The 55,180-nt window shown below is 69.4% G+C and carries 49 protein-coding genes and 2 pseudogenes (1 of these 51 cut by a window edge); 23 read left to right on the top strand and 28 right to left on the bottom strand.

The window, feature by feature from the left end; genetic code table 11:
* Positions 1-294: transposase (locus BLP62_RS05015; RefSeq protein WP_176758143.1), on the top strand; the 294-nt coding region annotated here is incomplete at its 5' end.
* Positions 295-302: 8 nt separating this feature from the next.
* Here BLP62_RS05015 and BLP62_RS05020 read toward each other — a convergent pair.
* The 6 genes and pseudogenes from BLP62_RS05020 to BLP62_RS05045 form a co-directional block, all read right to left on the bottom strand.
* A pseudogene (locus BLP62_RS05020) lies at positions 303-656 on the bottom strand (GGDEF domain-containing protein); the annotation flags it as partial.
* 93 nt (positions 657-749) lie between these two features.
* The gene (gene speA / locus BLP62_RS05025) at positions 750-2,642 is read right to left on the bottom strand and encodes a biosynthetic arginine decarboxylase (protein WP_093006494.1); all 1,893 of its coding nucleotides are present in this window, start codon (positions 2,640-2,642) and stop codon (positions 750-752) included.
* 16 nt (positions 2,643-2,658) lie between these two features.
* The gene (locus BLP62_RS05030; protein ID WP_241374147.1) at positions 2,659-3,216 is read right to left on the bottom strand and encodes a DUF72 domain-containing protein; all 558 of its coding nucleotides are present in this window, start codon (positions 3,214-3,216) and stop codon (positions 2,659-2,661) included.
* On the bottom strand, positions 3,203-3,913 hold the full coding sequence (locus tag BLP62_RS05035) for an alpha/beta hydrolase (RefSeq protein ID WP_093006594.1): 711 nt from the start codon (positions 3,911-3,913) through the stop codon (positions 3,203-3,205). Before BLP62_RS05035 ends, BLP62_RS05030 begins: the two co-directional genes overlap by 14 nt.
* Before the next feature lie 3 nt (positions 3,914-3,916).
* Positions 3,917-4,849 (bottom strand): ribose-phosphate diphosphokinase, encoded by a 933-nt coding sequence (locus BLP62_RS05040; RefSeq protein ID WP_093006595.1) that lies wholly within the window; start codon positions 4,847-4,849, stop codon positions 3,917-3,919.
* A gap of 26 nt (positions 4,850-4,875) precedes the next feature.
* Complete coding sequence (locus tag BLP62_RS05045) at positions 4,876-6,006, bottom strand: M24 family metallopeptidase (protein WP_093006496.1); 1,131 nt, start codon at positions 6,004-6,006, stop codon at positions 4,876-4,878.
* Positions 6,007-6,088: 82 nt separating this feature from the next.
* Between BLP62_RS05045 and erpA the strand changes: the two genes are divergently transcribed.
* The 4 genes from erpA to BLP62_RS05065 all read left to right on the top strand — a co-directional run bounded on the left by erpA (position 6,089) and on the right by BLP62_RS05065 (position 10,735).
* Positions 6,089-6,469 (top strand): iron-sulfur cluster insertion protein ErpA, encoded by a 381-nt coding sequence (gene erpA, locus BLP62_RS05050; RefSeq protein WP_093006498.1) that lies wholly within the window; start codon positions 6,089-6,091, stop codon positions 6,467-6,469.
* A gap of 120 nt (positions 6,470-6,589) precedes the next feature.
* On the top strand, positions 6,590-8,458 hold the full coding sequence (locus BLP62_RS05055; protein ID WP_093006500.1) for a peptide ABC transporter substrate-binding protein: 1,869 nt from the start codon (positions 6,590-6,592) through the stop codon (positions 8,456-8,458).
* Between the two features lie 75 nt (positions 8,459-8,533).
* Positions 8,534-9,544 (top strand): ABC transporter permease, encoded by a 1,011-nt coding sequence (locus BLP62_RS05060; RefSeq protein WP_093006502.1) that lies wholly within the window; start codon positions 8,534-8,536, stop codon positions 9,542-9,544.
* A 9-nt stretch (positions 9,545-9,553) separates the two neighbouring features.
* A complete protein-coding gene (locus BLP62_RS05065) occupies positions 9,554-10,735 on the top strand; it encodes an ABC transporter permease (RefSeq protein ID WP_093006504.1) in 1,182 nt (393 codons plus the stop codon).
* 49 nt (positions 10,736-10,784) lie between these two features.
* Here the strand turns inward: BLP62_RS05065 and truA are convergent, their stop codons facing one another.
* The 5 genes from truA to BLP62_RS05090 all read right to left on the bottom strand — a co-directional run bounded on the left by truA (position 10,785) and on the right by BLP62_RS05090 (position 16,161).
* The gene (gene truA, locus BLP62_RS05070) at positions 10,785-11,546 is read right to left on the bottom strand and encodes a tRNA pseudouridine(38-40) synthase TruA (RefSeq protein WP_093006506.1); all 762 of its coding nucleotides are present in this window, start codon (positions 11,544-11,546) and stop codon (positions 10,785-10,787) included.
* Between the two features lie 212 nt (positions 11,547-11,758).
* On the bottom strand, positions 11,759-12,808 hold the full coding sequence (locus tag BLP62_RS05075) for an ABC transporter ATP-binding protein (protein ID WP_093006508.1): 1,050 nt from the start codon (positions 12,806-12,808) through the stop codon (positions 11,759-11,761).
* Positions 12,787-14,334 (bottom strand): ABC transporter permease, encoded by a 1,548-nt coding sequence (locus BLP62_RS05080; protein ID WP_093006510.1) that lies wholly within the window; start codon positions 14,332-14,334, stop codon positions 12,787-12,789. Before BLP62_RS05080 ends, BLP62_RS05075 begins: the two co-directional genes overlap by 22 nt.
* 1 nt (position 14,335) lies before the next feature.
* Positions 14,336-15,313, bottom strand: coding sequence for an iron ABC transporter substrate-binding protein (locus tag BLP62_RS05085; protein ID WP_093006512.1), 978 nt, complete (start codon positions 15,311-15,313; stop codon positions 14,336-14,338).
* 68 nt (positions 15,314-15,381) lie between these two features.
* On the bottom strand, positions 15,382-16,161 hold the full coding sequence (locus tag BLP62_RS05090; RefSeq protein WP_093006514.1) for a metalloenzyme: 780 nt from the start codon (positions 16,159-16,161) through the stop codon (positions 15,382-15,384).
* A gap of 92 nt (positions 16,162-16,253) precedes the next feature.
* Here BLP62_RS05090 and BLP62_RS05095 point away from each other — a divergent pair, with 92 nt between their 5' ends.
* Positions 16,254-16,682 (top strand): OsmC family protein, encoded by a 429-nt coding sequence (locus BLP62_RS05095; RefSeq protein ID WP_093006516.1) that lies wholly within the window; start codon positions 16,254-16,256, stop codon positions 16,680-16,682.
* A 3-nt stretch (positions 16,683-16,685) separates the two neighbouring features.
* Here the strand turns inward: BLP62_RS05095 and BLP62_RS05100 are convergent, their stop codons facing one another.
* The 3 genes from BLP62_RS05100 to BLP62_RS05110 are packed head-to-tail and all read right to left on the bottom strand — an operon-like array spanning position 16,686 to position 18,714.
* Positions 16,686-17,414 carry a zinc ribbon domain-containing protein gene (locus tag BLP62_RS05100; protein WP_093006518.1) on the bottom strand — a complete coding sequence of 243 codons (729 nt, stop codon included), beginning with the start codon at positions 17,412-17,414 and terminating at the stop codon, positions 16,686-16,688.
* Entirely contained in the window at positions 17,402-18,025 is a 624-nt protein-coding gene (locus BLP62_RS05105) for an MBL fold metallo-hydrolase (protein WP_093006520.1), read from the bottom strand. Before BLP62_RS05105 ends, BLP62_RS05100 begins: the two co-directional genes overlap by 13 nt.
* Entirely contained in the window at positions 18,022-18,714 is a 693-nt protein-coding gene (locus BLP62_RS05110; RefSeq protein WP_093006522.1) for a sulfurtransferase, read from the bottom strand. The genes BLP62_RS05105 and BLP62_RS05110 overlap by 4 nt, the downstream gene beginning before the upstream one ends.
* A gap of 98 nt (positions 18,715-18,812) precedes the next feature.
* Here BLP62_RS05110 and BLP62_RS05115 point away from each other — a divergent pair, with 98 nt between their 5' ends.
* The gene (locus BLP62_RS05115) at positions 18,813-19,280 is read left to right on the top strand and encodes an Hsp20/alpha crystallin family protein (protein WP_176758144.1); all 468 of its coding nucleotides are present in this window, start codon (positions 18,813-18,815) and stop codon (positions 19,278-19,280) included.
* A 126-nt stretch (positions 19,281-19,406) separates the two neighbouring features.
* Here the strand turns inward: BLP62_RS05115 and BLP62_RS05120 are convergent, their stop codons facing one another.
* The 4 genes from BLP62_RS05120 to BLP62_RS05135 are packed head-to-tail and all read right to left on the bottom strand — an operon-like array spanning position 19,407 to position 22,063.
* Complete coding sequence (locus tag BLP62_RS05120; RefSeq protein WP_093006524.1) at positions 19,407-20,480, bottom strand: cystathionine beta-lyase; 1,074 nt, start codon at positions 20,478-20,480, stop codon at positions 19,407-19,409.
* Between the two features lie 4 nt (positions 20,481-20,484).
* Positions 20,485-21,315, bottom strand: coding sequence for a prolipoprotein diacylglyceryl transferase (lgt, locus tag BLP62_RS05125; protein ID WP_241374149.1), 831 nt, complete (start codon positions 21,313-21,315; stop codon positions 20,485-20,487).
* 8 nt (positions 21,316-21,323) lie between these two features.
* Entirely contained in the window at positions 21,324-21,575 is a 252-nt protein-coding gene (locus tag BLP62_RS05130) for a glutaredoxin family protein (protein WP_093006528.1), read from the bottom strand.
* Between the two features lie 8 nt (positions 21,576-21,583).
* Positions 21,584-22,063 carry a DUF456 domain-containing protein gene (locus BLP62_RS05135; protein WP_093006530.1) on the bottom strand — a complete coding sequence of 160 codons (480 nt, stop codon included), beginning with the start codon at positions 22,061-22,063 and terminating at the stop codon, positions 21,584-21,586.
* A gap of 78 nt (positions 22,064-22,141) precedes the next feature.
* Between BLP62_RS05135 and BLP62_RS05140 the strand changes: the two genes are divergently transcribed.
* Positions 22,142-23,203, top strand: coding sequence for an alanine dehydrogenase (locus tag BLP62_RS05140; protein WP_093006599.1), 1,062 nt, complete (start codon positions 22,142-22,144; stop codon positions 23,201-23,203).
* Positions 23,200-24,513, top strand: a complete 1,314-nt coding sequence (locus BLP62_RS05145) for an acetyl-CoA hydrolase/transferase family protein (RefSeq protein ID WP_093006532.1) — start codon at positions 23,200-23,202, stop codon at positions 24,511-24,513. Before BLP62_RS05140 ends, BLP62_RS05145 begins: the two co-directional genes overlap by 4 nt.
* Before the next feature lie 46 nt (positions 24,514-24,559).
* On the opposite strand, the gene BLP62_RS05150 is transcribed toward BLP62_RS05145, so the two are convergent.
* From BLP62_RS05150 to BLP62_RS05170, 5 genes are all read right to left on the bottom strand, one after another.
* Positions 24,560-27,535: a DUF11 domain-containing protein gene (locus BLP62_RS05150; protein ID WP_176758145.1), complete on the bottom strand. Its 2,976-nt coding sequence runs from the start codon at positions 27,533-27,535 to the stop codon at positions 24,560-24,562.
* 8 nt (positions 27,536-27,543) lie between these two features.
* A complete protein-coding gene (locus tag BLP62_RS14345; RefSeq protein WP_093006536.1) occupies positions 27,544-31,941 on the bottom strand; it encodes a hypothetical protein in 4,398 nt (1,465 codons plus the stop codon).
* A complete protein-coding gene (locus tag BLP62_RS05160; RefSeq protein WP_093006538.1) occupies positions 31,938-34,640 on the bottom strand; it encodes a DUF11 domain-containing protein in 2,703 nt (900 codons plus the stop codon). Before BLP62_RS05160 ends, BLP62_RS14345 begins: the two co-directional genes overlap by 4 nt.
* Positions 34,641-34,775: 135 nt before the next feature.
* Complete coding sequence (locus BLP62_RS05165) at positions 34,776-37,442, bottom strand: DUF11 domain-containing protein (RefSeq protein ID WP_093006540.1); 2,667 nt, start codon at positions 37,440-37,442, stop codon at positions 34,776-34,778.
* A gap of 14 nt (positions 37,443-37,456) precedes the next feature.
* Positions 37,457-37,954, bottom strand: coding sequence for a hypothetical protein (locus BLP62_RS05170; RefSeq protein ID WP_093006542.1), 498 nt, complete (start codon positions 37,952-37,954; stop codon positions 37,457-37,459).
* Between the two features lie 105 nt (positions 37,955-38,059).
* On the opposite strand from BLP62_RS05170, the gene topA reads away from it, so the two are divergent.
* Positions 38,060-40,528 carry a type I DNA topoisomerase gene (gene topA / locus BLP62_RS05175; protein WP_093006544.1) on the top strand — a complete coding sequence of 823 codons (2,469 nt, stop codon included), beginning with the start codon at positions 38,060-38,062 and terminating at the stop codon, positions 40,526-40,528.
* Positions 40,528-40,791, top strand: a complete 264-nt coding sequence (locus BLP62_RS05180; protein ID WP_143004337.1) for a hypothetical protein — start codon at positions 40,528-40,530, stop codon at positions 40,789-40,791. The genes topA and BLP62_RS05180 overlap by 1 nt, the downstream gene beginning before the upstream one ends.
* On the opposite strand, the gene BLP62_RS05185 is transcribed toward BLP62_RS05180, so the two are convergent.
* The 3 genes from BLP62_RS05185 to BLP62_RS13710 form a co-directional block, all read right to left on the bottom strand.
* The gene (locus BLP62_RS05185; protein ID WP_093006546.1) at positions 40,673-41,857 is read right to left on the bottom strand and encodes a VanW family protein; all 1,185 of its coding nucleotides are present in this window, start codon (positions 41,855-41,857) and stop codon (positions 40,673-40,675) included. The genes BLP62_RS05180 and BLP62_RS05185 overlap by 119 nt on opposite strands.
* Positions 41,858-42,033: 176 nt before the next feature.
* On the bottom strand, positions 42,034-42,744 hold the full coding sequence (locus BLP62_RS05190) for a pseudouridine synthase (RefSeq protein WP_093006548.1): 711 nt from the start codon (positions 42,742-42,744) through the stop codon (positions 42,034-42,036).
* Entirely contained in the window at positions 42,741-42,881 is a 141-nt protein-coding gene (locus BLP62_RS13710; RefSeq protein WP_176758142.1) for a hypothetical protein, read from the bottom strand. Before BLP62_RS13710 ends, BLP62_RS05190 begins: the two co-directional genes overlap by 4 nt.
* A 19-nt stretch (positions 42,882-42,900) precedes the next feature.
* Here BLP62_RS13710 and BLP62_RS05195 point away from each other — a divergent pair, with 19 nt between their 5' ends.
* Positions 42,901-44,022: an alanyl-tRNA editing protein gene (locus tag BLP62_RS05195; protein WP_093006550.1), complete on the top strand. Its 1,122-nt coding sequence runs from the start codon at positions 42,901-42,903 to the stop codon at positions 44,020-44,022.
* Positions 44,023-44,026: 4 nt separating this feature from the next.
* Entirely contained in the window at positions 44,027-44,797 is a 771-nt protein-coding gene (locus BLP62_RS05200) for an SDR family NAD(P)-dependent oxidoreductase (RefSeq protein ID WP_093006552.1), read from the top strand.
* A 26-nt stretch (positions 44,798-44,823) separates the two neighbouring features.
* On the opposite strand, the gene BLP62_RS05205 is transcribed toward BLP62_RS05200, so the two are convergent.
* Entirely contained in the window at positions 44,824-45,366 is a 543-nt protein-coding gene (locus BLP62_RS05205; protein ID WP_093006554.1) for an NAD(P)/FAD-dependent oxidoreductase, read from the bottom strand.
* Between the two features lie 47 nt (positions 45,367-45,413).
* Between BLP62_RS05205 and BLP62_RS05210 the strand changes: the two genes are divergently transcribed.
* The 3 genes from BLP62_RS05210 to BLP62_RS05220 are packed head-to-tail and all read left to right on the top strand — an operon-like array spanning position 45,414 to position 48,876.
* A complete protein-coding gene (locus tag BLP62_RS05210) occupies positions 45,414-46,742 on the top strand; it encodes a PASTA domain-containing protein (RefSeq protein ID WP_093006556.1) in 1,329 nt (442 codons plus the stop codon).
* A complete protein-coding gene (locus BLP62_RS05215; RefSeq protein WP_093006558.1) occupies positions 46,730-47,068 on the top strand; it encodes a YraN family protein in 339 nt (112 codons plus the stop codon). Before BLP62_RS05210 ends, BLP62_RS05215 begins: the two co-directional genes overlap by 13 nt.
* A 14-nt stretch (positions 47,069-47,082) precedes the next feature.
* A complete protein-coding gene (locus BLP62_RS05220) occupies positions 47,083-48,876 on the top strand; it encodes a menaquinone biosynthesis decarboxylase (RefSeq protein ID WP_093006560.1) in 1,794 nt (597 codons plus the stop codon).
* A gap of 34 nt (positions 48,877-48,910) precedes the next feature.
* Here the strand turns inward: BLP62_RS05220 and BLP62_RS13510 are convergent.
* Positions 48,911-49,018: pseudogene (locus BLP62_RS13510) on the bottom strand (two-component system response regulator); the annotation flags it as partial.
* A gap of 62 nt (positions 49,019-49,080) precedes the next feature.
* On the opposite strand from BLP62_RS13510, the gene trmB reads away from it, so the two are divergent.
* The 7 genes in view from trmB to BLP62_RS05255 are tightly spaced (at most 45 nt apart) and all read left to right on the top strand, a layout consistent with a single transcriptional unit that may run on beyond the window.
* Positions 49,081-50,031, top strand: a complete 951-nt coding sequence (gene trmB / locus BLP62_RS05225) for a tRNA (guanosine(46)-N7)-methyltransferase TrmB (RefSeq protein WP_093006562.1) — start codon at positions 49,081-49,083, stop codon at positions 50,029-50,031.
* Between the two features lie 4 nt (positions 50,032-50,035).
* Positions 50,036-51,403 (top strand): bifunctional UDP-N-acetylglucosamine diphosphorylase/glucosamine-1-phosphate N-acetyltransferase GlmU, encoded by a 1,368-nt coding sequence (glmU, locus tag BLP62_RS05230; RefSeq protein ID WP_093006564.1) that lies wholly within the window; start codon positions 50,036-50,038, stop codon positions 51,401-51,403.
* A 45-nt stretch (positions 51,404-51,448) separates the two neighbouring features.
* Positions 51,449-51,667: a Sec-independent protein translocase subunit TatA/TatB gene (locus BLP62_RS05235; RefSeq protein ID WP_093006566.1), complete on the top strand. Its 219-nt coding sequence runs from the start codon at positions 51,449-51,451 to the stop codon at positions 51,665-51,667.
* Positions 51,664-52,404, top strand: coding sequence for a twin-arginine translocase subunit TatC (tatC, locus tag BLP62_RS05240; RefSeq protein ID WP_093006568.1), 741 nt, complete (start codon positions 51,664-51,666; stop codon positions 52,402-52,404). The genes BLP62_RS05235 and tatC overlap by 4 nt, the downstream gene beginning before the upstream one ends.
* 33 nt (positions 52,405-52,437) lie before the next feature.
* Positions 52,438-53,505 (top strand): bifunctional 3-deoxy-7-phosphoheptulonate synthase/chorismate mutase, encoded by a 1,068-nt coding sequence (locus BLP62_RS05245; protein WP_093006570.1) that lies wholly within the window; start codon positions 52,438-52,440, stop codon positions 53,503-53,505.
* Complete coding sequence (locus BLP62_RS05250) at positions 53,505-54,449, top strand: 4Fe-4S binding protein (RefSeq protein ID WP_093006572.1); 945 nt, start codon at positions 53,505-53,507, stop codon at positions 54,447-54,449. The genes BLP62_RS05245 and BLP62_RS05250 overlap by 1 nt, the downstream gene beginning before the upstream one ends.
* A gap of 23 nt (positions 54,450-54,472) precedes the next feature.
* A protein-coding gene (locus BLP62_RS05255; RefSeq protein ID WP_093006574.1) for an FAD-binding dehydrogenase crosses the window boundary here: on the top strand, positions 54,473-55,180 show its 5' end (the start). Its footprint extends 930 nt past the window's final position; 708 of the gene's 1,638 nt are visible here — the first part of the coding sequence; it begins with the start codon at positions 54,473-54,475; its stop codon lies off the right edge, out of view.

Raw genomic sequence — 55,180 nt, forward strand, 5'->3', positions numbered from 1 at the left:
TCGGGGGCCTTCCTGCGGTTCTACGGGTACCCCAAGGTGCTTTGGCCGTACTTGCGGAGCACCAACCTGATGGAGCGGTTTATCCGGGAAGTGCGGCGTGGGACGAAGGTGCGGGACCACAAGTTTCCCAAGGCGGAGGCGGTATACAAGCTCCTTTACCTGGAGTCAGAGAGGCAAGAGGGGAGGTGGGCAGAACGGAAACTAAAGGGGTTCTCGGAGGTGAAGGAGGTGCTGGAGAAGATGCTTCAGGAGCGGTATGCCCCCCGTACACAGACTCTTACACATAACTCTTGACACGACCCGGCGGGGGAAAGGCCCTGGGGGTTGGGCTGGAAGAGGAGCTGGTAGCTCAGGGTGGAGAGGAGGTAGGAGGCGACGAGGGCGTGGGCGGTGGGGATGGCCCATCGGGCCGAGGAAGGAAGGCGCCAAAGGAGAAGGGCGAGGAGGAGGAAGCCTATCCCCATCAGGGGCAGGAAGACCCGGTCCACGGGGTCCACGCCCCCCGGCCTCGAGGCCCAGTAGGCTACCCCCGCGAGGAGGGCTCCCAGGGGGAGAAGCCAAAGGGCCATCCGCCGCCGAAGCGGGTTCAAGGGGTCCAGGAGCTCGAGGGTGGGGTGCAAACTCCTTTCAGTGTACCTCACTCCCCCGGAGGCCATGGGCGCATTTTCCCCGGGCCCCCCTTAACCGGGGCTTAACGGCCTAAGGGCCCAACCCAGGGGTCCCTTGCGGCCCAATCCACGGCTAGGCCCTCAGTCCTCGAGGTAGGTGTACCCCTGGAGCTCCCGGGCGTACCGCTCCAAAAAAGCCCCCTTCTCCGCGGGGGAGAGGCGGCTTTGCCGCACCAGGCGCTCCACCCCCAGGGTCAGCTCCCTGGCGGTGAAGCCCATCTTCTCAATGACCTTCTCGGCGGTCTCCCCGGGGACGAAGCGCTCTATGGCGAAGCCCTCCTCGTCCACCCGCACGTGGGCCTCCCCCACCTGGCCGAAGAGGTTGTGGTTGCTCCCCAGGACGTCCTGGTAGGCCCCCACCAGGAAGACCCCCAGGTAGTAGGGCTCCCCGGGGCGCACGGCGTGGACGGGGAGGGTCTGGCGCACGTCGTGGAGGTCAATGAAGCGGTCTATCTTGCCGTCCGAGTCGCAGGAGATGTCCACCAGGGTGGCCTGGCGGGTGGGGGGCTCGTGGAGGCGGCTTAGGGGCACGATGGGGAAGAGCTGGTGGATGGCCCAGGCGTCGGGGAGGCTTTGGAAGATGGAGAAGTTGCACACGAGCTTGTCGGCGAGGAGCTTCTCCAGGTCCTCAAACTCGTCGGGGGCGTAGGGGAGCTCCCCTACCAGGGCGTAGACCTTGCGGGCGATGTGGTAGAAGATCTCCTCCGCCAGGGCGCGGTCCTTTAGGGACACGAGCCCGAGGTCGTAGAGGGTCTGGAGGGTCTCCTTGTCCGCGAAGGCGTCGTGGTAGACCTCGCGGAAGTTCTTGGGGCCGAGGCTTAAAAGCCCTTCCCAAAGCTCCTTGACCAGGGGGTGGGCCTCCTCGGGAGGGGCCGGGGGCTTCTTCTCCCCGGGCGGGGTGATGACGTCAATGACCTCCAGGACCAGGACCTCGTGGTAGGCGGTGACGGCCCGGCCCGACTCCGTGACCAGGATGGGGTGGGGCTCCCCGTGCCCTTCCACCACCTCCTTGGTCACGTAGACCAGGTCCTCGGCGTACTCGGAGAGGGTGTAGTTGGCCGAGGCGTAGAAGTTGGTCTTGGAGCCGTCGTAGTCCACGGCCAGGCCCCCGCCCAGGTTGAGGTAGCGGAGGGGAGCCCCGAGCTTCCTGAGCTGCACGTAGGTCTGGGCGGCCTCCCGCACCGCCGCCTTGATCCTGCGGATGTCCGTGACCTGGCTGCCGATGTGGGCGTGGACCATGACCAGGGCGTCTAAGAGGTCCGCCTCCTTGAGGATTTCCACCGCCTGCACGATCTCCGGGGTGGTGAGGCCGAACTTGGCGTTTTCGCCCCCAGAGGCCTCCCACTGCCCCGCCCCCTTGGCCTTGAGCTTGTAGCGGATGCCCAGAAGGGGCTTCACGCCGAGCTCCCGGGAGAGGCGGACCACCCGGGAGAGCTCGGCGAACTTCTCCAGGGTGATCACCACGTTCCGGCCGAGCTTCCTCCCCATGAGGGCCAGGCGGATGAAGTCGTCGTCCTTGAAGCCGTTGGTGGTGATGAGGGCCTCCTCGGAGAGGTCCTGGGCCAGGATGAGGGCGAGCTCGGGTTTGCTCCCCGCCTCGAGGCCGTAGTGGTAGGCCTTCCCCGCCTTGGCCACCGTCTCCAGCACCAGGCGGCGCTGGTTCACCTTCACCGGGTAGACCCCCCGGTAGGCGCCCTGGTAGCCGTACTTGGCCATGGCCTCCCGGAAGGCCTCGTTGAGGGCCCGGATCCGGGCCTCGAGGATCTGGGGAAAGCGGAGCACCAGGGGCAGGGGCCTCCCCTCGTCCCTCAGGGCCTCCACGATCTCCAGGAGGGAGGCCGAAGGCCCCCCGGGGCCCAGGGGGGTCACCTCCATCTCCCCGTCCCGCCCCACGCGGAAAAACCCCGCGCTCCAGTGGGGCACCAGGTAGATCTCCTCCGCCTCCTTGGGGGTGAAGCGCTTGGCCGTTCGCAACCCGGGTCAACCTCCGCTATGAGTGTAGGGCGGATGCCTCCTCTTGGGAAGGGTGGCTTCGGTAAAGGTACCCCTCCCCCTCGGGAACCTCCGCCGGGTCCACCAGGTAGAGGAAAGGCCCCCCGCCTTCGTTGACCAGGACATGGCCCCGGGAGCGCAGGAGGGGCTTTAGGTCCCCGGGGGCCTGGAAGGCCAGGGGGACGGGGCCCACCTCCTTTAGCACCTCCTCCAGAAGGTCAAGCCAGGCGGCGAAGGCCTCGGGAGCCACCTCGGGCACCAGGAGGCGGACCGCCCCCGCTTTGTCCCCGAAGCGCCGGAACCTCCTCAGGAAGCGGCGCAGGGTGCGCCGCTCTTCCCCGGTGGGGCAGAAGGTGAGGTGCTTGTGGCCCACCACGCTGAAGCGGAACCCCTCCGGGGCCAAGGCCCTTAGGCGGCTTATGGTCCTTAAGTCCCCCACCCGGTGCCACCAGGAAAGCTCCACCGTGGGGAAGGCCTTGCGGTAGGCCTTGAACCCCCCGGGGAAGCCCCGGTAGCCCTTTAGCCCCACCAAGATCCCTTCCCTAGCGGGCTTCAAGCCAGTGCTCCAAGAAGGCCAGGCCCACCCGGGCCATGAGGGGGGTGAGGGTGTGCCCCGCCCCCTCCTCCACGAAGCGGGCCAGGCGGCCTTCGGGGTAGTGGGGCCTCAGGGCCTCCAAGGTCTTCTCCATCCGCTCCAGGGGGACGATGAGGTCCTTGGTGCCGTGGAGGTGGAGGAGGGGCACGCCCCCGTAGGCCTCTCCCCGGAGGGCGGGCGGCCTCTCGTAGAGCGCCTGGACCCTGGGGTCTTCCACCTTTTGGCCCTGGGGGAGCTTCATGGGAAAGCCCGAGCCGATGAAGGCGAGGGCCCCTCGAGGCCGGAAGCCCTCGGAAAGGAGGAGGTGGGCCACGAAGGCCCCCAGGCTCCCCCCGGCGAGGAAGAGGGGGAGGCCGAAGCGCCTCTCTGCCTCCTCCGCCACCCTCCGGGCCTCCTCGGCGAAGCCCAAGGCCACCTGGTAGACCTCCTCCACGTACCGGGGGCTCTTAGAGGAGGGGGGAGGGCCCTCCCTTTCCCCGTGCCTTGGGGCGTCAAAGGCGAGGAGGAGGAAGCCCCGTTCCGCGTAGCCGGGAAGGAGGGAGAGGATGTGCTCCTTGGAGCCTTGAAGGCCGTGGAGGGCGAGGAGGAGGGCTTTGGGCGCCTCGGAGGTCCGGGCGAGGACGGAAAGCCCCGCCAAGGTGAGCCGCTCGGTCCGCATCATCTAGGTAAAAAGGCTGGACACCGACTCCCCCCTATGGATCCGCCAGATGGCCTCGGCGAAGAGGGGGGCCACGGTGAGGGTCTTGAGCTTGGGGCCTTCCTTGGGGGGGCAGGTGTCCGTGGCGGCCACCTCCTTCACGGGGCTTTTGGCGATCCTCTCCAGGGCCGGGCCCACGTAGACCCCGTGGGTGGCGGCGGCGTAGACCTCCCTGGCCCCGGCCTGCAGGAGGGCCTCCACCGCCTCCACCAGGCTTCCCGCGGTGGAGATCTCGTCGTCCACGATGAGGGCCGTCTTCCCCTTCACCTCCCCCACCAGCATCCGCACCCGCACCTCCGTGTCGGAGACCCGCTCCTTGTCTATGAAGGCCAGGGGCAGGTGGAGGCGGCGGGCGAGGGAGCTCGCCCGCTTGAGGTCCCCCGCGTCCGGGGCCACCACCACGGCGTTTTCCAGGTCCACCCGGGTGGCGAAGTGGTTGGCGATCACCGGTTCGGCGGAGAGGTGGTCCACGGGGATCTTGAAGAAGCCGTGGACCTGGGGGGAGTGGAGGGTCATGGTGAGGACCCGGTCGGCCCCCGCCGTCTGCAGGAGGTCGGCGACGAGCCGCGCGGTGATGGAGATGCGGGGGGCGTCCTTTTTGTCGCTTCGGGCGTAGGAGAAGTAGGGGATGACGGCGGTGACCCGGGCGGCGCTCGCCCCCTTGGCGGCGTCAATCATCATGAGGAGCTCCATCAGGTGGTCCTGCACCGGCGGGGTGAGGGACTGGACGATGAAGACGTCGCCTTCCCGGAGGCTTTCCTCGTAGCGCACGAAGAGGTTGTCGTTGGCGAAGCGCAAGGTGGTGCTCTTCCCCAAGGGGAGGCCAAGGGCCTCGGCGATGGCCTGGGCCAAAGCGCGGTTGGACTGGCCGGAGAAGATCAGGAGGGGGCGGTCCATGCCGTCCCCCAAGATACCACGCCCCCCTAAAGGGGGGTGATGGCCTCCTGAAGGGGGGTGGTGACCTCGAGGCCCGTGGGGTGGAGGTAGACATTCACCTCGGTGCGCACGCCGAAGCCTTCCAGGTACACCCCGGGCTCCACGGTGAAGGCCAATCCCGGCACCAAGGGGCGGAAGTCGTGGGTTTCCAGGTCGTCCAGGTGGGGCCCAGAGCCGTGGACCTCCTCCCCCAGGTTGTGCCCGGTGCGGTGGCGGACGTAGGGGCCGTAGCCCTCCTCCTCCAGGACCTTGCGGGCCAGGCGATCCACCTCAAAGCCCTTAGGGTAGCGGCCTTCCCGGTAGGCCTTTTCCACGAAGGCGATGGCCTCGTCCCGCGCCCGGGCCACCGCCCGGAAGGCCCGGTGGGCCGCCTCCGGGGGCCTTTTCCCCGCCATCCAGGTGAGGTCGGCGTAGACCCCCCCGGGGGCCTTGGCCCAGAGGTCCAAAAGGACCACCTCCCCCTCCTCCAAGGGCTTATCCGTGGGTTCGTGGTGGGGGTTGGCGGCGTTTCGCCCGAAGGCCACCATGGGGGGGTGGTCAAAGACGAGCCCCTCCGCCTCCAGGGCCCGCACGAGCACCCCCTGGACCTCCCGTTCCCTCGCCCTGGGGTTTTGGCGCAGGAACTCCAGGGCCAGGTCCTTGGCCCGGGCGAGGCCCGCCGCCGCCTTGCGGTGGCTTTGCAGCTTCCCTTCGTCCCAGGTCTGGAAGAGGAGGAGGAGGGGCCAGGAGGAGGCCACCTCCACCCCCATCCCCCGGAGGAGGTCCAGGGTGCCCCCGTCCACCCGGGAGAGGTAGGGGATCTGCCCCCCCGGGACGTACTCCAAGGCCACGCGCCGAAGCCCCGAAAGGGTTTCGGAAAGGCTCTCCACGAAGCCCCGCCAGGTGTGGTAGGTCCTCCGGTTTCCGGGGAGGGGAGGGAAGAGGCTTGCCTCAATGGCGTGGCTGAGGAGGGTGGGCGCCCCTTCCCGGGGGATGAGGTAGGCGAAGCGGCGGGTGAGGTGGAGGGAGGAAAGGCCCAGGACCTCGAGGGCCAGGGGGTTGCTCCTTCCGAAGGAGAGGAGGAGCCAGCCCTCGAGGCCTTCCTCCTTCAAGACTTCCTGCACGCGGGGAAGGTCCATGCCCCCATGGTATCCCGAGTGGGCGTCGCCTCACCTTTCCCTACCCCTGCCGTGCTAGGCTTACGGGTAGGGAGGGAGGAGCATGGTAGAGGCACAGGAGGCGGTCATCCGCATCACCCCCCTGGCGGCGGAGAAGGCCAAGGAGATCCTCGCCCGCTACGGCAAGGAAGGCGCGGCCATTCGCGTCTACATCAAGTCTGGAGGGTGCTCGGGCTTCCAGTACGGCATGGCCGTGGACGAGAGGGAGCTCGAGGGGGACACCTTCGTGGAGATGCACGGGGTGCGGCTCGTGGTGGACCCCATGTCCTTGCCCTACCTGGTGGGCTCGGAGATTGACTGGGTGGAGAGCCTCATGGGGGGCGGGTTCACGGTTCACAACCCAAACGCCGCCAGCACCTGCGGCTGCGGCCACTCCTTCCGCACCAAGGACCAGGAAGGGGAAGCCCGCGCCTGCGGCCATTAAACCCCGGTTCCTTCGGGGGGCCCTGCCTGAGGGCCCCTTTAGCTTTTTCCCGGTTGACCTTAACCCGGCGGGTCGTATAATGGCCTCGGCCACTTAGACGGTGCCACGAAAGGAGGCGGTATGCAGAAGGTAGGCAAGCTGGCTGTACTCGGTATAACTGCCTTGGGCCTGGCCCTGGCGGGGCCTCAGGACAACAGCCTGGTGATCGGGGCTTCCCAGGAGCCCAGGGTGCTGGCGGGGGACTTCCTCAGCGTCATCTCCAACCAGTCCATCAAGAGCGAGATTGAGCAGTACCTCTTCGCGCCCCTCATCGGCTTCAACGCCAACAGCGAGAACTTCCCCGTTTTGGCCACGCAGGTGCCCACCCAGCAAAACGGCCGCCTGCGGGTTACGGACATCGGCGGGGGCAAGAAGCGCCTAGAGATGGACCTCACCATCCGCCCCGATGCCCGCTGGTCCGACGGCAAGCCCATCACCACGGAGGACGTCCAGTTCTACTTTGAGGTGGGCAAGGCCAAGGGGATGCCCGTGCTGAACCCCGACTACTGGGAGCGGGTGAACCTCCGCGTTAAGGACGCCCGCAACTTTACCGTGATCTTTGAGCCCGCCTACTACTACGACACCTACGGCTCCCCCATCGGCTACGCCCCCAAGCACATCATGGGGCCCGAGTGGGAGAAGGTGAAGGCCGCGGCCCGGGGCCTGGACTCCGACAAGGACGCGGAGAAGCTCAACGAGCTCTACCGCAACTTCTTCCTCAAGTTCGCCACCCCCCAGGCGCTGAACCGCGGGGCCATGGTCTACTCCGGGCCCTTCAAGCTGAAGCGCTGGGTGCCGGGGAACTCCATTGAGATGGAGCGGAACCCCAACTTCCCCATCAAGCCCGAGGGCGGGGAGAGCAAGTACGTGCAGAAGGTGGTCTACCGCTTCATCCAGAACACCAACTCCCTCCTGGTGGCGGTGATCGGCGGCTCCATTGACGCCACCTCCAGCGTCTCCCTCACCTTTGACCAGGCCCGGTCCAAGCAGCTCACCTCCCGCGCCCCCGGCCGCTTTGACATCTGGTTCGTGCCCGGGGCCATTTGGGAGCACATTGACATCAACAAGTTTGAGAACTGCCAGACGGTGCGCGATCTCGGCCTGAACGACAAGCGCACCCGCCAGGCCATCCTCCACGCCCTGAACCGGGAGGGCCTGGTGAAGGCCTTCTTTGACGGCCTCCAGCCCGTGGCCCACACCTGGATTGCCCCCGTCAACCCCCTCTTCAACCCCAACGTGAAGAAGTACGAGTTTGACCTGAAGAAGGCCGAGGCCCTCCTGGCGGAGATGGGCTGGAGGAAGGGGCCGGACGGCATCCTCCAGCGCACCGTGGGCGGGCGCACCGTGCGCTTTGAGATTGAGTACGTCACCACCGCCGGCAACGCCATCCGCGAGCGCACCCAGCAGTTCTTCGCCGAGGACCTCAAGAAGATCGGCATCGCCGTCAAGATCAACAACGCTCCCTCCGCCGTGGTCTTCGCCGACGACTACATCCAGCGGGCCAGCGAGTGCAAGTGGACCGGGATGTTTGAGTTCGCCTGGGTCTCCAACCTGCAGGAGGACGGTGGCCTCTTCCAGTACAAGAACCTGAACACCGGGGCCATCATGGTCCCCACCAAGGAGAACAACTACCAGGGCCAGAACATCGGCGGCTGGCGGAACGACGAGTTTGACCGCCTGACGAGCCAGGCCGTCCTGGAGTTTGACGAGGCCAAGCGCAAGGCCCTCTTCGCCCGCGCCCAGGAGATCTGGGCCGAGGAGCTTCCCGCGCTTCCCCTCTACTTCCGCGCCAACCCCTACGTGGTGCGGAAGGGCCTCGTGAACTACGTGGCCAGCGCCTACTCCGGCGGCTACGGCTACCCCGGCTGGAACGCCTGGGAGATCGGCTGGGAGAGCCGCGGGGCCGTGAAGAAGTGGGACCAGGCGAAGTACGCCCTTTCCGTCAAGTAGCCTGGGTGGTATAGTGGGGCCCGCTGGGCTAAAGCCCAGCGGGCTTTTTGAGTGCCATAAACGGGAGGTACAAGAGTGTTCGCCTACACGGTGCGCCGGCTTTTGCAGATGATCCCCCTTCTCCTTGCGGCCAGCGTGGTCATCTACGCCCTCCTGGCCCTGCAACCGGGGGATCCCCTGGACGAGCTCAGGCGGCAGAATCCCCGCATCACCGCCGAGCAGTTTGAGGCTTTGAAGCGGGCCTACGGCCTGGACCAGCCCCTCCACATCCGCTACTTCAAGTGGCTTTCCCGGGCGGTCCAGGGGGACTTGGGCTATAGCCGCACCTACGGGATCCCCGCGGCGGAGTACATCTTCGTGCAACGCCTGCCCAAGACCCTCCTCCTTTCGGGCCTGGCCCTTACCCTGGCCCTTGTGGTGGCCATCCCCGTGGGGGTCTTCTCCGCCGTGCGGCAGTACTCCCTGGCCGACTACGCCATCACCTTCCTCTCCTTCGTGGGCTTCTCCATGCCGGTCTTCTTCCTGGGGATCCTCCTCCTCTACCTCTTCGCCATTTGGCTTCCCGACCACATCCCGGGCTTCCCCCGTTTCCCCACCGGGGGGGTGCCCGGGGTGCTCTGGGAGGACGTGCGCTCGGGGGCGATAAGCTTTTGGTACTTCCTGGGGCAATGGGCCTGGCACCTCATCCTGCCGGTCATCGCCCTTTCCTCCTTGCAGATGGCGGAGTGGACCCGGTTCATGCGGGCTTCCTTGCTGGAGGTGCTTTCCCAGGACTACATCCGCACCGCCCGGGCCAAGGGGCTTTCGGAGCGGGTGGTCCTTTACAAGCACGCGCTGAGGAACGCCCTTATCCCCATCGTGACCCTGGTGGGTCTGGCCATTCCCGGGGTATTGGGCGGGGCCACCATCACCGAAACCATCTTCAGCTACCCCGGGATGGGCCGGGCCATCTTTGACGCCTTGGTGGAGAAGGACTACAACGTGGCCATGGCGGCCCTGGCCTTCTTGGCCCTCATGACCGCCCTTTTCAACCTCCTGGCGGACCTGGCCTACGCGGTGGTGGATCCCCGGATCCGTTACAGCTAGAGGTGTCTTATGGCGACCGCATCCCCTAAGCCCCGAACCTTCTTCAGCCTCTTCTGGCGCCGTCTCCGGCGGCACAAGATGGCCATGGCGAGCCTGGTGGTCATCGTTCTCCTCGTCCTCATGGCCCTGTTTGCTCCATGGATCGCCCCCTACGACCCCACGGCCCAGCCCACGGGCGAGGACGTGGGGGCCTACTACTTCCTGCCCCCTTCCCCCGAGCACCCCCTGGGCACGGACGACCTGGGGCGGGACGTGCTTTCCCGCATCATCTATGGCTCCCGCATCTCCTTGCTGGTGGGCTTTGCCGTGGCCTTTTCCAGCGTGATTCTGGGGACCATCATGGGGACGCTGGCGGGGTACTTCTCCGGGCGCCCCTTGAGATTTTACCTGGGCCCCTTGCGCCGGGAGCGGGAGGGGTTTTACCCTTGGAGCTTCGCCCTGTGGCGGGTATTTTCCTGGTTCCTCTACTACGGGGTGCTCTACCTGGCCCTTTCCATCGCCTGGGCCCTGGCCAAGGATGGGATCCAGGCGGGAAGCCCGGGGAGCTACCTGGGGTTTGGCCTGACCCTGGCCCTGGTGCTTTGGGCCGCTTGGTTTGGGCTTAAGGGGGAGATCCGCCTGGACCTGGACGTGGCCATTAGCCGCCTCATTGACTTCATGCTCACCATCCCCACCCTGCCCCTTCTCCTGGTGCTCTCGGCCCTCCTGCGGGACCCCGGAGTCAAGGTGGGCCAGTGGGCCCAGGGGGTGTTTGGGGATGCGGCCAGCGTCTTCATCATCATCGCCATCCTGGTCCTCTTCGGCTGGTTGGGCACCGCCCGGCTGGTGCGGGGGAACATCCTTTCCTTAAGGGAGCAGGACTACGTCACCGCCGCCCAGGCCCTGGGGGCCACGGACGCCCGCATCATGTTCCGCCACCTGGTCCCGAACACCTTGGCCCCCCTGATCGTCCAGGCCACCTTGCAGATTGGCGGGGCCATCCTCACCGAGGCTGCCCTTTCCTTCCTGGGCTTTGGCATCCAGCCCCCGGTGGCCACCTGGGGGAACATGCTCACCAACGCCCAGGAGTACATCTTCACCGCCCCTTGGCTCGCCCTGCCGCCGGGCTTCATGATCTTCATCACGGTTCTGGCCTTCAACTACCTGGGGGACGGGCTTAGGGACGCCTTGGACCCAAGGAGCCGCCTTTAAGGCCACTCCTGTGCGGGCTTAAGCCCGCACAGGAGTTTTGGCTAGGGGCTTAGGGGCTGAGCTTCTCCTCCGGGTAGGCGGCCTCCACGAAGTAGAGGCCGTGGGCCGGGGCGGTGGGGCCCGCCAGGCGGCGGTCCCCCGTCTCCAGGATGGCCTTAAGGCTTTCTGGAGGCCGCTTTCCTAGCCCCACTTCCAAAAGGGTGCCCACCATGCCCCGCACCTGCCCCCGGAGGAAGCTTCGCCCCTTGAAGGTGAAGTGGACCTCGAGCCCCCCTTCTCCCTCCGCCTCCTCCACCCTGGCCTCCAAGAGCTCCCGGGTGCCCTCCCGGGTCTCCTCCTTGGCGAAGCCCAGGAAGTTGTGCCGCCCGAGGAGAAGGGGAAGGGCCTCCCGGATGGCGAGGAGGTCCAAAGGCCTCCTTACCCAAAGCGCCCGGTGGCGGAGGAGGGGAGAAGGGTAGGGCCTCACCAAGACCCGGTAGCGGTAGGCCCGCCAGAGGGCGTCCTTGCGGGCGTGGAGGTCCTGGGCCACCTCCCTCGCCCCCACCACCTTGAGGTCCTCGGGGAGGAGGCGGTTTAGGGCCTCGGGCACCTTCGCCACGGGGATCCTCCCCTCGAGGTCCACGTGGAAGGGCATGGCCAGGGCGTGCACCCCGGCGTCCGTGCGCCCCGCGGCCACGGCCTTGGGGAGGGCGCCGATTTGGGGCAGGACCCTTTCCAGCTCGCCCTGCACGGTGCGGAGGCCCTCCCGCTGCCGCTGGAGCCCGGCGAAGCGGGTGCCGTCGTATTCCGTGAGGAGGAGGATGCGGCGCACGCCCAAAGCTTAAGTGCCCCCGCCTTGATTTCGCCACAGGGGACGCCGGAGGTCAGGCTTTGCGAAGCCTCTCTTGGGGCCCCCGCTCTGGCACAAGCCAGAGCGGGATACTTAAGTGGTTGCACGTTGATTTCGCAACACGGATTGCCCGAAATAAGGCTCGGGGAGGTTCTTTTGGGGCCCCCACCGCGGCGAAAGCCGCGGTGGGGCACTTAATCCGCGCCCACGGGGGCCTTGGAGGGGTGGCCCTCCAGGGCCACCCCCTCCCCCACCACCCTAAGCCCTACCCGGTCCCCCACCCGGTAGGGGGCCCCGGGGCTTTCCTGCACCAGCACCTCCCGGTCCACGGGTCCTAAGAGGCGCACCCGGTAGGTGAGGTCGTGCCCCTTGAACTCCCGGGCCACCACCTCCCCCAAGGGGCCTTCCCCCGGGGGAGCGAGCCTCAAGGCCTCGGGGCGCAGGGAGAGGAGGAGGGGCCCGAAGGCGGGCTCGGCCAGGGGCACCGGGCCCAGGCAGGTTTCCGCATACCCCCCCTTGCCCTCCCCGGGAAGGAGGTTGGTGCGGCCCAGGAACTGGGCCACGAAGGGGGTCCTGGGCCGCAGGTAGACCTCCTCGGGGGTGCCCACCTGCAAAAGCTCCCCCCCGCGCATCACCCCCAGGCGGTCGGCGAAGGAGAGGGCCTCCTCCTGGTCGTGGGTGACCAGGAGGGCGGTGGTGCCCGTCTCCTTCAGGACCTTGCGCACCTCTTCCCGGGTGGCGGCCCTAAGCCCCGCGTCCAGGCTGGAGAAGGGCTCGTCCAGGAGCACCAGCTTGGGCCCCGGGGCCAGGGCCCGGGCCAGGGCGATGCGCTGTTGCTGCCCGCCGGAAAGCTCGTGGGGCTTGCGGTTTTGGAAGAGGGTCATGCCCACCCGCTCCAGGGCCTTTTGCGCCCTTTGGAGGCGGTCCTTCCCCTTGAGGCCGAAGGCCACATTGCCCAAGGCGCTGAGGTGGGGGAAGAGGGCGTAGTCCTGGAAGACGAAGCCCACGCCCCGCCTTTCCGGGGGAAGGAGGGTGACGTCTTGCCCCTGGAGGAGGACCCGGCCGGCGTCGGGGGCTTCCAGCCCGGCGATGACCCTGAGGAGGGTGGTCTTGCCGCAGCCCGAAGGCCCCAAGAGGGCCAGGATCTCCCCGGGGTAGACCCGGAGGTCCACCCCCTTCAGCACCTCGAGGCCACCGAAGCGCTTGCGGATCCCCTGGAGTTCTAGAAGCGGCGCTCGCTCCAAAGCAACACCCCCACGAAGGCCGCCGAGAGGAGGGCGATGAGGAGGGCGAAGGGGGCGGCCTCGGCGAACATGGCCTCCTGAGTGTAGCCGAAAACCCGGGTGGAAAGGGTGCTGTAGCCCATGGGGGCGAGGAGCAGGGTGATGGGAAGCTCCTTCACCGCCCCCATGAAGGCCAAGGCCCCCCCCGCCGCCACCCCCCGCCAAAGGAGGGGGAAGGTGACGCGGAAGAAGGCCCGGGTGGGGGTCTCCCCCAGGGTCCTCGCCGCCTCCTCGAGCCTCCTCGGCACCTGGCGCAGGGCGCTGCGGATGGGGCCCAGGGTCTCCGCCAGAAGGTGGAAGGCCAGGACCAGGACCAGGAGGGCCAGGCTCCCGTAGAGGAAGGGGAGGCTCCGCAGGCTGAAGAAAATCCAGGCCAGGGCGAAGGCCAAGGGGGGGATGGCGTAGCCCAGGTAGGCCAGGCGCTCCAGGAAGGAGGCGGCGAAGGAGGGGTAGCGCACCCCCAGGTAGGCCAGGGGCAGGGCCATGCCCACGGCCAGCAAGGCGGCGGGAAAGGCGGCCAGGGCGGAGTGGAAGAGGGCCTCGTAAAGCCCCCCTAGGCCTTCCCGGGGGAAGCGGCTCGCCAGGTGGAAAAGGGCGTAAAAGGGGAGGGCCAGGCCTAAAAGGACGGGCGCCAGGGCCAGGAGGTAGGCGAGGGGGGCCCAGGGCCCGAGGCGCACGGGCTTAGCCTGGCGGCTTGAGCCCTTGCCCGTGCGGGCCAGGGCGAGGCGGCGGAGGAGAAGGCCTTCCAGGAGGAGGAGCCCCCCCGTGAGGAGGAGGAGGAAGAGGGCGAGCCAGGCGGCGTACACCCGGTCAAAGGCGGCGTTGTACTGCAGGTAGATGGCGTAGGAGAAGGTCTCGTACTTCAGGAGGCTCACCGTGCCGAACTCCCCCAGGACGTGGAGCCCCACCAGGAGGTGGCCGGAGAGGAGGGCGGGGAGGAGCTGGGGCAGGGTGACCTTGAAGAAGGCCTGAAGGGGGGTCTGGCCCAGGCTCCGGGCCGCCTCTTCCAAGGAGGGGTCCAGGCCCAGGAAGGCGGCCCGCAGGGAGAGGAAAAGGTAGGGGTAGGTGATGAAGGAGAGGACCAGAAGCGCCCCCCAGTACCCCTCCAGCCGGGGCAGGGGCAGCACCCCCCCGGGCCCCGTGGCCGCCAGGAGCACGAAGGCCCCCACGTACCCGGGAAGGGCCAGGGGCAGGGCGAGGAGGAGGGCCAGGAGGCGCTTGCCCTTGAGGTCCGTGCGGGTGGTGAGGAAGGCCAGGGGCAGGGCGAGGAGGGTGGTGAGGAGGAGGACCCCGAGGAGAAGGGCCAGGGTGTTCCAAAGAAGCTCCAGGTTCTTGGGCCGGAGGAGGATCTCCCGAAGGGCCAGGGGGTCGGCCTCGAGGGCCCGGAGGACCAGGTAGACCAGGGGCAGGGCCACCCCACCCCCCGTGAGGAGGGCGGGGAGGAGGAAGGGGAGAAGCCCTGGGAGGTGGGGAAGCCTTAGGGTCATGCTAGAGGATGCCGAGCTCCCGGAGAAGCCTCAGGGCCTGCTCCAGGGGAAGCTTCTCAAAGTCCAGCCTGGGGCTTTTGGCCAGGGCCTCCTCCAGGGGCAGGAGGTTGGGGTCCAGCACCACCCCCTTCACCAGGGGGTACTCCCCGATGTTGCCCACGAAGTACTGCTGGGCCTTGGGGGAGAGGAGGTAGGTGAGGAAGCGGGTGGCCGCGGCGAGGTTCTTGCTCGTCTTCAGGATGCCTGCCCCCGTCACCAGGGCCAGGTTGCCCACGTCCCCCTCCTTGAAGTGGTGCAGGCCCAGGTTGTACCCCGCCCGGCGGAAGCGCACCACGTAGTAGTGGTTGGTGGAGCCGAGGTCTATCTCCCCGGCCCGGATGGCGTCCAGCATGGCCGGGTTGGAGGGGTAGGCCTTGGGGGCGAGGGCCTTCATGGCGAGGAGCCACTCCCGGGCCTTGGCCTCCCCGTGGAGGGCGAGGATCCCGGCCACCATGTCCTGGAAGCTGGAGTAGGTGGGGGTCCAGCCCACCCGAAGCCCCTTCTCCCGGGCGAAGCGGGGAAGGTCCAGGAGGCTTTGGGGAAGCTCCTCGGCCTTGACCTTATTGGGGTTGTAGGCCAGCACCCGGAGCCGCATCGTGACCGGTACCCAGGCCTTGGAGCCGGGGACGAAGCCCAGGGGCTTTCCCAAAAGGCTTTCCCCCAAAGGCCGAAGGAGCCCCTTGGCCGCCGCCTGGCCCAGGGCCCCGGAGGTGTTGAGCCAAAGCACGTCCGCCGGGGAGCGGTTTCCCTCCTCCTGGAGGGCGGCGAGGATCTGGGCGTCGGTGCCGTAGCGCACCTGTACCCGGAGGCCGGTTTCCGCCTCAAACCCCTTGACCAGGGGCTCCACCAGGCTCTGCCCCCGCCCGGAGTAGACCGTGAGGGTCTGGGCCAAGGCGCCTAGGGCCGAGAAAGCTGCCAGGGTGAGGAAGAGTCGCTTCACCGGATACCTCCTTCGTCTTCAGGAGAGGCCTCTCCCGGGAAGGAGGGTACCCCGGGGCGGGGAGAAAGTCAAGTATTCCGGTCGGATTTATGGACTTTAGAAGCGATAATCGTTTGCAACCAGGGGAAGACCCCCGTGAGGTCCCCGGGCGGGGGAGGGAGGGGGTTTCCCGTGTAGACCAGGGGCACGGGGTTTCGGGTGTGGTGGGGATGCCAGGGCTCCTCGGCGTTGCCGTGGTCCGAGGCCAGGAGGAGGACGCCGCCTTCGGCGAGAAAGCCCTGGAGGAAAAGGGTGAGCTCCCGGAAGCGCTCGCGAAGGCTTTCGGGGTGGCGGTGGGCGGCGAGGTCCAGGGCCCAGTACTCCAAGACCACGAGGTCAAAGGCCCGGGCTAAGGCCGCCGCCTTGGCCCCCGCCCCGTAGGGGTCCTCCCAGAAGCCGGGGGGAAGGGCCAGGGGGTGGCCCAGGGGAAGGAGGGGAAGGCCCGCCAGGCGGGCGGCCTGGGCGAAGGCGGAGAGGAGAAGCCGCCTTCCCCCCGTGGCCCTTTGCAGGTACTCCGGGCGGTAGCCGTTGGCGTGGAGGACCCTTAGGCCCTTTCCCTTGGCCCAGGCGTAGAGACCTTGCGCCAGGAGGGGCCGAAGCCTCGGGCTTGGGAAGGGGCCCTGGTGGTGGCCGAGGAGCCTCGCGGCGTTTTCCCCGGTGAGGAGGGCGGTCTGCCCCGTGCCCGACTGGGGCAGGCCCTCCACCCCCAAGGTGGCGTCCAGGGGGTGGGGGGAAAGCTCCAGAAGGAGGGGGAAGAGCCTTTCCAACGCCTCTCCCAGGCCCAGGCCGTCCACGAAGAGGAAGAGCACCCCCTTAGTCTGCCCCCAAGCGGGGCGGGGAAGGTGGCGGGGTTTGCAAAGGGACGGGAAGGCCCGGGTATCCTGAGGAAGGAGGTGTCCTTATGCCGGTGAGGAAGGCCAAGGCGGTATGGGAAGGCGGGTTGCGTTCGGGCAAAGGGGCGATGAAGCTCGGGAGCCAGGCCTTTGAGGGGCCCTATTCCTACCCTTCCCGGTTTGAGGAGGGGGAGGGGACGAACCCCGAGGAGCTCATCGCCGCGGCCCACGCGGGGTGCTTCTCCATGGCCCTGGCGGCCAGCCTGGAGCGGGAGGGCTTTCCCCCGAAGCGGGTCTCCACCGAGGCCCGGGTGCACCTGGAGATGGTGGACGGCAAGCCCACCCTCACCCGGATTGAGCTTCTGACCGAGGCGGAGGTGCCGGGGATCAGCCCGGAGAAGTTCCTGGAGATCGCCGAGGCCGCCAAGGAGGGCTGCCCGGTCTCCCGGGCCCTGGCGGGGGTGAAGGAGATCGCCCTCACGGCCCGCCTGCTTTAGGGGCTATTCCCCTTTCCAGAGGAGGCGGCCGCAGGAGGGGCAGCGGGTGAGCTGCCCCTGGACCACCTTCTGGGCCACGTGGGTGGGCAGGACTACGTTGCACCCCTCGCAGCGGAAGACCTGGCCCTGGCGGAGCATGCGCACCACGCCCGTGCCCTTGCGGGCCCGGCGGATGGCCTCGTACTCCTTGAGCACGGGGGCGGGGATGCCCTGGGCCATGGCCTCCCGCTCCTCCTTTAGCCTCAGGATCTCCTCTTCCAGGGCCTCCACCCTCTTGGCGTTTTCCTGGAAGAGCTCCTCTAAACGGGGCCTTAGGCCCGCCAGGGCCTCCTCCACCCGGGCGATCTCGGCCTCCACCTCCTCCATGGCCTCCATGATGGGGGTGGAGAGCTCCAGGAGTTCCCGGATGCGGTCCTTGATCTGCTGGATGCGGTTTTCGTACTGGGTCTGCTCCCGGGCGCTTTGGGCCTGGCGCTGCTCCGCTTCCGCCTGCTTCTCCTTGGCGGTGAGGTCCTCTATGTCCAGGCTGTGCCGGGTGTAGCTCTTGCGCAGCTCCGCCTGCCGCTCCAAGAGGTCGGCGAGCTCGGCCTCCAGGGCCTCCACCTGGGACCTTACGGAGACGAGCTCCTCGGGGAGGCTCTCCGCTTCTTTGCGCAATCGGTCTATCTCCAGGTCTTTCTCCTGAAGCGCGTAGAGTGCCCTCAGTGCCTCCGCCCCGTTCACGCCTCCCATTCTAACCCGGCGAGGAAGGGGTTCGTCCGGGCCTCGAGGCCCAGGGTGGTCCCGGGCCCGTGCCCCGGGTGGACCCGGGTCGTTGGGGGGAGGGCGAGGAGGCGCTTCAAGGAGCGAAAAAGGGTTTTGGGGTCGGCCCCGGGGAGGTCGTAGCGGCCGACGCTGCCCCGGAAGAGGAGGTCCCCGGAGAAGACCTGGGCTCCTTCTGGGTCGTAGAAGGCCACGTGGCCGGGGCTGTGACCGGGAAGGTGGAGGACCTGGAAGCCGAAAAGGGCCATGCCCTCCTCCAAAGGCCGCACGGGAAGGGGAGGCTTGGGGATGGCGAAGCCCCAGGCCCGGGCGGCGAGGTCCGCCCCTTCGTACAGGGGGAGGTCCAGGGGGTGGAGGTAGACGGGGAGGTCCAGGGCCTCCACCAGGGGGGCCACGGCCCCCACGTGGTCAAAGTGGGCGTGGGTGAGGAGGATGGCTTTGGGGGTGAGGCCCGTATTTTGGAAGAGGGCCAAGAGCTTTTCCGGCTCGTCCCCGGGGTCAATGAGAACCGCCCCCTCCCCGGTTTCCACCAGGTAGGCGTTTTCCCCCAAGGGGCCTAGGGTAAGGGGGAAGACCCTCATGGCTCGGTGGGCAGGCCCTCCTGGAGCCACTCGTGCATGGAGCCGAGGTAGTTCCGGGCCTGGACCCCGAGGCTCCTTAAGACGAAGAAGGCCACGGCGCTCCGGGCCCCGGAGTGGCAGTAGACCCCCACCTCCTGCCCCGGCTGAAGCCCGAGCCTTTCAAGAAGCCCCCCTGGGCTTAAGAAGAGCTCCAGGGGGGCGTTTTTGCTCCCGGGGATGCGCCCGCCCCGGGGGCAGCAGGGGGGGTGGACCTCCCCCCGGAACTCCTCGGGGCTCCGCACGTCCAGGAGGAGGGGGTGGCGGGCGGCCTCGTCGGCGGTGAGGAGCCAGTCCCGCCGCAGGCGGGCCACGGTGTCCGTCCGCTCGGGCCTGGGCTCCTCCCTCTCCGTGGCCTGGGGCTCCCAGCCCTCGGTCCAAAGGGCCACCTCGAGGCCCCCCAGGCCCAGGAAGAAGGCGGTGCGGCAGAGGCGGCTGGTGAGCCCTTCGTCGTAGAGGACCACGGGGCTTTTGAGGCCCAGGGTCTGGAAGAGCTCCGTGAGCCCCGCTTCCAGGGCCTTAAGCTCCGCCTCCTCCCGCAGGCGGAGCTTGGGGGCGGAGAGGTCCAGGTGCCGGGCCCCCGGGAGGTGGCCCGCCTCGTAGGCGGACCGGGGGCGGGTGTCCACCAGGACCGCGTCCCTGGGCAGGTCCATGGGCCTGATTATAAGGGGCGCATGGGTAAGCGGGAAGAAGTGAGGGTACTTGACAAAAGGGCGCGCAGATGTTATAAGTGTATCTGGAGGTGATGGATATGGCTCTGGTGCGCAGGGACGCACGCCCCACGGAGATCACCCCCTTCCGGACCTGGGGACCCCTTTCCCTTCTGGAGGAGGCCAACCGGCTCTTTGAGGAGGTGATGGGCGAGTTCGCCCGGCCCCTCGCCACCGCCTACGTGGCCCCGGCGGACCTCTACGAGACGGACGAAGCCCTGGTCCTGGAGATGGCCGTGCCCGGCCTCTCCCCTGAGGACCTGGAGGTGAGCCTCGAGGGCACCAAGCTCACCGTCCGGGGCCAGGTGAAGCCCCAGGAGGACGCCAAGGCCCGCCGCTACTACCTCCAGGAGATCCCCCACGGCTCCTTCGTGCGCACCTTCACCCTGCCCGTGGAGGTGAAGGCGGACGAGGCCAAGGCGGAGTTCCGCCACGGCATCCTCCGGCTCACCCTGCCCAAGGTGGCCGAGGCCCGGGCCAAGCGGATCCCCATTGAGGTGGTCCAGTAGCCTCGCCCTGAAAACCCCCCTGGGTCTTCCCAGGGGGGTTTTCTTGTGCCACCCCGGGCTGGCCCAAGCCAGCCTGGAGGCCCCGGCAAAGGGTCCTCGGGCCAGCCGGGCGAAGGAATGGGGTACTTATCGGCTTTGGCTTAGGGCCCCTTGGAGCCTCCTCAGGGCCTCCTCCAACACCTCGGGGTAGGTGGCGAAGTTGAGGCGCACGTGGCGGTCGTACCCCTCCCCGAAGGTCTCCCCCGGGTTCAGGGCCACCCGGGCCTCCCGGAGGAGGTAGGCCGCCGCCTTGGGGATGGGGGTTTTGAGCCAGGCCAGGTAGGTGCCCTCCGGGGGGAAGTGGCCGAGGCCCACCTCCTTGGCCCAGGCCGCCACCCGGTCCCGGTTGGCCTTAAGCCGCTCCAGGGTGGCCTTCAGCCAGGGCCCCCCTTCCCTCAGAGCCGCCTTCCAGGCGGCCATGGCCAAGACGTTGGGGAAGGTGTGGGGGAGGTGGCGCTTTAAGGCCTCCACCAGGGGCTTGGGCCCCACCACCGCCCCTATGGGCAGGCCCGCCAGGTTGTAGGCCTTGCCCGGCCCCAGGAGGGTGAGGGTGCGCTCGGGGAGGAACCGGGCCAGGGGGACGTGGGGCCTTTCGTAGGTGAGGGGGGCGTGGAGCTCGTCGGAGACCACGATGAGGTCGTGCTTGCGGGCGATGGCCGCCACCCCCTCTAGCTCCTCCTCGGTGAAGACCCGGCCCGTGGGGTTTTGGGGGTGGCAGAAGAGGAGAAGCCTTGTGGCGAAGGCCAGGCGCTCCAAGCCCGGGAGGTCCAGCCGGTAGCCCTCCTCCGTTTCCCGCAAGGGGTTGGCCAGGAGGGTGCGCCTCTGCTCGCGGATGGCGGCGAGGAAGGGGGGGTAGACGGGCACCTGGGTCAAGACCCCCTGCCCGGGGGCGGTGAAGGCGGCCACGGCGGCGTAAAGCCCCACCACCACCCCGGGCATGAAGGCCACCTCCCCCTCGAGGCCCACCCCCTCCAGGAGGAGGGCTTTGAGCTCCGGGTCCCCTTCCCGGGGCGGGTAGCCCAAAAACCCCTCCGCCCGCTCGCGGATGGCCCGGCGCACGGGCTCCGCCACCGGGAAGTCCATGTCCGCCACCCAAAGGGGCAGCACGTCCTCCGGGTAGGCGCTCCACTTCAGGGAGTCTTGGCGGGGCGGAAGCTCCATGGGGTTATCTTACCCCCCGGCCCAGGCGCCTCAGCATGTAGAGGGAAAGGAGGACGAGGAAAACGCTCACCACCTGGGTGGCGGTGAAGAGGCCGATGCCGAGCTCCTCGTTCCGGTAAACGGGAAGCCACAAGGGGTTCAGCCGGAAGGGCTCTTCCAGGACGGAGCGGAGGACGCTGTACCAGAGGAGGAAGTTCCAGAAGGCGTAGCCGTAGAAGGGCTTCTTCCTTAGCCAGTAGAAGGAGAGGGGAAGGAGGATGAGCCCCACCAGGGCCCCGTAGACCTGGGTGAGGTGCACGGGGCCCCGGAGGAGCTCGGCGCACCGGTAGACCTGGGAGATGTCGTCTATGCCCGGGCAGACCCCCGGGAAGCCCTTGGCCCACTCCGGCCAGGTGAAGCCGATGGGCAAGGAGGTGAGGCGGCCCGCGGTGTCGGAGCCGTTCATGAGGTTGCCGATCCTCCCGGCCACGATGCCCAAGGCCACCCCCGGGGTGGCGGCGTCCAGGTAGGGCCACAAGGGGTAACCCCGCTTCCGGTGGAAGTAGTAGAAGGTGAGCGCCCCCCCCAGCACGGCCCCGTGGAAGGAGAGCCCCCCGTGCCAGATGTAGAAGACCTCCATGGGGTTTTCCAGGAAGTAACCGGGGGAGGTGAGGACGTACCCGAGCCTCGCCCCCACCACCCCCCACACCACGGCCCAGAAGGCCACGGTCTCAAAGCGCTCCGTGTCCAGCCCCCAGGCCTTGAGCCGCCTTTTGGCGAGCTCAAAGCCGATGAAGATGGCCAGGGTGAGGAGAAAGCCGTACCACTGGACCCTCAAGGGGCCGATTTGGATCATGGTGGGGCTCATTCCCGGCCTCCAAGAAGCGCCGCCATGCGCTCGGCGAGCTCCTTCTCCCCGAAAGCCCCTTCCAGGAGCACCTCTTCCCCCCAAAGGAGCACCGGGACGCGGAAGGTGTACCGGGCGAAGAGCTCCGGATCGCGGTCCACGTCCCGGCGCACGTAGGGCACCCCCAGGGTCCAGAGGGCCCTTTCCGCCTTCTCGCAAAGCCCGCACCCTTCCCGGGTGACGAAGACGAGCTCCATGGGGGAAAGCATACCCTGGCCTAGGGGAAGATGTGGCGGAGGACCCAAAGCCCCATGGCCAGGTGGACGAGCACCTTGGCCACCACGCCCCCCATGAGCCCCACCAGGGTGCCCCAGGCCGCCCGTAGGGCCTCCTCCGGCCGCCTACCCGAGAGGTACTCAAAGAGCCAGGCGAGGAGGAAGGGGAGGGCCAAGACCCCCAAGACCCCAAAGAAGAGGCCCAGGAGCCCCCCTAAAAAGGCCCCCCAAAGCCCCGCCCGGCCCGCCCCGTAGCGCCTGGCCCCAAAGAGGGCCGCCAGGTTGTCCAGGACCATGGCCAAAAGGGCCAGGGCCCCGAGGACGGCCCACGCCCCCAGGGAAAGCTCCCGGAAGCCCAGGAGGACCTCATGGAGGAAGGCGGCGAGGAGGATGACCAAGGTGGCGGGCACCAGGGGGAGGAAGGTGAGGAGGACCCCGAGGAGCCATAGGGCCACGAAGAGCCAGTCCGCGAAGGCGTCCACGGGAAAAGCCTAGGGCCTAGGCCCATGAGAAGGGAAAGGGACATCTGCCTTGGGCGGCTTCCCGTAAGCTTGGGGCGTATGGACATCGGCCTACCTAAGGAGCGCATGACCCTCAAAAACCTCCCCCTCTTCGCGGGGGAGGTGCGGGAGGGGCGGGTGGCCCTCACCCCCCAAGGGGTGCGGGAGCTTGTGGCGTTGGGCCACCGGGTCTACGTGGAGCGGGGGGCGGGGGAGCGGGCGGGCTTCCCCGACGAGGCCTACGAGGCGGCGGGGGCCAGGCTGGTGAGCCGGGAGGAGGCCTTTGGCCGCCCCGAGGTGGTGCTCAAGGTGGCCCGCCCCACCCTCGAGGAGGTGGCCCTCCTCCGCCCCGGGGCCACCCTTTTCGGCTTCCTGCACCTGGCCGTGGCGGAGTCCTCCCTGGTGGAGGCCATGGCCCAGAAGGGCCTCACCGCCATCGGCTACGAGCTCGTGGGGGAAGGGGAGAGGCGGCCTGTGCTCAAGGCCATGAGCGAGATCGCTGGGCGGCTCGCCCCCCAGCTCGCCGGGCGGCTCCTCGAGGCCCCCTTGGGCCCCGGGGTGCTCCTCTCGGGCCTGCCCGGCATCCCCCCGGCGGACGTGGTGGTCCTGGGGGCGGGGGTCTTGGGCCGGGCGGCGGGGAAGGCCTTCCTGGGGGCCGGGGCCTCGGTCTACCTCCTGGACCACGCCCTTCCCGCCCTGGAGGAGGCGGCCCGGGAGGCCCCGGGGGCCGTCACCGCCCTCGTCACCCAAAGCCGCTTGGAGCGCTACGTGGCCTTCGCCGACGTCCTGGTGGGGGCGGTGGCCGTCCCCGGGGAGCGCACCCCCCTTCTCCTCACCCGGGACCTCCTCGCCCGCATGCGCCCGGGAAGCGTCCTCCTGGACTTCGCCATAGACCAGGGGGGCATCGCCGAGACCAGCCGGGTGGGGGTCTACCAGGAGATGGGGGTCACCCACTTCTGCCTCCCCAACGTCCCCGCCCTCGTCCCCCGCACCGCAAGCCACGCCCTCACCGCCACCCTCTTGCCCTTCCTGCTGCGGATGGCGGAAGACCCCCTGGCGGTGCCCGAGCTCCGCCAGGGGGCCTACCTCCTCCTGGGCCAGAAAGGAGGCCACCTAGAATGAGCTACCGCAAGAAGCTCACCTCCCCCGAGGACGCCGTGGGCCTGATCCGGTCCGGGATGCGGGTCTTCGTCTCCGGCAACGCCGCCACCCCCACCCCCCTCCTCAAGGCCCTCGCCGCCCGCAAGGACGAGCTGGAAAACGTGGAGCTCGTCCACCTCCTGCAGATGGGGGAAGACCCCTTCGCCTCTTTGGAGATGGAGGGGCACTTCAGAAGGCGCTCCCTCTTCGTGGGCCCCGCCGACCGGGAGGCGGTGAACCAGGGCCGGGCCGACTACGTGCCCATCATGCTCCACCAGGTGCCCTGGCTCTTCAAGCGGCGCATCCTCCCCCTGGACGCGGCCATCGTCCAGGTGTCCCCTCCGGACGAGCACGGCTTCTGCTCCTTGGGGGTGGAGGTCATCGCCACGAAGGCGGCGGTGGAGACCGCCCCCATCGTTATCGCCATGGTAAACCCCAGGATGCCGAGAACCCTGGGGGACACCTTCGTCCACGTCTCCCGCCTCACGGCCATCGTGGAGCTGGACTGGCCCCTGCCGGAGCTCAAGCGGGAGGGGTTTGGCGAGGTGGAGCGGAGGATCGGGGAGCACGTGGCGGGCCTCATTGAGGACGGGGCCACCCTGCAGATGGGCATCGGGGCCATCCCCGACGCGGTCTTGGCGAGCCTGGAGGGCCGCAAGGACCTCGGGGTGCACACGGAGATGATCTCCGACGGGGTCCTCGAGGCCTGGGAAAAGGGCCTCATCACCGGGGCGAAAAAGTCCCTCCACCCCGGGAAGATCGTGGGCACCTTCGTCCTGGGTTCGGAGCGGCTCTACCGCTTCGTCCACGACAACCCCCTCTTTGAGCTCCACCCCGCCGACTACGTGAACGACCCCTTCGTCATCGCCCAAAACCGCAAGATGGTGGCCATCAACTCGGCCATTGAGGTGGACCTCACGGGCCAGGTGGTGGCGGACTCCATCGGCACCCGCATCTACTCGGGCTTCGGCGGCCAGCTGGACTTCATCCGGGGGGCGGCAAGGAGCGAGGGAGGAAAGCCCATCATCGCCCTGCCCTCCACGGCCAAGGGGCATAGCCGCATCGTCCCCTACCTCAAGCCGGGGGCGGGGGTGGTCACCACCCGGGCGGACGTGCACTACGTGGTCACGGAGTGGGGCGTGGCTGAGCTCTTCGGCCGCTCCTTGAGGGAGCGGGCCTTGGCCCTCATCGGGGTGGCCCACCCCGACTTCCGGGAAGAGCTTCTAAAGGCCGCCTGGGAGCGGAGGCTTCTCCCCCGGAGCTACCCTGGGGTGGGCCTCCAGGGGGGCTAACACCACCCCATGCTGGCTTGCGCCAGCATGGGGGCCCCAAAAGGCCTTAGCGGATCTGGACCCGGTAGCAGACCTCCCCCGCCTCCCCCGGGCCCACGTTGCCCACCTCCACCCGCACCACCCCGCCCGAGATCTCCCCGGCGTCGTCCGCTGGGGAGGCGGTGAGGTAGAGGGTGGCGCTTCCGTGGCTCCAGCGGATGGCCTTCCCCCCGTAGTCGGGCACGGAGGGGAGGGGGTCCGTGAAGAAGGGAATGGGGTCGGTGAGGAGGAACTGGCTCACGGGGGCCGTGCCCAGGTTGCGGTAGGTCACGCAGTACTCCAGCACCTCCCCCGGCCTCCCCTCCCCCCGGGTGCCGAAGCCCGTGCCCTGGGTGACGTTCCGCACCTTTTTCTCCAGGCGGACCTCGCCCCCCGAGACCGTGGTGGTGTCGGCGAGGCTCCGGAGGTCCACCACCCCGGGGTTGTTGGCCCAGGCGAGGGCGCCTTGGAGGAGGGCCACGTCCACGGCCCCCGCGGGCACCCCCGGGGGCACCAGGACCCGGGCCTCCAGGGCGCAGGCCTTCAGACTCCCGTCGGCTTCCCGGGGCCAGGAGGGGCCCACGGGGAGGGTCTGGGGCAGGGAAGCGAAGCCCTCCCCGGGGTCGTCAAAGTCCCCGTCGCAGTTCCCGTCCACCCGGACCTGGACCGGCCAGGAGGGGGCGTTGGCCAGGGAGAGGGTGAGGCTTCCCAGGGTGCCCGGGCGGTAGAGGTGGGGGTAGGCCACCACCCCGGGGCTTGCCGCCAGGCCTGTTTGCGGCGGATAAAAGCGGCTTTCCCGCACCACGCCGAAGTTGCGGGCCACCTCGGTTCCGGCGATGGCCGCCGCGTCCAGGGTGGGGAAGGCGGGGTTTTGCGCCCCGGCCCAGCTGGGGACCTTGTGGGCCGTGCTCCCGTCGTTCCAGCCCGTGGCCGGGCGCAAGGGGTGGGAGAGGGTGAAGGGGCCGAAGTTCCAGGGGACGTAGAGGACGTAACGGCCCTGGCCGTCGGTGGTGGCCGAGCGGGCGGCGCTTCCCTGGGCGGTGACCGCCACGCCGGGGACGCCCCTTTCCCCGCCCGTCTGCCAGGCGTCGTTGGCGGCCCCGCCCCCTTCCCCGTCGTCGTAGAAGACGGTGCCCACGAGCCTCGCCCCGTGGAAGAGGCCGAAGTCCAGGCCGGAGAGGTCCTGGAACACGCTCACGCTGAGGCTACCCGAGGGGGGGTTGACGAAGAGCCAGCCCGAAGGGGGGGTGGGGGTGGTGTCGGAGGGGTTATTGTTGTCGTCCAGGAAGAGGGTGTAGCTCCCCGGGGCCACGCCCGTGAAGCTGAAGGCGCCGCTTCCCGGGTCCACCTGGGCCTGGGCCACCACGCTTCCCCCTTGGAGGAGCTTCACCCAGACCGTGGCCCCGTCGCTCCAGCTCTCCCCGGGGGACTTGAGGCCGTTGGGCTCGAGGTCGTGGTAGACCTGGCCCGCCAGAGTGAAGCCCACCACCGTGACCGAAGCGCTCACGGTGGCTTCCTTGCTGTAGCTGGTCCCCAGGGTCTGGGCGTTGTAGCTCACCCTGGCGGTGTTGACGAGGGTGCTGCCCGCGGCCTCGGGGAGGACCTGCACCCGGAAGCGCACCTCCGCCCCTTGCCCGGGGGGGATGAGGCCCCCTTGGCTGGCGTTCGCCCCGGTGCCGAGCCGGAAGCGCACGCAAGGCCCTCCCCCGGCCTCGGGGCAGCTTGGGCTGTACTCGGCGATGTCGTCACCGGGGGCGTCCGTGAAGGTGCCGGTGGGCGCCCCCAGAGCGTTTTGCACCACCCGGAGGCTTCCCGGGACGTACTGGGTGCCCGCCGGGATGGGGTCCACCACCACCACGTTGGTGGCCCCGTCCAGGCCGGTGTTGGTGAAGCTCACGGCGTACTCCAAGAGGTCCCCCACCCGGAGGTCCCCGCCGTTGAGGTCGGAGACGGTCTTGGTGAAGGTGGTGACGAGGTCGGGGAGGTAAAGGTCCACGGCGAAGGCCATGACCGCGGGGAAGTACACGTCTCCCGAAGAAGAAAACTGGACCGTGGCGGAGGTGGCCCCGTTGGGGATTTTCCCGGTGGCGTCCACCAGGTCCACGTCCACAGCCATATGGTTCACGAAGTCCGGGGTCTTGTTGGTGAAACGACTTCCCAGGTCAGAGATGGAACTATTGAAAAAGTTGTTCACCGGGTTCTGCGCGTCGCTCAAGGCGGAGCTGTTGAGGAGGAGCTGGTCCCCGGTGATGCCCCCCTCTCCCTCGTAGGCCAAAGCCCCCACCCGGGCGTTCACGGGGCCCACCAAGGGGGTGAGGAAGCCCGAGAGGGTGATGAGCACGTTGTTACCGCTACTAACACTCGCTAGGCCGTCGTAGACCACCAGATTCTTGAAGGTGGCGCTGGGGTCGCGGTAGACCACCACCAGGCTCCAGCCCGCGTAAAAGCCAATATTAGTATCTGTTCCCGTCTGCGCCACGATGCCGCCCACCCAGTAAGAGCCACTCCCCGCCGAGCGCACCAGGCCCGTGACGTCGGCGAAGGCCACGTAGGGGCTGGGGGTGGCACCTGTTATGGTGCCGAGAAGGGAGCCCGTGACGGCCTGGTAGGCCGTGGCCCCCGGGGGCTTGAGGTAGATGGTGTTCCGCCCGGAAGCGCTCTGGCCAGCCCTAGCTCCCCAGTAGAGGCCCGCCCACAGGACCTGGGCGCCGGGAGGAAGGCTGAGCTGGGCGGCGCTGGAGCCTCCCCTTCCCGCAGGCCAGGTGGGGTTGGCGGGGTCGGCGTTCAGGAAGATCATATTGAGTGTGTTGTTGAGCGCATTCGGGTTATTCATCGCCGTGGTGTTGCAACCGTACGTTCCTGAGCCCTGGGCGCACATCAGGGTGTTGCCCACCATGCGGATCTCGCCCCGCTCGTTGGCCTCAAAGCGCTTCGCGAAGGGCCTGACCACCTGAGCCTGGGCGAGGCCCGGGAGGAGGACCAGGAGGACCAAGATGGCTCTCATCCAGAACTTCATCGGCTCCCTCCGAAGACGTCCAGCCTCAGGTAGACCCCCTCGGGGGCGAAGAGGCTGGGCCCAAACTGGTAGCCCAAGGAGAGCCAGAGGGGGCTAAAGCGCAGGGTGCCCTCCACGGAGAAGCTTAGGCTCCCCGCCCCGGTGGCGGGCTGGAAGGTGTAGGCGGCCCCGCCCCCGAGGCCCAGAAGCTCCGTGGGGAAGAGGGTGGCGTAAAGCCCGAGGGCGTAGGTGGCCCCCTCTGGGTCAGGGAAGGGGTAGCGGTAGCCGAAGGCCGGGCGCACGGAGAAGGCGGGGGAAGGGGCGTAGGCGGCGGCAAGCTGCCCCTCCAGAAGGCCCGTCTCCGTGGCGTAGCGGTGGTAGGTGAGGAGGGAGAGGACCGGGGAGCGGAGGGCGTAGGCCAGGCTGAAGCGCCCCTTCACCTCGGGGAGGAGGGAGAGGGCGAGGTCCAGGCCCAGGGTGTTCTCGGGGTCCAGGCTCCCCGCCGCCCCGCCCCGGAGGGTGAGCTTGGGGCCGAGGGCCCCTTCCACCCCGAAGGTGGCCACCAGGCCCTCCCGGGCGTAGCGGAGGCCGAGGCTTCCCCCAAGCTCCCCCTGCCCCCCGGAGAAGGCGTAGAGGGCGTAAAGGCCCAGGTTCGCCGAGAGGTTTTCCGTGAGGGGAAGGGGGGCCTCCAGGCCGAAGCGGGCGCGGTTCCCCTCCCCGCTCGCCGTGGGGAGCTGGTAGGAGAGGGCCAGGTTGGCGCTCCCCAGGCGCTGGCGCAGGCCAAAGGCCCCCTGCAGGCCCTCCCCCCAGAGGTAGGCCAGGCTTCCCTCCGCCTCCAGGGCTTCCCCTAAGGGCCAGAGGAGGTCCAGGCGGGTCTCCTGCCCGCCGGACAGGAGGTAGGCGTGGGAGAGGCCGAAGCGGGCCCGGCCCTCCTGGTAGGCGGCCCGGCCCAGGAGGTAAAGGCTTCCCTCCCGCCAGGCGTAGCCCGCCCCCAGGCCGAAGCGGAGGCCCTGGGCGAGCTTCGCCTCGTAGACGAGCCCGGTGCGGGCGGGGGTGGTGTGCTCCAGGGCCACCGCCCCGAAGCCCAGGTCGTAGGCCGCCCGGAAGGCCCCCTGCACCTCCCCGCCCTCCTCGTAGGCCAGGTTGCCCTGGGCCTCGAGGGGCCCCTCTCTCAGGGCGGCGGAGAGGCCGAAGCGCCACTTCCCCGCGAAGGCGGCCTCGAGGCCCACCCCGCTTCCCCCTTCCCCGTAGGCCAAGGAGGCCCCCAGGGCGTAGCCCTGGGAGGCGAAGCCCTGGAGGTCCAGGCGCAGGTACCCCCCAAGCCCGAAGCGCCAGGGGCCCGCCTCGTAGGCCGCCTGGGCCCCCAGGGCGAGCTCCTCCCGGGGGGCGGAGAGGGGGGCGTACTCCGCCACGAGGCGCACCGGGGCGAACCCGGGGGTGAAGGGGGCGAGGGGCCTTGCCAGGACGATCTCCCCGCTCAGGAACTCGTAGGTGTAGTCCACCCCGGCCTCCAGGGCCCTGGTCCTTCCCCCCTCCACCAGGAAGAGGCGGAGGGAGCCCGGGGCGGGGCTTCCGGAGAGCCGGTAGAAGGCGGTGCCGTCGGGGACGATCTCCTCCCGCACCTGGCCTTTGGGGAGGAGGGCCAGGAAGGCCTCCACCCTGGCGTCGCCCCGGGTGGTGAGGCGGAGGGCGGTGGCCTCCCCAAGGCCCGGGGCCAGGGGGCCCCGCTCGTAGGCGAGGGTGTACTCCGGGGTGGTGTAGCGCAAGGCCACGGGGTCGTCCGAGGCCAGGGGGCGCCTGGCCTCCTCCCCCGAGCCGGTGACGGGGAAGAAGCCCGCCTCGGGGGCCCGGGAAAGCCCCCCCGTGGTGTCCAGGGCCCCCTGGAGGAAGCCCCCTTCCAGGGGGGTTTCCACGTAGCCCCGGGCGAGGCCGAAGAAGCGGGGCCGCCCCTCCTTGGGGTCGTAGGCCACGCCCACGCTCCCCTGGGCGAGCCAAAGGGCCTCCTGGGAGCCCCCGGCGAAGAGGCGGAAGGACCTCTCCAGCTCGTTGAAGCGGGCCCGGAGGCGCACCTCCTGGGGGGTGAGGAGGGGCTTAAGCATCACCGTCCCCACCCCGTCCCGCAGGAGCACCTGGTAGCCGGGCTCCAGGGGGCTCGCGTCCGGGGCCACGGGCTCGGGGGTGGCCTCGAGGGTGGCGAAGCCAAAGCCCGTGGGGAGGCCCATCCCGTCCACCGCCTTCAGGCGGAACTCCAGGGGGGTGCGCCCGTCCGCCCTGAGGCGCACGGGCTCCAGGACGAGGTCCTTTGGGGGCCCGGGCCGGAAGACCTCCACCTTGTCGTAGAAGCCTGGGCCTTCCACCTCCACCACGTTCCTGCCGGGGAGGAGGGGCACCCCGTAGTAGGCCAGGCGCTGCACCTTGCGCCCCTCGTCGTACTGGGCCTCCCCGAGGAGGCGGCTTTCCACCTCAACGCCGTTCACCCGCACGGCGATGGGCCCAAGGGGAGCCTCAATCTTCAAGGCCACGGCTTCCTGCTGCACGATGGCCCCGTCCATGGGCTCCTGGATGAGCCCCCTGCGCTTGGCGGAGAGGGGCTTGGCCCGCTCGTAGTCCCTTAGGCGAAGCTCCCCTTTTAGAGGAAGCTCCCGGTCCAGGCGGAGGAGGGTGAGGGCGGGCTCGGGGAGGGGCGGCAGGGCCCGGGTGTGGAGGAGGGTGAGGGTCAGGAGGCCTTCCCGGGCGAAGGGGAGGCGCCAGACCAGGGTGCCGTCCGGGAGGACCCTCGGCTCCTCCACGGGCCTCCCGTCCAGCCGGGCGGAGCCTGGGCTGTACTCCGCCCCTTCCGGCGGCCTGAAGCCCAGGAGGAGGGCGTCCCCTTCCCCCTCCACCCGGAAGGGCAGGCGCACCACCGAGACCCGCTCGGGGGCGAGGAGGGGAAGGACGGCCACCTTGGCCTTGACGGGGAAGGCGGCGGGGGTCTCCCCGAGGAAGGCGGAAAGCCCGTTTTCCAGCTCGCCCACGGCCTCGGCCCGGAAGGGAAGGGCGAAGGTCCTCTCCTCCCCCGCCTCCAGGGCCACCCGCTCGCTCCAGGGGTCCATGCCGAGGCCCTGGCCCGGGATGTCCTTGAGCTCCACCTCCACCCGGTGGTCCGCGGGGTTCTTCACCCGGAGGCGGAAGCCCCCCTGGCTTCCCTCCAGGAGGCGCGGGGGGTCGGCCTCCTTCCCCAGGAGGAGAAGCCGCCTCTCCAGGGCCACCTCCGCCCGCAGGGTCTCCGTGGGGGTGCGCAGGGTGGCGGCGCAGGTGCCCTCCGCCTCGGGCCCCAGGAGGACCCGGGCCCGGTAGGTGTGGAGGGCCCCTTCCCCGGGCTTGAGGTAGCCCTCAAAGCGGGCGGGCCCCAGGGGGCTCAGCCAGTCGGGGCAGGCGTCCTCCAGGACGTAGCGCATGGGGGCCTCGCCCCGGTTCTCCACCCGGAGGGCGAGGGCCACCTCCTCCCCGGGCAGGTAAATCCGGTGGGGGAGGCTCCGCTCCAGGTGGGCCTTGGGCCTGAGGACCCGCACCTCCGCCTCGGCCTTTTCCCCGGTGGAAAGCTCGGCCCGGTTCACCAGGGTCCCTTGGGCCTCGAGGGGCACGGGGAAGGCGAACTCGTAGCTCCGCCCCTCCTTGGCCTTCAGGAAGACCTCCCGCCGCTCCTCCCCTCCCAGGAAGCGGTCCAGGAGGAGGGCCCTCCCCTCCTCGTCCCCCTCGTTCACCACGGTGACGCGGAAGCGGGCCACTCCCCCCGCCTCCACCTCGGGGGTGAGGGCCTCCTTGGTGAGGCGGAAGGTGGCGGGGCGGACCACCACCACCCTTCCCTCCGCCCTAAGCTCCCAGGGGGCGAGGAGGCCTTGGAGGGCGTAGGTCCCCTCCTTCTCCGCCAGGAAGCGCACCTTGAGGGGGAAGGGGCGGTCCTTGGTGAGGGGCCCTTGGGCCCTGGGGGCGCCCAGGGGGGCGAGCCCTTCCGGCAGGGCCAAGGAGAGCTCGGCGGGGAGGAGGCCCGGGTAAGGGGTGGTGGCGGTGAGGACCACCTCCCCCTCCTCGCCCACCCGCAGGTAGACCTCCTCGGGGGCGAGGCTCAGGGCCACCTCCGGCAGGAGGCGCACCAGGACCTCCTGCCGCTTTCCGGGGAGGACCTCCACCTCCTTGGGGGCCTCCACCCGGGCCCCTTCGGCGAGCACGGCCAGGGGGTAGCGGCCCTGGGGCAGGGCCAGGGTCTTTTCCCCGTCCACGGGGGCCTCGAGGTCCCCAAGGCGGAGGATCACCCGGGTAGGGGCTTCCCCACCTGGAAAGACCACCACCGCCCGGATGTGCACCTCCCCCGTAGGACCTCCGGTTTGGGCCAGGGCGGAAAACAAGAGGAGGAAAAGGGCCAAAATGCGCTTCATGGGTACCTCCAGCGCACCTCGGGGTCGGACATGAAGGGCCTGTCCAGGGTGTACTCGTAAAGCAGAACCTCCTCCCCGCCGAACCGGGCGAAGTGGAAGGTCTTCTCCGTGCCGTCGGGCAGAGGGTCGCGCACGGTGAGCTCCTCCAGGGGCTCCTGGGAGCGGAGGAGGAGGACCACCCGGAAGCCCCCTTCCACGGGAAGGAGGCGCTTTTCCAGGGTGAGGGGTCCGAAGCGCAGGGTGGTCTCCCGGTAGGCCTCCACGAACCCCTTGGGGGCCTTCAGGGGGAAGTCCGAGACGCTAAGCCCCTGCACCCGCACCCCGTGGCGGTACCCCTCCCCCAGGGCCTCGGGGTGGGGGAGGGGCGGGAAGGGGGCGGAGGCGGGGTCCAGCATCACCTGCCATATCCCGGGGTCCAGGTCCCGGAAGGCGTAGCGGCCCTCCCGGTCCGTGAGGGCCTGCCAGCCGTTGGCCAGGACCACCCGGGCCCCGAGCACGGGGATATCGGTTCCGGGCTCGTAGCGCCCGTTCTCGTTCACGTCCAGGTAGACCCGGCCCAGCAACACCCCCCGCTCCAGGCCCAGGGTTTCAAGCCGCGCCCGCACCTGGGCCCGGGCCTGGACCTGGGCGGTGGCCGCCCCTTGGGCGCTCAGGCCCTGGGCCTCGGCCACGTTGAGCAAGGTGGCCGGGGCCCCGGGGAGGACCCGCATGCGGTACTCCAGGCAGAAGCTCTCCTTGGGGCCCAGGGTGAGGGTCCAGCGCAGGGAGGACCCTTCCCTCTCGGGCTCCAGGGGGCCCAGGCTTCCCCCGCACCGCCCTCCCCGGGCGCTTCCCTCCAGGTAGGCCAGGTGGGGGTCGGGGGTGTCCTTTAGGCGCACCTCCAGGGGGGCGGAGGCGGGGTTGGTGACCCTTAGGGTGTAGGTGAGGACGTCCCCCGGGGCGGCCTCCTCGGGGCGCACCCGCTTTTCCAGGGCCAGGTTCACGGAGAGCACGGGGTGGGTCACCTCGTTGGACACCAGGGGGTTAGGGGTGGCCTCGGAGGTGAGGGTGAAGCGGTTCTGGAGGAGGGTGTCGTCCGGGGTGTCCGCCTTCACCCGCACCCGCACCCACAGGCGGGTCTCCCCCAGGGGCAGGGGGTCCAGGAGGAAGACCACGGCGTGGCGTTCCGGGTCGTAGCTTCCCCCGCTGGCCTCGAGGAACTCCACCCAGGAAGGCAAGCGGTCCTCCACCCGGGCCTTAAGAGGGGCGAAGCGGTTTTCCACCACCAGGGTGTAGGTGAGGGTGTCCCCCGCCTTCAGGGTGGTCCCCGGGGCGGGGTCCGCCTCTTTGCGGAGGGAAAGGGCGCCTTGGGGAAGGACCTCCAGGCGGTCTCTGGTGCGGTTCTCCCCGCCCCCCGCCAGGGAGACCGCCACCAGGGTGGCCTCGAGGACCCCCGCCTCCCTGGGGTCAAAGCAGGCCAGGAAGTCCAGGCTCTCCCCCGGGCCCAGGGGGATGGGCTCGGGGAGGGGTGTCCCCTGGAGGCTGAGGAGGCGCACCGGGGCGCCCTCCACCCGGATGCGGTAGCCGTCCTGGGCGGTGCCCTCGTTGAGGAGGGTGTGGCGGAAGCAGTAGGGCTGGCCCGCAAGCCCCCGGGCCTCCTGCAGGTCGTCCCCGCTCCCCTCCCCGCCTGGCAGGGCCTTGGGGTTTCCCCCGGGGCCCAGGTGGTGGAGGTAGAGGGGAAGCACCTCCACCACCGCCACCCCTTCCGCCGGCCCCCCAGGGCCTTCCGCCAGGGCCCGGTTCTCCCGGGGCCCCGGGGAGGCGGTGGGAAGGGCCTCCACCCCGAAGGAGAGGGTGGCCTCCTCCCCGGGGAGGAGCCTCTCCAGCCGGAGCCGGACCCCGAGGGGGGAAGGGGGCTCCTCGGGGCGCCAGGCCGCGCCGTCAAAGAACTCCAGAGTCCCCTTGGGGGCCCGGGCGCTTCCCGGCACGTAGCGGAAGCCCTCCAGCCCCGCGAAGAGGTCGGTGAGGAGGATGGGCCCCCCGGCCTCCCCGCTTCCCAAGTTCCTCAGGGTGAGGGTGAAGGTGGCCCGCTCCCCGGGGAGGAGGGCGGCGGGGCTTACGGCCTTGGTGAGGGAAAGGCTGGGCTCCAGGATGGGGGAGGCCTCCACCCGGGCATAGTTCTCCCCATCGCGTTCCCCCCCGGGGCAGGTGGCCACGGGGCTGATGAAGAGGCTTCCCGAGGCGGTGGCGGGCACCTTCAGGGCCAGGACCAGGGCCACCTCCTCTCCCATATCCAGGGCCACCTCGGCCACCTCGGGCTCCCCGGGGTCGGGGAGGGCGTTGCCGTTTAGGTCCAGGTGGAAGCGCACCCCCTCAGGGTTCCAGGAGGAGGTCCGGTGGACGGCGTGGTCCAGGGCGAAGGTGTAGGGGGCGTTTCCCCCGTTCTTAAGGCGGTAGGGGAGGTAGACCCAGCCCCCCGGGGCGGCGCTCGCCCTCAGGCCCGGGGCCTCCGGGGTCCCGTCGGGAGAGAGGAGAGGGCGGCAGACCGCCTGAACCCGGGTTTCCGCCACGTTGGAGAGGTAGCGCTCCCCCGAGGCCTCCGCCACCGCCTGGTTGCGGATCACCGTGCCCGCGGGGGTGAGGGCGAGGGCGAAGGAAAGGAGGAGGGAAAGGGCGAAGGTCCTTCCCCAGATGCCTCTCCTTTCCCCTTGCGTCCTCATCCTTCCTCTCCTCCATCCTTCGCCTTCCCTGTGAAAACCTCGTCAAAAAGCGCCTCTAAAAAGCCCTTCTTCCTTTTTTGCCTTCCCCCCTAGGGGGGCCCGCCCCGGGGAAGCCCCCGGGGCGGGGCTTGGGGCCTACTGCACCTGCACCCGGAGGGTGATGGTGATCCTGGCGGCCGGGGGCATGAGGTCGGCGTCGGTGATGTTGCCGTCCCCGTTCGTGTCCACGCCCACGTAGACCGAGCCGCCCGTGGGCACGGAGGTGGGGGCGCTCGTGCTCCAGGTGACGCCGTCCGTGGAGTAGAGGACGGTGTAGGTGCCGCTGAAGCCCGTGGCCGTGGCGGAGACACTCACGAAGGTGGTGTAGGCGGGGATGGGGTCGGCGACGATCACCTTCTTGAGGTCCCCGGTGCCGATGTTCTCGGCGACGATGGTGTAGGTGAGGGTCTCCCCGGGGTAGGCCGTGAGCTTGTCCACGGACTTCTGGAGCCTGAGCTCCCCGCCCACGATGGTGGTGGTCTCCGTGGCGGCGTCCGTGGCCTCGTAGTCGTTGTCGGGGCTCCCCGTGGTCACGTCGCACCGGGCGGTCACCGTGTTCACGTCCACCCGCCCCACGGGCTCCCCGGCGGGCACCAGGACGCGGACGTAGATGGTCTGGGTGCCGCCGTTGGGGACCGCGTAAACGTCGGCCAGGGCGCTGTACCAGCTGGTGCCGTCCGTGGAGTACTGGTAGGTCCAGCCGTGGCTCCCGCCGTCCCCGGAGATGTCGCAGTAGGCCGGGGCGTTGGAGTTGTTGATGAGGGTGTGGGTGTAGGTGAGGGTGCCCGGGCTCGTCACGGTGCCGGAGCGGTCGGGGTCCAGCTGGACCTGGGCCAGGAGGTTCACGTTGACCGTGGAGCTGATGGTGTCGGAGACCGTGCCCACCGTGGTGCTGGTGGCGGTGAAGGACACGGGGTTAGCCCCGGGAGCAGTCCCGCTAGGCACGCTCACCGCCGCCACGAAGCAACGCTTCTGGTTGGGGTTGATCACGCCCGTGTTGGTCACGGGAGCGCTGTCGGGCGTGCCGTCGCAGTCCGTGTCCGGGTAGAAGACCGCGCTCCAGCCCGTGGGCACGCTGGCGGTGAGGGTGTAGTTGTCGGCGTTGTTCCCGGCGTTGTAGACCTCAACGGGGAAGTAGACCGTCTGGCCGGGGTTGGCGCTCTGGGCAGGCGGGTTATCGTTGGTGGGGTCGCCGTCCCCAGCGAAGCCCCGTTGCGCCAGGTCCACTGCGTACCCCAGGAGCACCTGGCTCACCGTGTCCGTGGTGGTGTCCTGCTTACTCGGGTCGTTCGCGCTGGTGGCGGTGACGGTGAGGTTCACGGCCGAAGAGGTGGTGTAGTTCGCCGGGATGGCGCACTTCAGGGCGAAGTCGTAGGTGCCGCCCGCGGGGATGGGGCCCACGGGGCCGGAGATGGGGGTGGTGAGGTCGTCCGCCACCAGCTGGCAGGCCCAGCCCGAAGGCGCCCCGGAGAAGCTCAGGGTGAAGCTGTCCGCGGCGTTCCCGGTGTTCTTCAGGGTGTGGCGGAAGACCACCGTGGTGCCGGAGTAGGCGCTGGAGATGGTCTGGGTGTCGCCGCTGCGGGCCACGGTGTAGCCGCCCACGCTGTAGGAGCCGGAAGCCCCTGCCTCAGGGTACCCGTAGGGCCCCACGGCCACGTTGTAGCTCGCCCCCACGGTGTTGGTGGTGGTGTTGGTGGAGACGGTCTCGCCGGGGTCGTTGGCGTCCCCGTCGCCGTTGGCGTCAAACTGGACGGTGGCGGAGTTGGCGTAGCTCGTCCCGGCGCTGGCCGTGGAGGGCACCGTGGCGGTGAAGCTGAAGGTGTACTGGGCCCCCACGGGGAAGAAGGCCCCCGTGCCCTCAATGAGCATGCCGATCTTCACCGTGCCGTTTCCGGTCAGGGGGAGGGCCGAAGCGGTGAGGGTCTGCCAGCCCGCGCCGCTGTTGTAAATGATCTTCACCGTGCCCGCGCCCGCCGAGCCCGTGGGCATGGTGTTCACGGTGAGGCCCGTGGGGATGGTGTCGGCGATGAGGATGCCCGTCCTGGGCGTGCTGTCCACCGTCACCGGGATGCCGTAGGCCGCGCTTCCGCCCACGTTCTGGCCGCTGATGGTGTAGGTGATGGTGCCTCCGGGGCTTGCGCTGCCCGCGGGGCTTGCCGCCTTGCTGGCGGTGAGGGCGGCGGCGGTGGTGGTCACGGCCCGGGCCCAGTTGTCGTTGTCGGTGATGGGGCTAGGGGCGGCGTTGGTGCCCGCGAGGTTCAGGTTCCCGTACTGCCCGCTCGTGGCGCTTGTGGGAATCGTGGCCACCACCAGGACGCAGGCGCTTTGGCCCATGCCCAGGGTGAGGCCCGTGATGGGCGTGTTCTCCCCGGCGTCCAGGGTGCCGTTGCAGTTGGTGTCCCGGTAGATGGTGGGGCTTAAAAGGTCAAAGTTGTCCGCGGTGCCCTGGACGGTGGAGAGGTTGATGGTGTCGGTGCCGTTGCCGTTGTTGGTCACCACGTAGTTGAAGACCACCTGCCCCCCGGGAAGGGCGTTTTTGGTCTGGCCCGGGGAAGCCTCGGTGCCGTCTGGCGTGATGGTGAAGGCGTAGACCTGCTGGACGAGGGTGGTCACCAGGTTGGACGTGGTGGTGCGGGGCTGGTTCGCCGAGTCAATGTAGCTCGCCGAGGCCTGGTTTTGGATGGCCGTGCCCGCCGGGGTCATGGCGTAGGCCAGCCCCAGAACCAGGGCTACCAGAAGACCGATAAGACCTGCTCTTTGCATGCTCTAACCTCCTCTTACCTCACGATGGTCCTGAGGCTCACCATAACCTTGATCCCCTTGGGAAGAAGGGGGATGACCCAGCGCGCGTGGGTGTACTCCTCGGGCTTGACCTCAACCTCCTTCTCCACCTCCTTTCCGTTTTCCACCACCCGGATCCGCTTCTTGAGGGGGGGCTTGCCGAAGGTCTTCCCCCCGTCAAAGCTGAACTCGGGCGGCACGGCCGTCCCTCCCACCTGCAGGGGCTTGGCGCTCCCCTCCAGGTAGTAGGTCTCCTTGGGGATGGGGATGACGAGGCCCACCTGGCGGAGGTCGCCCTGGGCGCGGTTTTCCGCCACCAGGCGCCACTCCAGCACGTCCCCAGGCTTCACCGCCAGGGGGTTCTCCTCGTAGACCTCCTTGCCCTCCGCCACCTTGACCAAGTAGGCCCTCAGGTCCAGGGTGAGGGCCTGGGCCAGGGCCAAGGAAGCCAGGAGGGCGAGACCGAGGATGCGGATGAAGGCGTTTGCTCTCATCTCCTGGGGGATTGTATTTGGGGCCTGTGAAAGGCCTGTGAAAACCCCCCACCGGGTAAGGGGGGCTCTTGACAGGGCGTTCCCAGGGCCCCTAAATAGGGGGCGATGCCGACCAAGAGGACGGAGGCCGCGGCCGGGAAGCGCCCCCGGGGAGGGGAAGAGGCCGCCACCTTGGTGGTGGTGGAGTCCCCGGCCAAGGCCAAGAGCATCCAGAAGATGTTGGGGCCCGGCTACGAGGTGCGGGCGAGCCGGGGCCACGTGGTGGACCTCCCCGAGCGGGAGCTGGGGGTGGACGTGGAGCGGGACTTCGCCCCCACCTACGAGGTGAAAAAGGACAAGAAGCCGGTGGTGGAGGAGCTCAAGAAGGCCGCCCAGGGCAAGCGGCTCCTCATCGCCACCGACCCCGACCGGGAAGGGGAGGCCATCGGCTGGCACGTGGCGAGGCTTCTGGGCCGCGACCCCAGGGAGCCCATAAGGGTAGAGTTCCACGAGATCACCCCGAAGGTGGTGCGCCAGGCGGTGGAGAGGCCCAGGCCCATTGACCAGAACCTGGTGGACGCCCAGCAGGCCCGGCGGGTCCTGGACCGCCTGGTGGGGTACAACCTCTCCCCCCTCCTCTCCTTGGAGTTCCGCAAGCGGGCCCTCTCCGCAGGCCGCGTGCAGAGCGTGGCCCTCCGGCTTCTGGTGGAGCGGGAGGAGGAGATTGAGGCCTTCCAAAAGGAGGAGTACTGGACCCTGAAGGGGGAGTTTCGGGTGGAGGGGAAGACCTTCCCCGCCCTCCTCCTCGAGGCCCAGGGGATGCGCCTCTGGACGGGCCAGGGGGAGAAGGAGGGGCGGCTTCACCTCAAGACCGAGGCCGAGGCCAAGGCCCTGGCGGAGGCCGTGGGCGGGCTCCCTTACCGGGTGGCCCGGGTGGAGGTGCAAAAGCGCCGCAAATCCCCCCCGCCCCCTTTCACCACCTCCACCCTGCAGCAGGCGGCCTCTAGCCGTCTGGGCTACACCGCAAGCCGCACCATGCGCATCGCCCAGCGCCTCTACGAGGGGGTGGACCTCCCGGAGGGCACCGTGGGCCTCATCACCTACATGCGCACGGACTCGGTGCGCGTCGCCCCGGAGGCTTTGGCCCTGGCCCGGGAGGTCATCGGGGAGGTCTTCGGCCCGGAGTACCTGCCGGAGGCCCCCAGGGTCTACAAGAACCGCAAGGAAGGGGTCCAGGACGCCCACGAGGCCATCCGGCCCACGGACCCGAGGCGCACCCCGGAAAGCGTCCGGCCTTACCTATCCCCGGAGGAGTACCGCCTTTATGAACTCATTTGGCGGCGCTTCCTGGCGAGCCAGATGAAGGACGCCCTCTACGAGGTGACCTCCGTTCTCCTCGAGGACGAAGGCGCTCGCTACACCTTCCGCGCCTCGGGCTCGGTGCTCAGGTTTGAGGGCTACCTCAGGGCCTGGGGCCGGGAGGACGAGGAGGAGGCCCCCCCCGTGCCCGCCGTGCCCGAGGGGGCGCCTGCGGAACTCCTCCGGGCCATCCCCGAGCGGCACTTCACCGAGCCCCCGCCCCGCTACACGGACGCCAGCCTGGTGAAGACCATGGAGGAGCTGGGCATCGGCCGCCCCTCCACCTACGCCCCCACCCTGGAAACCCTGGAGAAGCGGGGCTACATGGAAAGAAAGGGGCGCACCCTCCTCCCCACCCCCCTGGGGCGGCAGGTGACCCACTACCTCAAGGAGCGCTTCCCCCAGGTGGTGGCCTACGAGTTCACCGCCCGCATGGAGGACCGGCTGGACCAGGTGGAGGAGGGCAAGGCCCCCTGGCCCAAGGTGGTCTGGGAGTTTTACGAGCCCTTCTTGGGCGAGCTCGCCCAGGTGCCCAAGAAGACCTGCCCCAAGTGCGGTCGTCCGCTGGAGCTCAAGGTAAGCCGCTACGGCCAGTTCCTGGGGTGCACGGGCTACCCCGAGTGCACCTACACCGAGCCCCTGGAAAAGCGGGAGGCCGAGCCCATCGGGGAGGCCTGCCCTAAGTGCGGAAGGCCCCTCCTGCGGAAGACGGGGCGCTACGGGAGCTTCATCGCCTGCTCGGGCTACCCCGAGTGCGACTACACCCGGGACGACGGCCAGCCCACGGGCCACGCCTGTCCCAAGTGCGGGGGGCGCGTCCTGGAAAAGCGGAGCAAGCGGGGCAAGCCCTACTACAAGTGCGAGAACAACGCCTGCGACTTCCTCTCCTTCTACCCCCTCCTGGAGGAGCGCTGCCCTTCTTGCGGCTGGCCCCTGGTGGGCCGGGGAAAGAAGGCCTCCTGCATGAACCCCGCCTGCCCGGACCACGACCCCAGGCTGGTCCCCGCTAAGGCCCAGCCCAAGGGGAAATCCCGGGGGAAGACCCCCGCCCCGCCCTCGGACTGGGACGAGCTAAAAGCCTTCCTCCCTGGGCTACCCGAGGCCGAAAGGAAGGCGGTGGAGGCCTTGGCCCAAGGCCAGCCCCTCTCCCAGGAGGAGGCCAGGCTCGCCAAGCGGGCCCTCTTCAAGCTCCGCATGAGGAAGGGCCGGGCCAAGAAGGAGGTGGCCCGGGCCTAATGGAAAGCTTTAAGCTCCACCTCCTGCGCCTGGCCCGGGAAGGCCGGGTGGAGGTGCCGGGCCTCCCCCTTAGGGCCTACACCCTGAGGGCGGGGGAGGAGCGCGCCCAAGGGGCCTTTTACCTCCTTTTGGAAGGGGAGCTGGTCATTGACCTGCCGGAGGGGCGGTACCTTCACCTGCGGCGGGGGGAAGGGGCCTGGGTGAAGGAGCCCCACCGCCTCCTTCCCGTGGAGCGGGCGGTCCTCCTGGAGCTTCCGGCTTAGGCCCCACCAAATAGACCGCCCCCCAGGGGCGGTAGACGCTCACCACCTGGTCCTCCCGCACCTGCCCGTCCCGGTAGCGCACGGTGCGCCGCACCAACACCTTGGCCCCCTCGGCGGCGAAGTCCACCTGCTTGCGCACCCCCGGGGGCAAGGAGGGGTCCGGGATCTCCCTGGGGGGCAGGGGCGGCTTGCGCTCGGAGGCGAAGGGGCCTTCCCAGCGCACCTCCCGGTCCTTGGTGCCGAAGAGGTGGAAGCGGAGCCTGGTGCCCACCACGGAGCGCTGGACCAGGAGGTGCCCTGGGGTGTCGTTCAGGACCTTCAGGTCCTTGTAGGGCTGGAACACCGCCGCGTCCAGCCCCGGGGGCTTGTAGTAGGCCACCTGGTAGCTGTGGGCGTGCCGCTCCAGGAGGGGAAGCCCGGCGAAGAAGAAGGCCCGGAACAAGGTGGTGGAGACCTGGCAGACCCCGCCCCCCACCCCCTGCTCCGTGCGGTCCCCCACGATGACGAAGGCCTCCTTGTACCCCTCCTCCTCGGTCACGGGCCCCAGGGCCTCGTTGAAGGAAAAGGGCCCCGGGGGGATGAGGAGGCCGTCCAGCTTGGCCGAGGCCAGGAGGAGGTTGTGCCTCCGCTCGGGGCTCGAGCCCCTAAAGTCCGTCTCCCCCGTGGCCAGGTGTTCCCGCACCCCCAGGGCGTGGAGCTCCCGCAGGCTCGGGCTTGGGGGGAGGTAGCGCACGGGGAGGCGGAAGCTCTTCTTCCCCTGCGCCCGGGCCTCCCGGTAGGCGGCGAGGGCCTCCTTCTCCTCAAAGGCCAGGCCCTTCTTCTCCACCCCCCGCCATTTCCCCTCTTGGAAGACAAACCGGGGGGGACGGGGTTCGCGGGCGAGCTTCTTGAGGAGGGCCTTGAGCTCCCCTTCCGAGGCCACGGGGTAGCGCTGGACCCCGGTGTAGGTGCGGAGTTCCCCCTCCTCTATGACCTCCTCCTGAAGCACAAGGAGCGCCTCCAGGGCCGGAGGGCCGCCTTGCGCCAGGGAAAGGCCCAGGAGGAGGGCGAGGCTTAGCCGTTTCATGGGGCGAGGGTACCACGGCTTGAGTCAAAGGGGTGTGAAAAACCCCGAGCCCCTACACCTTGCGTTTGCAACATGGTATGGCCTGGCCAAGGCCCTCAAGGGGTTGCGCCTTCACAAGGGGTGCCGGGGGTAGGGCTTTTGGGGCTCCTGCTCTGGCCTGCGCCAGGGCATGGCACTTAGGGGCGAAGCCCCACCGCCCGGTAGAGGGCCCCTTCCTCCGCCTCCGTGAGGGGGCGGGCCTCCCCCAAGGGGAGGTCGCCAAGCTCCAGGGGGCCCAGGGCCAGGCGCTTGAGGTAGAGGACCCGGTTCCCCCGGGCCTGGAACATGCGCTTCACCTGGTGGAAGCGCCCCTCCTTAAGCACCACCTCGGCCCAGGTGGGGTCTTCCAAGGGGTGTAGCTCGGCGGGGAGGGTCCTCTTGCCGTCTAGGATTAGGCCCTCCAGGAAGGCCTCCTGATCCCTAGGCTCCACGGGCCTTTCCAGGTGCACCAGGTAGCGCTTTTCCACCTTGTGCCGGGGGTGGGTGAGGCGGTGGAGGAGGAGGCCGTCCGTGGTGAAGAGCAAAAGCCCCTCGGCGTCCTTGTCCAGGCGGCCTACCGGGGAGAGGGCCCGGGTGGGGAAGCCCTGGAGGAGGGCGTAGACGGAAGGCCCCTCGGTCCGGCTCGTCACGAAGCCCCGCGGCTTGTGCAGGAGGACGTGGAGGTGGCGGCGCACCTCCAGGGGCCTTCCCTCCACCTCCAGGGAGGCCCCTTCCGGCACGTGGAAGCCGGGGTCCCGCACCACCTGGCCCAGGACCCGCACCCCCCCTCGGCGCACCAGCCGGGCCACCTCCTTGCGGCTTCCCAGGCCCAGCCGGGCGAGGAGCCTGTCCAGCCTTTCCCCTTTCATAGCTCCAAGGCTCCTTCCAGCCACCAGAGGGCGCCTTTGGCCTTCAGCCGGGCGAACTCCTCGGGGGTGAGCCCCCGGGCCTCCCCCAAGGCTTCCCGCACCCACCTGGCGAACTCCTCCCGGTCCAAGGGCGCCACCCTTCTTATCCTAAAGGGCATGAGGCTTTACCAGCTGGACAGCTACGCCACCCGCTTCCAGGCCCGGGTGGAACGGGCCTGGACGGACGAAAAGGGGCACTACGCGGTGCTCTCCCAGACCCTCTTCTACCCCGAGTCCGGGGGGCAGCCCGCGGACCGAGGGGTCCTCAGGGGGCCTTTCGGCGAGGTCCAGGTCCTCCACGCCTACGAGGAGGAGAAGGCCTTCGGGGACGTAGTCCACGTGCTCTCCGCTCCCGTCCCCGAGGGCGTGGAGGTGGAGGGGGAGATTGACTGGCCGAGGCGCTTCCGCCACATGCAGCGCCACACCGCCCAGCACCTCCTCTCCCAGGCCCTCCTCCGGGCCGGGGGCTACCACACCGTGGCCGTGAGCCTGGACTCCCCGGTGTGCACCGTGGACATCGAGGAGGAGGCCGAGGAAGCGGGGGTCCTAAAGGCCGAGGCCCTCGCCAACTTCGCCGTCTACGCCGACTACCCGGTGGAGGCCTTTTACGTCTCCGAGGAGGAGCTCGCCCACTACCCCTTAAGGCGCCCCCCCAAGGTCCGGGGCAAGGTGCGCCTGGTGCGGATCGGCGACTTTGACCTCGCCGCCTGCGGGGGGACCCACCTCAAGACCAGCGCCCAGGCAGGGCCCATCAAGGTCCTCAAGTGGGAGCGGTACAAGGGCGGCACGCGGGTTTACTTCACCGCCGGCTGGGAGGCCCTGGAGGACTACCACGCCAAGCACGCCCTCCTTGCCCGCCTGGCCCTCGCCTTCTCCACGAACCCCCTGGAGCTGGAAAAGCCCATAAGGAAGCTCCAGGAGGAGCTTTACGCCCTAAAGGGGGAAAACCAGGCCTTGAAGGAGGCCCTGGTGAAGGCCCTTCTGGCCCGGGCCCTGGAGGAGGGGGCCCTTCTGGTGCCGGACCCCGTCTTGGGGGAGCTGGCCAAGGCCCTCCTCGCCTGGGGGGAAAAGACCTTCCTCCTGGTCTCCCCGGAGGGCCGGTTCGCCCTCCTCGGACCCAGGAGGCAGGAGGTTCTGGAGCGGCTTAGGGCCCTGGGGGCCAAGGGGGGCGGCAAGGAGGTGGTCCAGGGGGCCTTGCCCAAGGAGCGGGTGGTGGAGGCCCTGGGGCTTTTAAGCTAGGGGCATGGGGCTCTTTGAGGGCAAAGGGGTCTTGGTCACGGGGGGGGCGAGGGGCATCGGCCGGGCCGTGGCCTTGGCCTTCGCCCGGGAGGGGGCCATGGTGGCCCTGTGCGACCTCCTTCCCGAGGGCAAGGAGGTGGCGGAGGCCATCGGTGGGTTTTTCGTCCAGGCGGACCTCGCCGAGGAGAAGGACCGGGTGCGCTTCGTGGAGGAGGCGGCCCACGCCTTGGGGCGGGTGGACGTCCTGGTGAACAACGCCGCCATCTCCGCCCCGGGCTCGGCCCTCAGGGTGCCCCTTCCCGAGTGGCGGAGGGTGCTGGAGGTGAACCTCACCGCCCCCATGCACCTTTCCGCCCTGGCCGCCCGAAAGATGCAGAAGGTGGGGGGCGGGGCCATCGTCAACGTGGCCAGCGTGCAGGGGCTTTTCGCCGAGCAGGAAAACGCCGCCTACAACGCCTCCAAGGGGGGGCTTGTGAACCTCACCCGCTCCCTGGCCCTGGACCTCGCCCCCTTGGGCATCCGGGTGAACGCCGTGGCCCCGGGGGCCATCGCCACGGAGGCGGTCTTGGAGGCCATTCTCCTCTCCGAGGACCCGGAGAAGACCCGTAGGGACTGGGAGGACCTCCACGCCCTGAGGCGCCTGGGAAGGCCCGAGGAGGTGGCCGAGGCCGTGCTCTTCCTGGCCTCCCCCAAGGCCAGCTTCATCACCGGGGCCATCCTCCCCGTGGACGGGGGGATGACGGCGAGCTTCATGATGGCGGGGCGGCCCGTATGAGCCACCCCGTGCTGGCCCCGGAAAGCCTACTTGGCGTGGTCCTTGTAGGGCTCCCCCCGGAGGTCGGAGACGAGGTGCACGGCCACGTAGGCCCCGTCCCCGGCGCTGATGATGGCGTGGCCTGGCACCTTGCCCCGGGCCACCCCGGCGGCGTAGACCCGGGGGTAGCTGGTGCGCCCCCCCTCGTCGGTGTCCACGTAGGTGCCTCGCCGCGCAAGGCCCAGGAGGGAGGGCAGGGTGGGGTCCTTGTGGGTGCAGAGGAGGAGCCTTTCCGCCTCCTCCACCCCGTTTTCCGTTTCCACCTCAAAGACCCCGCCCATGTCCCGCACCCCCTTCACCACCCCGGGGCGGACCTCGGCCCCGTAGCGGCGGGCGTGCTCCCGAAGGCGCTCCAGAAGGGCTTCCCCGGAGGGCTCGTCCAAAAGCCCCGGGTAGTTGGGCACCCGGCTCACCTCTCGGACCTTGGAGCGGCCCCCGTCCAGGACCAGGACCCTTAGGCCCGCCCGGGCCAGGAAAAGGGCGGCGGAAAGCCCGCTTGGCCCCCCGCCCACCACGAGAACGTCCCACATAGCACCTCAAAGTATAGGCGAGGAAGGCCCGGTATAATGGGCGGCGCATGCTCTTGGACGACCGCTACCCCGTTCTGGAGACGCTGGAGCGCCGGGACGGGGTGACCCTCTACCGGGTGGAGGGGGGATGGGTCTTCTTCTTTGACGTGAAGACCCCCGAGGACAAGGAGCGCTTTTACCGCTTCCGGGCCGCGGTGCGGCGCCTCCAGGAGCTTGGGCTTTTGGAGGCCCAGGTCTCGGCCAAGCCGGGGCGCCACTACGCCTTCTTCCCGGAAAAGCCCCTGGCCCGCAAGCCCCCGCCCAAGGAAGCCCTCGAGGCCCTGCTCCCCCTGGGCTTCGGCCGGGAGCACCTGGCCATGGCCCCGGACGGGGTGGCCTACCTCTCCCCCTGGCCCCTTAGGGGAGGGCCTTCTAGGGCCTCTAGGCCTAGGGGCGGAAGGCTTTGGGGGGTGGCCCCGGGCCTTCTCCTCCTCGCCTTGGGGCTTTGGCTTCTCGGCCAGGGGCTTTACCGCTACTTCAACCCCCCGGAGTACCCCGTGCCCGATCTGGTGGGCAAAAGCGCCCGCGAGGCCTTTCTCCTCCTCAAGGGCACCGGGCTTCGCCTCGAGGTGGAGGAGGGGAACGACCCCGCCAAGCCCAAGGAGGTGGTCCTGGCCCAAGACCCCCCGCCCGGGACCCGCCTTCGGGAGGGGCGGGCGGTGCGGCTCGTGCTGAACCAGGCCCGCCTGAACCCCTTGCCCTCCCTGGAGGGCCTGCGGGAGGGGGAGGCCGAGGCCAGGCTCGCGGAGCTCGGCTTCGCCGTGGCGGGGAAGGCCTACCTGCCAAGCCCCGAGCCCTTGGGGGTGGTCCTGGCCACGGACCCCGCCCCCGGCACCCCCCTTCCCCCGGGGGGCGGGGTACGCCTTCTCCTCTCCCAGGGGGCGAGGGAGGAGGCTTCGGTCCCCCTGCCCAGGCTCACGGGGCTTTCCCGGGAGGAGGCCCTCTTCCTCCTGAACGCCGCGGGCCTCCAGGCCCAGGTGGAAGAGGTCCCTGCGGGGGCCCCCGAGGGGACGGTGCTGGCCCAAGACCCCGCCCCCGGCACCCCCCTTCCCCCAGGCGGCGGGGTCCGCCTCCGGGTGGCGGTGCGGGGGGAGGTGCTTTTGCCCCCTGCGCCCCCTGAGCCGAGGGCGCGGACGGTGAGCCTGGCCTTGGACCTCCCCCCGGAGGCGGAGGGCAAGGAGGTGCGCCTGGTCCTCCTGGACGAGCGGGGGGAGCAGGTGCTTTACGAGGGGCCGGGGCAGGAGGGCTTGAGGCTTTCCGGCACCTACCAGGCCGAGGGGGAGGCCCGCTTCCGCCTCTACCTGGACGGGGAGCTTTACCAGGAGTGGGCGCCTTGAGGGGGAGGTGGGCCGAGGAGGAGGCCCTGCGCTTTCTCCTGGGGAAGGGCTACCGCCTCCTTTGGAGGAACCGCCGCACCCCCTTCGGCGAGGTGGACCTCTTCCTGGAGAAGGACGGGGTCTACGTGGTGGTGGAGGTGAAGCAGCGGGCCTCCAGCCGCTTCGGCACCCCCCTGGAGGCCATCACCCCGGGGAAGGTGCGGAGGCTTCTCCAAAGCGCCCGCTTCCTCCTGGGCCGGGACGACCTGCCGGTGCGCCTCGAGGCCGTCCTCGTCCACGGCCCCCCGGAGGACTTCCGCCTGGAGCACCTTGTGCTGGAGCTCTAGGGGTAAGCTTAGGCGTGTTTAGGAACCTCAGGGCCTACCTCGAGGCCTTGGAACGCCGGGGGGAGCTCCACCGGGTGAGGGTCCCGGTGAGCGCCGAGCTGGAGATCGCCGAGATCGCGGACCGGGTGGTGAAAGGGGAAGGCCCCGCCCTCCTCTTTGAGCGGGTGGTGGGGAAGGACTTCCCCGTGGCCATCGGGCTTTTCGGCACGAGGGCGCGCACGGCCTTCGCCCTAGGGGTGGAGGACCTGGACGAGCTTTCGGGGAAGGTGGAGCGCCTCCTCGCCCTGGAGCCGGGGAAGGGGGGGCTTTCCGCCCTCCTGGGCCTCCTCCCCAAGCTTCCCCTCCTTCGGGGCTTCTTCCCCAGGCGGGTGCGGAAGGCCCCGGTGCAGGAGGTGGTGTGGCGGGGGGAGGAGGTGGACCTCTTCCGCCTTCCCGTCCTCAAGACCTGGCCCCTGGACGGGGGGCCCTTCCTCACCCTGCCCCTCGTCATCACCAAGGACCCCGAGACCGGGGAGCTCAACCTCGGCATGTACCGCATGCAGGTCCTGGACAAAAGGAGCACCGCCATGCACTGGCAATGGCACAAGGTGGGCCGCCGCCACCTGGAGAAGGCGAAGAGGCTGGGGAGGAGGCTGGAGGTGGCCGTGGCCCTGGGGGGGGACCCGGTCCTCACCTACGCCGCCACCGCGCCCCTCCCTCCCTTGCCGGGGGTGAGCGAGTTCCACCTGGCGGGCTTCCTCCGGGGAGCCCCCATTGAGCTCGCCAAGGGGGTGACCGTGGACCTCCCCGTGCCCGCGGAGGCGGAGTTCGTCCTCGAGGGCTACATTGACCCCGAGGAGCCCCTGGTGGAGGAGGGGCCTTTTGGCGACCACACGGGCTTCTACACCCCCGTGGACCTCTACCCCCGCTTCCACGTGACCGCCCTTACCCACCGGAAGGGGGCCATCTACCCCGCCACCCTCGTGGGCGTTCCCCCCATGGAGGACGCCTACCTCATTGAGGCCACGGAGAGGCTCTTCCTCCCCGCCCTCCGCCTGGTGCTCCCCGAGGTGGTGGACTACCACATGCCCCCCGAGGGGGTGGCCCACAACTGGGTGAACGTGGCTTTGCGCAAGGAGTACCCGGGGCAGGCCTACAAGGTGGCCTACGGGATGCTGGGCCTGGGGCAGATGATGTTCGCCAAGGTCCTCGTGGCCGTGGACGCGGACGTCCCGGTCAAGCCCGGGTTTGCTGCCCTGCTTGAGGCCCTCAAGCACGCCCTTCCCGGGCGGGACACCCTCCTCCTAAGGGGCCCCGTGGACGTCCTGGACCACAGCTCCCGGGCCTTCGCCTTCGGGGGGAAGCTCGTCATTGACGGCACGCGGAAGCTTCCCGAGGAGGGGGGAGAGGCGCCCTTTATTCCCAAGGCCCACCCCACGCTTCCCGAAGACCCCGAGGTCCTGGCCCAGAGGCAGTGGCCGGGCCTCTGGGGGGTGGTGCTGGCGAAGCGCCGCCCCCACCAGGCCTGGGAGGTGGCGGAGAGGCTCCTCGGCACCCCGCAAAGCGCCGGGATCCGGCTCCTTCTCCTCGCCGACGAGGACACGGCCCTCACCCCAGAGGAACTCCTCTGGTACGTCCTCAACAACATAGACCCCGAGCGGGACGCCCGGGTGATGCCGGGGGTGGAGGGGCCGGTTTTGGTCCTGGACGGCACGCGGAAGCTCCCCGAGGAGGGTTTCCAAAGGGTCTGGCCCGAGAGGGTCCGGATGGACCCCAGGGTGAAGGCCCTGGTGGACGCCCGCTGGGAGGAGTACGGCTTCAGGCCCTGAGGAGGCGGTTTCGCAAAAGCCCCGACCGGAAGGCCCGCACCCGCTCCAAATGCCCCTTCACCCGGAGGCGGAGCTCGGCGAGGTCCACGGGCCGGTTGAGGAAGTCGTCGGCCCCCGCTTCTGTGCCCTTTAGGCGCACCTCGTAAAACGCAAGGTACGCCCCCCCTTTGAAAAGGGTGTGAAAACTCCCTATAATCCCTCCTCGTGCTGGTGTGCCCCGCCCTCCTGCCCGCCTGGCCCCCGGCCCTAAAGGACCTCTTCGGGCGGGAAGGCCCTTTGGTGCTGGAGATCGGCTTCGGGGACGGGCGCTTCACCGCGGGGCTTGCCAAGGAGCACCCCGACTGGCTCGTCCTGGGGGCGGAGGTCTCCGCGGCGAGCGTCCTTAGGGCCTACCGGCGGATGAAGCGGGAGGGGGTGGAAAACGTCCGCCTCTACCACGGGGAGGGGCCTTTCGCCCTCAGGAACCTGGTGCCCCCAGGGAGCCTCCACCGGGTCATCGTGAACTTCCCCGACCCCTGGCCCAAGAAGCGCCACCAGGGAAGGCGCCTCCTCCAGGAGGCCTTTTTCCGGAGGCTTTCCACGAGGCTTGGGGAAGGGGGGGCTCTCCTCCTCACCACGGACCACGAGGAGTATTTCGGCTTCGCCCTGGAGGAAGCGGAGCGCACCGGGCTCTACCGCATAGAGGTGGGGCCACCCCCCGAGGCCCACCTGAAGACCAAGTACGCCCTCAAGTGGAAGGAGGCGGGAAGGGCCTTCTTCCACGCGGTCTTCACCAAGGTGGCCGAGGACCCCACCCCTTGGCCCCCCATAAGGAGGTACGCTGTGGCCCACGCCCTGCTCAAAGGAGAGCTCCCGGAAACCCTTTCCCTGGAGAAGACCCCGGTGCCCGTTCCCGGGGGTGTGGCCGTCTTTTTGGAGGTGGCCCGGGGGAAGGAGGGGTTTTACGTCCTCACCCACCTGGAGGAGGAGGACCTCACCCAGGACCTCCTCCTGGAGGTGCGCAGAAGCGCCCGCGGGGTCTACGCCGGGGTGAGCCGCTTCGGGAGCCCCCTCATCACCGAGGGGGTCAAGGGGGCGGTGGCGGCCTTGGCGCGCTTTCTGGAAACCCTCGGGCTTGAGGTGGCCCAGGACCACACCGGGGAGGGGCTAAGATAGCCTTATGCACGCCCACGTGATCCTGGCCGCGGGGCAGGGGACGAGGATGCGCTCCCGCCTGCCCAAAGTGCTCCACCCCCTTTTGGGGAAGCCCATGCTCCTCTACGCGGTGGAGACCGCCTTGGCCCTCAAGCCGGAAAGGCTCGTGGTGGTGGTGGGCCACGGGGGGGAGGCCGTGGCCGAGGCCCTAAAGGGCCACCCCGTGGAGGTGGCGTGGCAAAAGGAACAGCTCGGCACCGCCCACGCCCTTCTCCAGGCGGAAGGCCTCCTCCGGGGCTTCCCCGGGCCCTTCCTCGTGACCCAGGGGGACACCCCCCTCCTTTCCCCGAAGACCCTCGAGGCCCTCCTCCAGAGGGTGCGGGAGGGGGCGGGGATGGCCCTCCTCACCGTGGAGCTCCCTGATCCCACAGGCTACGGCCGCATCCTCCGCGAGGGGGAGGAGGTCTTGGGGAACGTGGAGGAGAAGGACGCGCCTCCTGAGGTCCGGGCCATCCGGGAGGTAAACGCCGGGGCCTACGCCTTTGACGGCCTCCTCTTCCAGGCCCTTAAAGAAGTGAGGAACGAAAACGCCGCCCGGGAGTACTACCTCCCGGACCTCGTGGCCATCTACCGCGCCCACGGCAAGAAGGTGGTGGCGGTGCGGGGGGTGGCGGAGGAGGCCCTTGGCGTGAACACCCGGGAGGAGCTCGCCCGGGTGGAGGGGGTGCTCCTTGGGCGGCTTCGCGCCGAGTGGATGGGGAAGGGGGTGCGGATGGTCCTCCCCGAGACCATCTACCTGGAGCCTTCCGTGGAGCTCGCCCCTGACGTCACCCTCTGGCCCGGGGCGGTCCTCAAGGGGAGGACCCGGATCGGCGAGGGGTGCGAGGTGGGGCCTTACGCCGTCCTCGAGGACACGGTGCTGGAACCCGGGGCCAGGGTCCTCGCCCACACCGTGGCCCAGGGGGCCCACCTCCACCCCGGGGCCTCCGCCGGGCCCTTCGCCAGGCTCCGCCCGGGGGCGGTCCTCATGGAGGAGGTCCACGTGGGGAACTTCGTGGAGGTGAAGAATAGCCTCCTCCACAAGGGGGTGAAGGCGGGCCACCTCGCCTACCTGGGGGACGCCGAGGTGGGGGAGGGGGCGAACATCGGGGCCGGGGTCATCACCGCGAACTACGACGGCAAAAGGAAGCACAAGACGGAGATCGGCAAAAGGGCCTTCATCGGCTCCAACAGCGTCCTGGTGGCCCCGGTGCGGGTGGGGGAGCGCGCTTTGGTGGGGGCGGGGAGCGTCATCACCCAGGACGTGCCCGAGGGGGCCTTGGCCGTGGCCCGGGGGAGGCAGAAGAACCTCGAGGGCTACGCCCTGAGAAAGCTCGGGGAGGAGGAGGGGTAGGCCGTTTCACCCTCCCTTCATCCCCCGGGTGGTAGACTGAAGGGCATGAACCTGGGCATGCCGGAAATCCTGGTGATCCTGGTGGTGGCCCTCCTCATCTTCGGGCCCAAGAAGCTCCCCGAGCTCGGCCGCTCCTTGGGCCAGAGCATCCGCGAGTTCAAGCGGGGGGCCCAGGAGATCCGCGAGGAGCTGGAGAAGAGCGTGGAGGTGAGGGACGAGAAGCCTGCGCCGGGGCCTAAGCCCCAGGAGGAGCCCAAGGCTTGAAGGAAGCCCCCCTGGTAGAGCACCTCGAGGAGCTCCGCGCCCGCATCCTCTGGTCCCTCCTGGCCTGGGCCGTGGGCACGGGGGTGGCCTGGACCTTCAGGGTCCAGCTTTTGGAGTGGCTGAGGCGGCCCTTGGACCTGGCGGCCAAGCAGAACGGCATCCAGGTGAACCTCATCGTCCTGGACATCACCGAGCCCTTCCTCGTCTCCCTGAAGGTGGCGGCCTTCGGGGGGCTTGTGCTCGCCCTCCCCTTCATCGTCTACCAGGTCTGGGCCTTCATCGCCCCCGGGCTCTACGAGCACGAAAAGCGCCTGGCCGTGCCCTTCCTCCTGGGGGCGGGGTTCAGCTTCGCCCTGGGAGCCCTTTTCGCCTACTACGGCTTCCTGCCCTTCGCCATCCCCTTCCTCCTGGGCTTCTTGGGGGACGTGATCACCCCCCAGATCTCCATCGGCCGCTACATGGGCCAGGTGCTTATGATGATGTCCGTCATGGGTCTGGTCTTTGAGATGCCGGTGGTGAGCTACCTCCTGGCCCGCCTGGGGATCCTCTCCTCGGCCTTCCTCGCCCGCAACTGGCGCATCGCCGTGGTCCTCCTCCTCGCCCTGGCCGCGGTCATCACCCCCACGGTGGACGTGGTCTCCCTCGCCATCGTCACCGGGCCCCTCCTCGTGCTCTACTGGGTTTCCGTCCTGGTGGCCCGCCTGGCGGAAAGGCAAAGGCCCCAGGAGGCCGCTTGACACCCTAAGGGGCTTTGCCCCCTAAAATAGCCCATGGACGAGCGCATCCTGGCCCTCCGCAAAGAGGTGGACCGGGTGAACCGGGAGCTCCTGCGCCTCCTCTCCGAGAGGGGGAGGCTGGTGCAGGAGATCGGCCGCATCCAGACGGAGCTCGGCTTCCCCCACTACGACCCTAAGCGGGAGGAGGAGATGCTGGCCTACCTCACCGCGGAAAACCCCGGGCCCTTCCCCGACGAGACCATAAGGAAGCTCTTCAAGGAGATCTTCCAGGCGAGCCTGGACCTCGAGGAGCGCCAGGACCAGAAGAAGTTCCTCTACTCCAGGAAGCACAAGCCCGAGCCCACGAGGGTGCGGGTCAAGGACGTGGTCTTTGGGGAAAAGCCCCTCCTCATCGCCGGGCCCTGCTCCATTGAGAGCGAGGAGCAGATGATGGAAACCGCCCGCTTCCTCGCGGCCCGGGGGGTGAGGGTCTTGCGGGGCGGGGCCTTCAAGCCCAGGACGAGCCCCTACGGCTTCCAGGGCCTCGGGGTGGAGGGGCTTAAGCTTGGCCGCAAGGCGGCGGACGCCTTCGGCATGGTCTTCGTCACCGAGGTCATGGACACCCGGGACGTGGAGGTGGTGGCGGAGTACGCCGACATCCTCCAGATCGGGGCCCGGAACATGCAGAACTTCGCCCTCCTCAAGGAGGTGGGGAAGGCCCGGCGCCCCGTCCTCTTAAAGCGGGGGCTTTCCGCCACCATGGAGGAGTGGTTCTACGCCGCCGAGTACATCCTCGCCCAGGGGAACGAGCAGGTGATCCTGGCGGAGAGGGGGATCCGCACCTTTGAGCGCTGGACCCGGAACACCCTGGACCTCTCCGCCGTGGCCCTCGCCAAGCAGGAGACCCACCTCCCCGTGGTCGTGGACGTGACCCATGCCGCCGGGCGCACGGACCTCCTCGCCCCCCTGGCCCGCGCCGCCTTGGCCGTGGGGGCGGACGGGGTGCACGTGGAGGTCCACCCCAACCCCAAGGTGGCCCTCTCCGACAACCAGCAGCAGATGGACTTCGCCCAGTTCGCGCGCTTCCTGGAGGCCATAAGGGACCTCCTCCCCGAGGGGTAATGGGCCTTTTGGACAACCTCCTGAACGCCTTCCTCAAGGCCACGGACCCGAGGCCCCGCTACACCGAGGCCCGCTGCCTCCTCTACAAGAACAGCGTGGGGGGGTGCGACAGGTGCTATGGGGTCTGCCCCAAGGGGGCGGTGCGTCTCGAGGGGTGGCGGGTGGAGCTGGACGAGGTCTTGTGCACGGGGTGCGGCCTCTGCACCGGGGTCTGCCCCGGCCTCGCCCTGGAGTACCCCTTGGGGGGCATCCAGGAGGCCCTGATCCGGGGAAAGGGGAAGCTTAGGTGCTCCAAGGCCGAGGGGAAGGGGGAGGAGGTGCTGTGCCTGGGCCGCCTCACCCCGGGGCTATTGGCCGAGGCGGGAAGCCGCTTCGGCAAGGTGGTCCTCGCCCGGGGGGCGTGCGGGGCCTGCCGGATCGGGGGGCCGGAGGTCCCCGAGCGCCTCGCGCGGATGGCCGAGGAGGCGAGGCGCTACTTCCCCGTGGAGGTGGAGGTGGTGGAGGGAGAACTCCCAGGGGAGAGGGTGGGAAGGCGGGAGCTTTTCCAGGCCCTCCTGGGAAGCGCCAAGCGCACCGCCGCCGACCTCGTCCCCGAGCTTCCCCTCGCCGTTTCCGAAGAGAAGGAGGGGGAGCTTCCCGCCGAGCTCCGCCTTAGGCGCCTCGCCGCAAGCCGGGCCCCGGAGGTCCGCTGGCCCCGGATCCGGGTGGAGGAGGGGTGCACCCTCTGCCCCGTCTGCACCAACGTCTGCCCCACGGAGGCGGTGAGGCGGGTGAGGGAGGGGGAGGAGTACGTCCTCTACCTCCAGGTGGCGGCCTGCACGGGGTGCGGGGCCTGCGTGGAAAGCTGCCCGCCCCAGGTGATCCGGCTGGAGGAAGCCCCTAAGGAGGAGGTGGGGCAGGAGCTGGAGCTCTTCCGGGGCAAGCCCCCTTGGTACGACCTTTGAACCGGGTATAATGTCCCCAACCTATGGACGCCGACCTCGTGGTGGTGGGCGGGGGCCTTTCTGGCCTTGTGGTGGCCACGGAGGTGGCCCAAAGGGGCAAGCGGGTCCTCCTCCTGGAGCAGGAGCCTTACCTCGGCGGGCAGGCCTTCTGGTCCTTCGGGGGGCTTTTCCTGGTGGACTCCCCCGAGCAAAGGCGCCTGGGGGTCCGGGACTCGGTGGAGCTCGCCTTCCAGGACTGGATGGGGGCGGCGGGCTACGACCGAGAGGAGGACTATTGGGGAAGGCGGTTCGCCGAGGCCTACCTGGAGTTCGCTGCGGGGGAGAAGCGGGCCTGGCTCGCCTCCTTGGGGGTGCGCTTCTTCCCGGTGGTGGGTTGGGCGGAGCGGGGCGGGGGCCTGGCCACGGGCCACGGGAACTCCGTCCCCCGCTTCCACATCGTCTGGGGGACGGGGCCTGGGCTTTTAGCCCCTTTTCTCCGCAAGGTGGAGGCCCTTAAGGCGGAGGGCACCCTCCGGGTCCTCCTCCGCCACCGGGTGGAGGAGGTCCTGGTGGAGGGGGAGAAGGCGGTGGGGGTGGCCGGGGTGGTCCTGGAGGAGGATCCCAAGCCCCGGGGGGCGCCCACGGGCCGCAAGGCGGTGGGGGGCTTCCGCTTCTTGGCCCAGGCGGTGGTCCTGGCCACGGGAGGGATCGGGGCCAACCTGGACCTGGTGCGGCGCTTTTGGCCAGCGCGC

Source organism: Thermus arciformis, from assembly GCF_900102145.1.
Lineage (GTDB): Bacteria > Deinococcota > Deinococci > Deinococcales > Thermaceae > Thermus > Thermus arciformis.

Coding starts and splice junctions, on each gene's coding strand:
- BLP62_RS05105 (WP_093006520.1), bottom strand. CDS start 18,025: ATGAGGGTCTTCCCCCTTACCCTAGGCCCCTTGGGGGAAAACGCCTAC.
- BLP62_RS05205 (WP_093006554.1), bottom strand. CDS start 45,366: ATGTGGGACGTTCTCGTGGTGGGCGGGGGGCCAAGCGGGCTTTCCGCC.
- BLP62_RS05170 (WP_093006542.1), bottom strand. CDS start 37,954: ATGAGAGCAAACGCCTTCATCCGCATCCTCGGTCTCGCCCTCCTGGCT.
- BLP62_RS05115 (WP_176758144.1), top strand. CDS start 18,813: ATGGCTCTGGTGCGCAGGGACGCACGCCCCACGGAGATCACCCCCTTC.
- erpA (WP_093006498.1), top strand. CDS start 6,089: ATGGTAGAGGCACAGGAGGCGGTCATCCGCATCACCCCCCTGGCGGCG.
- BLP62_RS05045 (WP_093006496.1), bottom strand. CDS start 6,006: ATGGACCTTCCCCGCGTGCAGGAAGTCTTGAAGGAGGAAGGCCTCGAG.
- BLP62_RS05180 (WP_143004337.1), top strand. CDS start 40,528: ATGGAAAGCTTTAAGCTCCACCTCCTGCGCCTGGCCCGGGAAGGCCGG.
- BLP62_RS05040 (WP_093006595.1), bottom strand. CDS start 4,849: ATGGACCGCCCCCTCCTGATCTTCTCCGGCCAGTCCAACCGCGCTTTG.
- BLP62_RS05150 (WP_176758145.1), bottom strand. CDS start 27,535: ATGAGAGCCATCTTGGTCCTCCTGGTCCTCCTCCCGGGCCTCGCCCAG.
- BLP62_RS05055 (WP_093006500.1), top strand. CDS start 6,590: ATGCAGAAGGTAGGCAAGCTGGCTGTACTCGGTATAACTGCCTTGGGC.
- BLP62_RS14345 (WP_093006536.1), bottom strand. CDS start 31,941: ATGAAGCGCATTTTGGCCCTTTTCCTCCTCTTGTTTTCCGCCCTGGCC.
- BLP62_RS05165 (WP_093006540.1), bottom strand. CDS start 37,442: ATGCAAAGAGCAGGTCTTATCGGTCTTCTGGTAGCCCTGGTTCTGGGG.
- BLP62_RS05100 (WP_093006518.1), bottom strand. CDS start 17,414: ATGGGAGGCGTGAACGGGGCGGAGGCACTGAGGGCACTCTACGCGCTT.
- BLP62_RS05120 (WP_093006524.1), bottom strand. CDS start 20,480: ATGGAGCTTCCGCCCCGCCAAGACTCCCTGAAGTGGAGCGCCTACCCG.
- topA (WP_093006544.1), top strand. CDS start 38,060: ATGCCGACCAAGAGGACGGAGGCCGCGGCCGGGAAGCGCCCCCGGGGA.
- BLP62_RS05245 (WP_093006570.1), top strand. CDS start 52,438: ATGGACGAGCGCATCCTGGCCCTCCGCAAAGAGGTGGACCGGGTGAAC.
- BLP62_RS05140 (WP_093006599.1), top strand. CDS start 22,142: ATGGACATCGGCCTACCTAAGGAGCGCATGACCCTCAAAAACCTCCCC.
- lgt (WP_241374149.1), bottom strand. CDS start 21,315: ATGATCCAAATCGGCCCCTTGAGGGTCCAGTGGTACGGCTTTCTCCTC.
- BLP62_RS05210 (WP_093006556.1), top strand. CDS start 45,414: ATGCTCTTGGACGACCGCTACCCCGTTCTGGAGACGCTGGAGCGCCGG.
- BLP62_RS05065 (WP_093006504.1), top strand. CDS start 9,554: ATGGCGACCGCATCCCCTAAGCCCCGAACCTTCTTCAGCCTCTTCTGG.
- BLP62_RS05110 (WP_093006522.1), bottom strand. CDS start 18,714: ATGGACCTGCCCAGGGACGCGGTCCTGGTGGACACCCGCCCCCGGTCC.
- BLP62_RS05250 (WP_093006572.1), top strand. CDS start 53,505: ATGGGCCTTTTGGACAACCTCCTGAACGCCTTCCTCAAGGCCACGGAC.
- BLP62_RS05160 (WP_093006538.1), bottom strand. CDS start 34,640: ATGAGGACGCAAGGGGAAAGGAGAGGCATCTGGGGAAGGACCTTCGCC.
- BLP62_RS05200 (WP_093006552.1), top strand. CDS start 44,027: ATGGGGCTCTTTGAGGGCAAAGGGGTCTTGGTCACGGGGGGGGCGAGG.
- glmU (WP_093006564.1), top strand. CDS start 50,036: ATGCACGCCCACGTGATCCTGGCCGCGGGGCAGGGGACGAGGATGCGC.
- BLP62_RS05130 (WP_093006528.1), bottom strand. CDS start 21,575: ATGCTTTCCCCCATGGAGCTCGTCTTCGTCACCCGGGAAGGGTGCGGG.
- BLP62_RS05035 (WP_093006594.1), bottom strand. CDS start 3,913: ATGCGGACCGAGCGGCTCACCTTGGCGGGGCTTTCCGTCCTCGCCCGG.
- BLP62_RS05195 (WP_093006550.1), top strand. CDS start 42,901: ATGAGGCTTTACCAGCTGGACAGCTACGCCACCCGCTTCCAGGCCCGG.
- BLP62_RS05185 (WP_093006546.1), bottom strand. CDS start 41,857: ATGAAACGGCTAAGCCTCGCCCTCCTCCTGGGCCTTTCCCTGGCGCAA.
- BLP62_RS05080 (WP_093006510.1), bottom strand. CDS start 14,334: ATGACCCTAAGGCTTCCCCACCTCCCAGGGCTTCTCCCCTTCCTCCTC.
- BLP62_RS05095 (WP_093006516.1), top strand. CDS start 16,254: ATGCCGGTGAGGAAGGCCAAGGCGGTATGGGAAGGCGGGTTGCGTTCG.
- BLP62_RS05145 (WP_093006532.1), top strand. CDS start 23,200: ATGAGCTACCGCAAGAAGCTCACCTCCCCCGAGGACGCCGTGGGCCTG.
- BLP62_RS05235 (WP_093006566.1), top strand. CDS start 51,449: ATGAACCTGGGCATGCCGGAAATCCTGGTGATCCTGGTGGTGGCCCTC.
- BLP62_RS05190 (WP_093006548.1), bottom strand. CDS start 42,744: ATGAAAGGGGAAAGGCTGGACAGGCTCCTCGCCCGGCTGGGCCTGGGA.